This window comes from Streptomyces sp. NPDC048106, assembly GCF_040706415.1.
GTDB lineage: Bacteria > Actinomycetota > Actinomycetes > Streptomycetales > Streptomycetaceae > Streptomyces.
In genome coordinates, this window is the sequence record NZ_JBEZND010000012.1 from 115,343 (window position 1) to 171,728 (window position 56,386).

At 70.6% G+C, this 56,386-nt stretch carries 54 protein-coding genes and 3 pseudogenes (2 of these 57 cut by a window edge); 29 read left to right on the top strand and 28 right to left on the bottom strand.

All coding sequences use genetic code 11. The features are described from left to right. Window positions 1-976: the 5' portion of a hypothetical protein gene (locus tag AB0927_RS15320; protein WP_366668057.1), read on the bottom strand. The gene continues 1,307 nt to the left of window position 1, outside the view; 976 of the gene's 2,283 nt are visible here — the first part of the coding sequence; its start codon is at window positions 974-976; its stop codon lies beyond the left edge, outside the window. 319 nt (window positions 977-1,295) lie between these two features. Between AB0927_RS15320 and AB0927_RS15325 the strand changes: the two genes are divergently transcribed. Beyond that, entirely contained in the window at window positions 1,296-2,039 is a 744-nt protein-coding gene (locus AB0927_RS15325) for a hypothetical protein (protein WP_366668058.1), read from the top strand. Window positions 2,040-2,133: 94 nt separating this feature from the next. On the opposite strand, the gene AB0927_RS15330 is transcribed toward AB0927_RS15325, so the two are convergent. Continuing rightward, window positions 2,134-4,641: an SdrD B-like domain-containing protein gene (locus AB0927_RS15330; RefSeq protein ID WP_366668059.1), complete on the bottom strand. Its 2,508-nt coding sequence runs from the start codon at window positions 4,639-4,641 to the stop codon at window positions 2,134-2,136. A 269-nt stretch (window positions 4,642-4,910) separates the two neighbouring features. On the opposite strand from AB0927_RS15330, the gene AB0927_RS15335 reads away from it, so the two are divergent. Beyond that, window positions 4,911-5,585 (top strand): hypothetical protein, encoded by a 675-nt coding sequence (locus AB0927_RS15335; protein ID WP_366668127.1) that lies wholly within the window; start codon window positions 4,911-4,913, stop codon window positions 5,583-5,585. A gap of 66 nt (window positions 5,586-5,651) precedes the next feature. On the opposite strand, the gene AB0927_RS15340 is transcribed toward AB0927_RS15335, so the two are convergent. Beyond that, window positions 5,652-7,007, bottom strand: coding sequence for a NosD domain-containing protein (locus AB0927_RS15340; RefSeq protein ID WP_366668060.1), 1,356 nt, complete (start codon window positions 7,005-7,007; stop codon window positions 5,652-5,654). Between the two features lie 87 nt (window positions 7,008-7,094). Between AB0927_RS15340 and AB0927_RS15345 the strand changes: the two genes are divergently transcribed. Continuing rightward, window positions 7,095-8,279 (top strand): Dyp-type peroxidase, encoded by a 1,185-nt coding sequence (locus AB0927_RS15345; RefSeq protein WP_366668061.1) that lies wholly within the window; start codon window positions 7,095-7,097, stop codon window positions 8,277-8,279. Window positions 8,280-8,322: 43 nt separating this feature from the next. On the opposite strand, the gene AB0927_RS15350 is transcribed toward AB0927_RS15345, so the two are convergent. Then, window positions 8,323-9,057 carry a DUF4232 domain-containing protein gene (locus AB0927_RS15350; RefSeq protein WP_366668062.1) on the bottom strand — a complete coding sequence of 245 codons (735 nt, stop codon included), beginning with the start codon at window positions 9,055-9,057 and terminating at the stop codon, window positions 8,323-8,325. A 332-nt stretch (window positions 9,058-9,389) separates the two neighbouring features. Between AB0927_RS15350 and AB0927_RS15355 the strand changes: the two genes are divergently transcribed. Continuing rightward, entirely contained in the window at window positions 9,390-11,756 is a 2,367-nt protein-coding gene (locus AB0927_RS15355; protein WP_366668063.1) for a helix-turn-helix domain-containing protein, read from the top strand. Between the two features lie 66 nt (window positions 11,757-11,822). Here the strand turns inward: AB0927_RS15355 and AB0927_RS15360 are convergent, their stop codons facing one another. Then, entirely contained in the window at window positions 11,823-12,575 is a 753-nt protein-coding gene (locus tag AB0927_RS15360) for a helix-turn-helix domain-containing protein (RefSeq protein ID WP_366668064.1), read from the bottom strand. A gap of 119 nt (window positions 12,576-12,694) precedes the next feature. Between AB0927_RS15360 and AB0927_RS15365 the strand changes: the two genes are divergently transcribed. The 3 genes from AB0927_RS15365 (at window position 12,695) to AB0927_RS15375 (ending at window position 14,185) form a co-directional block, all read left to right on the top strand. Next, a complete protein-coding gene (locus AB0927_RS15365; RefSeq protein WP_366668065.1) occupies window positions 12,695-13,243 on the top strand; it encodes a DUF2231 domain-containing protein in 549 nt (182 codons plus the stop codon). Between the two features lie 73 nt (window positions 13,244-13,316). Beyond that, complete coding sequence (locus AB0927_RS15370; RefSeq protein WP_366668066.1) at window positions 13,317-13,772, top strand: hypothetical protein; 456 nt, start codon at window positions 13,317-13,319, stop codon at window positions 13,770-13,772. A gap of 104 nt (window positions 13,773-13,876) precedes the next feature. Then, window positions 13,877-14,185, top strand: a complete 309-nt coding sequence (locus tag AB0927_RS15375) for a zinc-ribbon domain-containing protein (RefSeq protein ID WP_366668067.1) — start codon at window positions 13,877-13,879, stop codon at window positions 14,183-14,185. Between the two features lie 26 nt (window positions 14,186-14,211). On the opposite strand, the gene AB0927_RS15380 is transcribed toward AB0927_RS15375, so the two are convergent. Both AB0927_RS15380 and AB0927_RS15385 read right to left on the bottom strand, forming a co-directional pair. Next, window positions 14,212-15,171: a hypothetical protein gene (locus AB0927_RS15380; protein WP_366668068.1), complete on the bottom strand. Its 960-nt coding sequence runs from the start codon at window positions 15,169-15,171 to the stop codon at window positions 14,212-14,214. Window positions 15,172-15,303: 132 nt separating this feature from the next. After that, the gene (locus AB0927_RS15385; RefSeq protein WP_366668069.1) at window positions 15,304-16,287 is read right to left on the bottom strand and encodes a helix-turn-helix domain-containing protein; all 984 of its coding nucleotides are present in this window, start codon (window positions 16,285-16,287) and stop codon (window positions 15,304-15,306) included. A gap of 396 nt (window positions 16,288-16,683) precedes the next feature. Here AB0927_RS15385 and AB0927_RS15390 point away from each other — a divergent pair, with 396 nt between their 5' ends. The 9 genes from AB0927_RS15390 to AB0927_RS15430 all read left to right on the top strand — a co-directional run bounded on the left by AB0927_RS15390 (window position 16,684) and on the right by AB0927_RS15430 (window position 27,965). Further along, on the top strand, window positions 16,684-17,064 hold the full coding sequence (locus AB0927_RS15390) for a hypothetical protein (RefSeq protein ID WP_366668070.1): 381 nt from the start codon (window positions 16,684-16,686) through the stop codon (window positions 17,062-17,064). Window positions 17,065-17,202: 138 nt separating this feature from the next. Beyond that, window positions 17,203-19,812: a carboxypeptidase regulatory-like domain-containing protein gene (locus tag AB0927_RS15395; RefSeq protein ID WP_366668071.1), complete on the top strand. Its 2,610-nt coding sequence runs from the start codon at window positions 17,203-17,205 to the stop codon at window positions 19,810-19,812. A 185-nt stretch (window positions 19,813-19,997) separates the two neighbouring features. Continuing rightward, window positions 19,998-20,732 carry an IclR family transcriptional regulator gene (locus AB0927_RS15400; RefSeq protein WP_366668072.1) on the top strand — a complete coding sequence of 245 codons (735 nt, stop codon included), beginning with the start codon at window positions 19,998-20,000 and terminating at the stop codon, window positions 20,730-20,732. Between the two features lie 232 nt (window positions 20,733-20,964). After that, window positions 20,965-23,058, top strand: a complete 2,094-nt coding sequence (locus AB0927_RS15405; protein WP_366668073.1) for a hydantoinase/oxoprolinase family protein — start codon at window positions 20,965-20,967, stop codon at window positions 23,056-23,058. A 14-nt stretch (window positions 23,059-23,072) separates the two neighbouring features. After that, window positions 23,073-24,824 (top strand): hydantoinase B/oxoprolinase family protein, encoded by a 1,752-nt coding sequence (locus AB0927_RS15410; RefSeq protein ID WP_366668074.1) that lies wholly within the window; start codon window positions 23,073-23,075, stop codon window positions 24,822-24,824. A 46-nt stretch (window positions 24,825-24,870) separates the two neighbouring features. After that, entirely contained in the window at window positions 24,871-25,737 is an 867-nt protein-coding gene (locus AB0927_RS15415) for a hypothetical protein (RefSeq protein ID WP_366668075.1), read from the top strand. Between the two features lie 12 nt (window positions 25,738-25,749). Further along, a complete protein-coding gene (locus tag AB0927_RS15420) occupies window positions 25,750-26,076 on the top strand; it encodes an extradiol ring-cleavage dioxygenase (RefSeq protein ID WP_366668076.1) in 327 nt (108 codons plus the stop codon). Next, window positions 26,073-27,059, top strand: a complete 987-nt coding sequence (locus AB0927_RS15425; RefSeq protein ID WP_366668077.1) for an acetamidase/formamidase family protein — start codon at window positions 26,073-26,075, stop codon at window positions 27,057-27,059. Before AB0927_RS15420 ends, AB0927_RS15425 begins: the two co-directional genes overlap by 4 nt. A 45-nt stretch (window positions 27,060-27,104) precedes the next feature. Then, complete coding sequence (locus AB0927_RS15430; RefSeq protein WP_366668078.1) at window positions 27,105-27,965, top strand: alpha/beta hydrolase; 861 nt, start codon at window positions 27,105-27,107, stop codon at window positions 27,963-27,965. Between the two features lie 44 nt (window positions 27,966-28,009). Here the strand turns inward: AB0927_RS15430 and AB0927_RS15435 are convergent, their stop codons facing one another. From AB0927_RS15435 to AB0927_RS15495, 13 genes are all read right to left on the bottom strand, one after another. Then, window positions 28,010-28,831, bottom strand: coding sequence for a fumarylacetoacetate hydrolase family protein (locus AB0927_RS15435; RefSeq protein ID WP_366668079.1), 822 nt, complete (start codon window positions 28,829-28,831; stop codon window positions 28,010-28,012). After that, entirely contained in the window at window positions 28,828-29,385 is a 558-nt protein-coding gene (locus AB0927_RS15440; RefSeq protein WP_366668080.1) for a flavin reductase family protein, read from the bottom strand. The genes AB0927_RS15435 and AB0927_RS15440 overlap by 4 nt, the downstream gene beginning before the upstream one ends. 85 nt (window positions 29,386-29,470) lie before the next feature. Beyond that, complete coding sequence (locus tag AB0927_RS15445) at window positions 29,471-30,928, bottom strand: cytosine permease (RefSeq protein WP_366668081.1); 1,458 nt, start codon at window positions 30,926-30,928, stop codon at window positions 29,471-29,473. A gap of 43 nt (window positions 30,929-30,971) precedes the next feature. Further along, a complete protein-coding gene (locus AB0927_RS15450) occupies window positions 30,972-31,373 on the bottom strand; it encodes a RidA family protein (protein ID WP_366668082.1) in 402 nt (133 codons plus the stop codon). 11 nt (window positions 31,374-31,384) lie between these two features. After that, entirely contained in the window at window positions 31,385-32,935 is a 1,551-nt protein-coding gene (locus AB0927_RS15455) for an aldehyde dehydrogenase family protein (RefSeq protein ID WP_366668083.1), read from the bottom strand. Between the two features lie 68 nt (window positions 32,936-33,003). Then, window positions 33,004-33,426: a cupin domain-containing protein gene (locus AB0927_RS15460; RefSeq protein ID WP_366668084.1), complete on the bottom strand. Its 423-nt coding sequence runs from the start codon at window positions 33,424-33,426 to the stop codon at window positions 33,004-33,006. Window positions 33,427-33,431: 5 nt separating this feature from the next. After that, a complete protein-coding gene (locus AB0927_RS15465; protein ID WP_366668085.1) occupies window positions 33,432-34,181 on the bottom strand; it encodes a dimethylmenaquinone methyltransferase in 750 nt (249 codons plus the stop codon). Continuing rightward, entirely contained in the window at window positions 34,178-35,113 is a 936-nt protein-coding gene (locus tag AB0927_RS15470) for a VOC family protein (RefSeq protein ID WP_366668086.1), read from the bottom strand. The genes AB0927_RS15465 and AB0927_RS15470 overlap by 4 nt, the downstream gene beginning before the upstream one ends. Window positions 35,114-35,220: 107 nt before the next feature. Then, on the bottom strand, window positions 35,221-36,795 hold the full coding sequence (locus tag AB0927_RS15475) for a 4-hydroxyphenylacetate 3-hydroxylase N-terminal domain-containing protein (RefSeq protein WP_366668087.1): 1,575 nt from the start codon (window positions 36,793-36,795) through the stop codon (window positions 35,221-35,223). 559 nt (window positions 36,796-37,354) lie between these two features. Beyond that, window positions 37,355-38,260, bottom strand: coding sequence for a LysR family transcriptional regulator (locus AB0927_RS15480; protein WP_366668088.1), 906 nt, complete (start codon window positions 38,258-38,260; stop codon window positions 37,355-37,357). 807 nt (window positions 38,261-39,067) lie between these two features. Then, window positions 39,068-39,436 carry a hypothetical protein gene (locus AB0927_RS15485; RefSeq protein ID WP_366668089.1) on the bottom strand — a complete coding sequence of 123 codons (369 nt, stop codon included), beginning with the start codon at window positions 39,434-39,436 and terminating at the stop codon, window positions 39,068-39,070. Further along, entirely contained in the window at window positions 39,433-40,104 is a 672-nt protein-coding gene (locus AB0927_RS15490; protein WP_366668090.1) for a hypothetical protein, read from the bottom strand. Before AB0927_RS15490 ends, AB0927_RS15485 begins: the two co-directional genes overlap by 4 nt. After that, a complete protein-coding gene (locus AB0927_RS15495; protein WP_366668091.1) occupies window positions 40,095-40,670 on the bottom strand; it encodes a sigma-70 family RNA polymerase sigma factor in 576 nt (191 codons plus the stop codon). The genes AB0927_RS15490 and AB0927_RS15495 overlap by 10 nt, the downstream gene beginning before the upstream one ends. Window positions 40,671-40,824: 154 nt before the next feature. Here AB0927_RS15495 and AB0927_RS15500 point away from each other — a divergent pair, with 154 nt between their 5' ends. The 5 genes from AB0927_RS15500 to AB0927_RS15520 all read left to right on the top strand — a co-directional run bounded on the left by AB0927_RS15500 (window position 40,825) and on the right by AB0927_RS15520 (window position 43,348). Continuing rightward, the gene (locus tag AB0927_RS15500; RefSeq protein ID WP_366668092.1) at window positions 40,825-41,316 is read left to right on the top strand and encodes an Asp23/Gls24 family envelope stress response protein; all 492 of its coding nucleotides are present in this window, start codon (window positions 40,825-40,827) and stop codon (window positions 41,314-41,316) included. 84 nt (window positions 41,317-41,400) lie between these two features. Continuing rightward, complete coding sequence (locus AB0927_RS15505; RefSeq protein WP_030645371.1) at window positions 41,401-41,568, top strand: hypothetical protein; 168 nt, start codon at window positions 41,401-41,403, stop codon at window positions 41,566-41,568. Beyond that, entirely contained in the window at window positions 41,565-41,972 is a 408-nt protein-coding gene (locus tag AB0927_RS15510) for an Asp23/Gls24 family envelope stress response protein (protein WP_366668093.1), read from the top strand. The genes AB0927_RS15505 and AB0927_RS15510 overlap by 4 nt, the downstream gene beginning before the upstream one ends. A 112-nt stretch (window positions 41,973-42,084) precedes the next feature. Further along, on the top strand, window positions 42,085-42,711 hold the full coding sequence (locus AB0927_RS15515) for a DUF6286 domain-containing protein (protein ID WP_366668094.1): 627 nt from the start codon (window positions 42,085-42,087) through the stop codon (window positions 42,709-42,711). A gap of 28 nt (window positions 42,712-42,739) precedes the next feature. Beyond that, the gene (locus tag AB0927_RS15520) at window positions 42,740-43,348 is read left to right on the top strand and encodes an alkaline shock response membrane anchor protein AmaP (RefSeq protein ID WP_366668095.1); all 609 of its coding nucleotides are present in this window, start codon (window positions 42,740-42,742) and stop codon (window positions 43,346-43,348) included. Window positions 43,349-43,482: 134 nt separating this feature from the next. Here AB0927_RS15520 and AB0927_RS15525 read toward each other — a convergent pair. Then, window positions 43,483-44,052: pseudogene (locus AB0927_RS15525) on the bottom strand (transposase); the annotation flags it as partial. Window positions 44,053-44,144: 92 nt separating this feature from the next. On the opposite strand from AB0927_RS15525, the gene AB0927_RS15530 reads away from it, so the two are divergent. Both AB0927_RS15530 and AB0927_RS15535 read left to right on the top strand, forming a co-directional pair. Beyond that, on the top strand, window positions 44,145-44,489 hold the full coding sequence (locus AB0927_RS15530) for a hypothetical protein (RefSeq protein ID WP_366668096.1): 345 nt from the start codon (window positions 44,145-44,147) through the stop codon (window positions 44,487-44,489). A gap of 119 nt (window positions 44,490-44,608) precedes the next feature. Then, window positions 44,609-45,877, top strand: coding sequence for a bifunctional GNAT family N-acetyltransferase/ATP-binding protein (locus AB0927_RS15535; RefSeq protein ID WP_366668097.1), 1,269 nt, complete (start codon window positions 44,609-44,611; stop codon window positions 45,875-45,877). Between the two features lie 38 nt (window positions 45,878-45,915). On the opposite strand, the gene AB0927_RS15540 is transcribed toward AB0927_RS15535, so the two are convergent. From AB0927_RS15540 to AB0927_RS15560, 5 genes are all read right to left on the bottom strand, one after another. Beyond that, window positions 45,916-46,401 (bottom strand): DUF5994 family protein, encoded by a 486-nt coding sequence (locus AB0927_RS15540; RefSeq protein WP_366668098.1) that lies wholly within the window; start codon window positions 46,399-46,401, stop codon window positions 45,916-45,918. A 278-nt stretch (window positions 46,402-46,679) separates the two neighbouring features. Next, a complete protein-coding gene (locus AB0927_RS15545; protein WP_366668128.1) occupies window positions 46,680-46,952 on the bottom strand; it encodes a hypothetical protein in 273 nt (90 codons plus the stop codon). Window positions 46,953-47,203: 251 nt separating this feature from the next. Further along, window positions 47,204-47,752, bottom strand: coding sequence for a DUF5994 family protein (locus AB0927_RS15550; protein WP_366668099.1), 549 nt, complete (start codon window positions 47,750-47,752; stop codon window positions 47,204-47,206). Between the two features lie 194 nt (window positions 47,753-47,946). After that, the gene (locus AB0927_RS15555) at window positions 47,947-48,114 is read right to left on the bottom strand and encodes a hypothetical protein (protein WP_366668100.1); all 168 of its coding nucleotides are present in this window, start codon (window positions 48,112-48,114) and stop codon (window positions 47,947-47,949) included. Between the two features lie 639 nt (window positions 48,115-48,753). Further along, window positions 48,754-49,314, bottom strand: a complete 561-nt coding sequence (locus AB0927_RS15560) for a TetR/AcrR family transcriptional regulator (RefSeq protein ID WP_366668101.1) — start codon at window positions 49,312-49,314, stop codon at window positions 48,754-48,756. A 115-nt stretch (window positions 49,315-49,429) separates the two neighbouring features. On the opposite strand from AB0927_RS15560, the gene AB0927_RS15565 reads away from it, so the two are divergent. From AB0927_RS15565 to AB0927_RS15575, 3 genes and pseudogenes are all read left to right on the top strand, one after another. After that, window positions 49,430-50,122, top strand: coding sequence for an SDR family oxidoreductase (locus tag AB0927_RS15565; RefSeq protein WP_366668102.1), 693 nt, complete (start codon window positions 49,430-49,432; stop codon window positions 50,120-50,122). Window positions 50,123-50,179: 57 nt separating this feature from the next. Beyond that, window positions 50,180-51,235 carry an aldo/keto reductase gene (locus AB0927_RS15570; RefSeq protein ID WP_366668103.1) on the top strand — a complete coding sequence of 352 codons (1,056 nt, stop codon included), beginning with the start codon at window positions 50,180-50,182 and terminating at the stop codon, window positions 51,233-51,235. Between the two features lie 252 nt (window positions 51,236-51,487). Further along, window positions 51,488-51,679 (top strand): annotated as a pseudogene (locus AB0927_RS15575) (transposase); the annotation flags it as partial. Window positions 51,680-51,684: 5 nt separating this feature from the next. Here AB0927_RS15575 and AB0927_RS15580 read toward each other — a convergent pair. Continuing rightward, window positions 51,685-52,212 carry a phosphoribosyltransferase gene (locus AB0927_RS15580; RefSeq protein WP_366668130.1) on the bottom strand — a complete coding sequence of 176 codons (528 nt, stop codon included), beginning with the start codon at window positions 52,210-52,212 and terminating at the stop codon, window positions 51,685-51,687. Window positions 52,213-52,243: 31 nt separating this feature from the next. After that, window positions 52,244-52,557: pseudogene (locus tag AB0927_RS15585) on the bottom strand (viomycin phosphotransferase); the annotation flags it as partial. Window positions 52,558-53,032: 475 nt separating this feature from the next. On the opposite strand from AB0927_RS15585, the gene AB0927_RS15590 reads away from it, so the two are divergent. The 3 genes from AB0927_RS15590 to AB0927_RS15600 form a co-directional block, all read left to right on the top strand. Then, window positions 53,033-54,364, top strand: coding sequence for a glycosyltransferase (locus AB0927_RS15590; protein ID WP_366668129.1), 1,332 nt, complete (start codon window positions 53,033-53,035; stop codon window positions 54,362-54,364). 75 nt (window positions 54,365-54,439) lie between these two features. Beyond that, window positions 54,440-55,666, top strand: a complete 1,227-nt coding sequence (locus AB0927_RS15595) for a sedoheptulose 7-phosphate cyclase (RefSeq protein WP_366668104.1) — start codon at window positions 54,440-54,442, stop codon at window positions 55,664-55,666. Beyond that, window positions 55,656-56,386: the 5' portion of a cupin domain-containing protein gene (locus tag AB0927_RS15600; RefSeq protein WP_366668105.1), read on the top strand. It continues 16 nt past the right edge of the window; the window shows 731 of its 747 coding nt (coding positions 1-731); its start codon is at window positions 55,656-55,658; its stop codon lies off the right edge, out of view. Before AB0927_RS15595 ends, AB0927_RS15600 begins: the two co-directional genes overlap by 11 nt.

Here is a 56,386-nt window from a genome sequence, read left to right on the forward strand (position 1 = left end):
AGCGCCGCCGCACCGGTGTGGCCGCGTGCTCGACCGTCGCGGCAAGGGCCTTGAGGTCGTCACCACCCAGCGGTCCGCTGGCGTGCAGGCCGGCCGCTAACGACACTCGGGTCATGGCGTAGTGACGCCACGTACGAAGTAATTCACTGGAGTCAAGAACGCCCTGCACTGTGTCGAGGAGTCCGAGCAGCCCCGCACGCAAGGCGTCCTCATGTGTGCTGGCCACCAGTTCGGCGAGAGAGACGGGAACGAGGGGGCTGAGCAGTTGCCCCCGCGCCGTCGTCAGTAGGTGGTCCACGTAGGCCGTCAGGTCGTCGCGCCGGGCTGCCGCCGCGGAGGGATAGCAGGCGTCGACCACGACATGCCCGTCCTCGTTGATCCAGCGCCGGCGCGTGCGTAAGCGGTGGAGTTGAGCCGGCGACAAACTCAGGGCCGGGCCGAAGGCATGGAAGTCGGGCACCAGGAGTTCCCTGCGCCTGGGCACGGAACCACCGCCCGGCCTGCCCGGTCCCTCGGCACCCGCGGGCGCCCCCGACACCCATCCCGGCACATCACCGAGGGCGCTCGTTTGCGGGTGTGCGCCCTCCTTGTAGACGATCTCGGCGTAGAGCGGCTCCGAACCGGTGGCGACGCACACCATGGCGCCGACGGGAAGCGCGGGAGCGCGTTCACCGAGGGTGATCACGGGGAAGTCGTCAAGGCTCAGCGGGCTGCCTCCATAGCCGTCGCCGCCGAGGTCGTAACCGAAGTAGACGGCGTTGAAAGCGACTGTGGCATGCAAGGGCGCCGCGCGGGCCTCGGCGACCGCTTCGAGGTAGCGCCGCAGCCGGCCCCGGTCCTGGCCGGGCACGGCGTCGTAGCCCCGGATCATGGTGGTGGTCAGAAGAGCACGGTCGCCGTACGGGTCAGGCGTCTCCGTTCCGTCGTGATCACTCGATGACGCGGCCGGCCGGCCGCCGACTGCTGCTTGTTTCATACTGGTCCCCACCCATGGCACCTCCGCCGCATCTCAGGCTGCCACTGGCCACCCACGCCCGGCGTGCGGTAGTTCCCGCAGACTATGCCTGCACATGGCATTCCGGAGGGTCTTTCATCACTTTGCGATGGTTCGCAGTTGAGGTGACACCGGTAGCGTGCGGCCTCCGGGCCGAGTCGGGCACCTGGTGTACCACTGTGCGGCCGGGAAATTCGGGTGCGGCGAATGAGTAGGCTGCGGTGCCGTTCTGTCAGAGCTGTCATGCCCATTCGAAAGGCCGCAGTTGAGCACGCCACCGTCGTATCCCGACCCTCGGCAGATGCCAGGGCCGTATCAGCAGGCTCCAGGGCCGTACCAGCAGCCGCAGGCGCCGGGGCCGTACGGCCAGGCGCCGGGGCCGTACGCGCCCGCGCCGGGGCCGTACGCGCAGCCGGGCCCGGGCCAATACGCGCCCGCTCCGGGGCCGTACCAGCAGGCACCCGCACCCGCACCCGCGCCCGTCCCCGCACCCGTTCCCGGCCCGTATCAGCAGGCGCAGCCGTACGGCGGTGGGATGCCGGCCGGTGGGGCGATGCAGGCCTGTCAGTTGTGCGGGACGGGGCCCGCGGCGCAGGTCACGGTGCGGGGGCATCAGGGCATGGTGGTGATGATGCGTTCCCTGCGCCGCCGGGGGACGATGTGCCGTCCCTGCGCGCTGGCCACCTTCCGGGAGATGCAGGCCAACACCATGGTGCAGGGCTGGTGGGGGCCGATGTCGGTGGTCATCACGCCCATCACGCTGCTGATCAACCTCGGCGCCCTGTCCACGATCCGCCGCATACCGGAGCCGGTCGTGGCCGGGCACCGGCCTCCGCTGAATCCCGGCAAGTCGGTGTTCAAGCGTCCGGCGGGGATCCTGGGGCTTATCCCGCTCTGCCTGGTGCTCGGTGTGGTGCTGCTCGCCGTCATCGGCATGGCGGCCGGGTCGAGCGACGACACCGGCGCGGCGCCGACCGTGAAGGTCGGGTCGTGCGTGAGCGGTGACACCGCCGCCCCAACCTGCCTTGCTTCGCTGAGGAGTTAGGGCTCGCCGCGGCGATGCCGGGTGAGTGGTCGTGGCGACGGGCCGGTGCTTTCCGCACCGGCCCGTCGCTGTTCAGTGTTCAGTGATGCGGGAGTCAGCGGCGCCTGGCGCGACGCTTACGGCCTACGTAGACGGCTGCCGCACCCGCACAGAGCAGCAGGGCGACGAGGGACAGGATCCTCCCCACGCCGACCAGACCGGTGTGGGCGAGGGAACCTCCCGGGTTCGTGCCGCCCGGAGCCGGGCCGGTGGAGGGCGCGGCGGACGGCGGCGCCGACGCCGGGGGTGCGGACGGGGACGTGGACGTCGGCGGGGGTGAGGTCGGCGGGGTCGCTCGGGGGATGTAGACGCCGGCGTCGATGGTGTGGTCGACCCCTCCCGGCCTCTTCGGCGCGGTGACGGGCGCCTGCCCGCTGCACAGCCGCCCGCTGGTCGGCGGGGTCACGTTGGAGTCGTGGACCCGGTCGTCACCGGCTCGCGGGAGGGTGAACCGCAGGTCGGTGGCGGCGGGTTGGTCCGGCACCTCGCTGGTGTCGGCGGTGCACACGTCGAACTGCACGGTGTACTTCGCGCCGGGCGTCAGCTGGTAGTCGGCGCCGACCCCGCCGAAGTAGTACTCACCGGCGGCATCGGTCTTGGTCGTGGCGACCTGCTTGCCGTCGGCGTCCAGCAGGTTGATCGTGGCGCCCGGCAGCAGCACCTGCCCGGCGTCCTGGATGCCGTTGTGGTCGCCGTCGAACCACACCACGTTGCCGATCTGGATCGGCGCGTTCGCCGCGGCGTACGCGATGTCGCCGAGGCCGCCGGCCTTGCCGAACCCGTTCTGGTTCGGACCGATGAACTGGTAGGCGTTGCCGGACGGGTCATTGCCGGGGCCGGCCCCGGTGGTGATGTCGTAGTAGCCGGTCCCGTCGGTGATGACGTTGGCCGTCGGGTCCATCTGGGTGCTGACGACCCACTGCTGCTGCGGGATGTAGGCGACCGAGCCCAGCGAGGACTCCTGGTGCGGTCCGGGCTGGTTCGGTGCGCCGGTGTTCGGGAAGAAGTCGCCCGGGAAGTACTCGACGACACCGTCGGCCTCGGCGCCGTCGGCGGCGGCGCTGGTCGCGTGGTCGGGACAGTCGCCGGTGCCTTCCCAGTCGTACCCGCCGGTGGGCTTGGCGCAGGCCATGGTGATGTCGCCGCCGGACATGCCGTTCTCCGGGTCGTCGTTCGACGGCCTCGGGTCCAGCCCGCCCCAGCTCACCACGTCCATGAACCGGTCGCGGAAGCCGAGGATCATCGACCCGTCACGGGCGAAGGCCATGCTGGCCAGTTCCGGCTGCGGGTCGATCATCGTGCCGTTGACCTTGAGGCTGTCCCAGGTCGCCAGGCTGGTGTTCCACGGGTTCCAGAAGTGGGCCTGTGGGTAGGCGGCGTCGCCGCTGAGGACGTTTCCTCGTTCGGCGGTCAGCGGGTGGGACAGCACCGGGGTGAACCGCTTGCCGTCGTAGGTGTAGACGACGGCCTTCAGGTCGTCGCGCTTCTGTGTGCTCTCCGCGGCGCACACCCCGCCGACGTACAGGGTGTTGTCGTGGGTGGTCAGACCGAAGGGCCGCCAGTCGGCGGACGACGCGCAGCCCGGGTCGGGGATCGGCACGGTCGCCTCGGGCGCCGAGGCGGTCGCCCCGGTGGCGTCGAAGCTCACCAGCGCCCGTGTGCGCAGGTTGACCGCGTACAGCGTCTTGCCGTCCTCGGACAGGGCCAGCCCGCCGATGCTCTCCTTGCCCGGCGCGTCGGTGAACCCGGCGTCCTTGATCAGGCGAGCGGTGTCGTGCGGCGTGACCGCGGCGCCCGGCACCTTCGCGAACAGCTTCGGAGCGCCCCCGCCGGCGGCCGGCACGGTGTAGATCGCGTCACCACCGTCGGGCCCGTACGCGGTGTACCGCCGGGCGAACTCCGCCTGGAACAGCCGCTGTCGGTCCTTGTCGTAGGCGAGCCCGAACGTCGTGCCCACCTGCTCCTGCGTGTCCAGTACGGCCGGGCAGGCCGTCTTGTCGGGACAGGTGCCGCGGGCGTTCGTCGGGAAGGCCACCAGTGATCGGGTGTCCGTTCCGCTGCCACCGTTCTGGATCGGGACGAAGTACCGGGAGTCCGGCAGCGCGTAGTCGGCCGGGTCCCACACTCCGGTGATCACCGAGGCGTCCTTGCCGCCGGAGACGTCCACGAACGTGGTGAAGCTGTCGAAGTGGTTCGCCGCCGTGGAGGCCGGCGCCGCCCGCAGATAGTCGCTGTAGGGCGCCGGGACGGTGACGTCGACGCGATATCGGCCGCCCGCCAGTTGGACCGACGGCGGTACCACGACCTTTCCGGTGGCGTCGGTGACGCCGTTGACATGGTGTCCGGTGGGGTCGGTGACGGCGACCCTCATCCCCCGCTGCGGCACGTCCATGGTCGTGTTGATCACGCCGGTGCCGAAGAAGTCCCGCAGTGTCTCGACGGTCAATGTGCCGTCGGAGGTCGTAGCGCCGGCCTGCCCGGCGCTTGTCGCGATCGTACCGGTGACGCCGCCCGTCAATAACAGACAGGACAGCCCCACCCGCAGCAGCCTACGTAATGGCATCGCATTCCTTTGCGTTGTCTACGTCATCGCCCGACTCGGCGAACTGACGGCAACCCCCGCCGGGAGGGTACAAGTTGACGGACCGTCATATAGCAAAAACCGGGAAATCGGAGACACGTCGGAAGGAACTGTTAGCATCGCGCCGCGTGCGGACAGTGAGAATCAAGCGAGGTCTCCCGCGGCGCGTGGCAGGTGGGCGCCGCCGGTTGCCGCGGTTACGGTGGATCGCGGGCGCGCTCGTCCTCGCGGGTGTCGCGGCGATCACGTTCCTGTTCATCGGCGTCGGGGACGGCGGCGGTTCGGCCGGCCGGCGCGCGTTGACGCCGGACGAGGCGAACCGGCTGGCGATCACGCGCTTCCTCAACTACCAGGCGGGGGGCCGCGGGGTGACGATCACCGTGCCGAGCACCGCCGGCGGGCTGGTCGTCACCGGGTCCGTCGACTACCGCGCCGAGATCGGGTACGGAGTGGTGCGCGGCGCCGGGCGCGACACGTCCAGCGACGGGCTGATCCAGTGGACGGCCACCACCGTGCTGGTCCACCCCATGACCGACGTCCCGGCGGCGGCGCCGCCCTCCCCGCCCGCGTCCGGCTGGTACCGCCGGCCGCTGCGGACGTCCGGCAGCGCACTGGACAGTTCTCTCGCCATCGCGCTCGGCCTGGGCAGCGACCGGCCGGACAACGCCGAGCTGCTGCCGCAGAACGGAGCGGCCCGGGTCGGGCAGGACAAGGTGCGCGGACATCGGGTGGACGTCATGGCCGGGCCGAAGTCCGCCGTGGGGGCGGGTACTTCGGGATCCGTGCGCTACTGGATCGGCACCGACGGCACCATGTACCGGGTGCGGGCCGGTGTGGCCTCCGAGCCGCAGCCGCTGGTCATCGACTTCGGCACCCGGAAGTACGTCCCCGTCCGGCCGGCGCCTGGAATCACACCGGCGCGGTAGCCGCCCGTGCGGTGGCCATCCTCGGGTGACCGCCCGCGTGGCGACCGCCCGTGCGGTACCCGTCGTTCACGAGGTCCGCACCCGCGTGCCGGTGGCGAGCAGTGAAGGCGGTGGCAGCGGGATGCCCGTGAGGTCCGGCAGCGCCGGAACGGGCGGCACCACGGTGGCGCCGCTGGTGGTGGCGTCCGGGAACTGCGGCTGCGGACCCGGCGCGCCCACCTCGCTGAACGGGATGCCCCTGGGCGCTGTCGGACTCGCCCAAGTGCCTGATGCCGTCGGCGAATTGGCGTCCAGCGGGCAGGTCGCGGTCGCCGCGAGCCGTGCGGGCACGGTCGTACGCAGCGTGTTGCCGTGCAGGCAGTTGCCCTTGCCATGGGTGGCGGTGGGGAACGTCCAGCCGACGTCGACGCCGTTGGCGGCGAAGGTGTTGTCCGTGATCCGGTTGCCGTCGGGCGGTATGTCGGCGGTCGCGGTGATGACGAACCCCGCGTTGGTGTTGCCGGTGATCCGGTTGCGGAGGAACCGGTTGCCGCTGCCGCCGTCGACGCCGACGCCGATCCCCCAACCACCGTCGGCCTGTTCCGGGGTCCGCGTCTGCTGGTTGTCCGCGATCAGGTTGCCCGCGACGACGGCACCGCGCTGCGGGAGCAGTTTCTCCTGGTGGTCGGAGTTGGTGGTCAGGCCGACGCGGTTGCCGACGAGACGGTTGCGGACCACGTACATGTCACCGCTGGCGTTGGTCCCCTCGTAGCCGACCGCGTTGAGTTCGGCGATGTTGTCCCGCACCACGACGCGGCAGGGCTTGCACTGTCCGACGTAGATCCCCGAGTCGGCGCCGCCCGAGGTGTAGGAGTGCTCGATGACACCGTTCTGCGCGGAGAACGCGTAGATGCCGTACAGCCCGTTGCGGGTCGCGGTCACGTACGAGACCAGGAAGGACTTCAGGAAGGTGACGGGCTCGTCCCCGGTGTCGTAGCCGCCGTTGCCCCCGGGCAGTCCGGCGACCGCCGCCGCCGAACCGGTGACCAGCACCCCGTTCTGCGTGTTGTTCTCCACGGTCAGGTTCTCCACGGCCACCCCGGGCGCCGCGACGACGACGCCGTTCGGCTGCCGCAACCGCCCGTCGATGACGACCTTGTCCCGGGACTCGCCACGGAGGGTGACGCGCGGCGTGCGGATCCTCACCGACTCGTGGTACACGCCCGGGGCGACCAGCACCAGGTCGCCGGGCCGGGCCAGGGACACCGCCGCCGAGATCGTCGGAGCGTCGGCGGGCACCCGGATCGTCACCTGCGCGCCGTGCGGCCGCCGGCCCTTGCCCGAGCCGCCGCCACCGCCACCGCCACCGCCACCGCCGCAGCCGGCCACAAGGGTCAGCGTGCCAAGCACCGCCGCCATCACGCGAAGAGCTAATCGAGGCATGATCCCAGTCTGGCACGATGGCGAATTCCGCGCCGGAATAGGGAACTTGAGCGGCATGGGCGTTTCGTGTGTGGCACCCTGCACACCATGCACCGAGCCGATCACCGCCCGTCACGCCGCGCGTTCCTCGATGTCACCGGCGCCATGGTGGCCGCCGGTCTCACCGCCGGGTGCACATCGGACGCCGCGCCCTCGGGCTCCTCCTCTTCCGCGACGGCCGCGCCGCTCCGGGGTCCGGCTGCGACTCCGACTCCGGCCGCGGTTCCGGCACTGGGCCGGCACCAGGCGGGCGTCACGCTCCCCCAGCCGGCCCAGGGCAACCTGCTGGCGCTGGTGGCCGACCTCGGTGCGGCCGTGGCCGTCGGCCCGCTCCTGGCCGAACTCGGCGAAACCATCCGTGGGTTGACCGCGGGGACCGATCCGCGGCTACTGGGCCTGCCGCCCGGCGACCTCACCGTGACCGTCGGCGTGGGCCCACGGCTGGTGCGCGCGGCCGGTGCCTCGCTGCCCGGCGCGACCGACCTCCCGCGGTTCTCCCGTGAGCGGATCGCTCCCCGGGCGCGCGGCGGTGACCTGCTGGTACAGATCTGCGCCGGCGACGCCCTGCTCGTGCCGGTCGTCGCCGCCGCGCTGCTGGACCAGGCCGGTGACCGCATCCGCGAACGCTGGCGGCAGTCGGGACGCCGGGGCGCGAACGTGCCCGTCGGCGAGGGCCTGGCCGCGCCGCGGAACGTGCTCGGTTTCATCGACGGCATCGTGGGCCCGCACACGGCCGCCGAACAGCGGCGCGACCTGTGGTTGTCCGGGCCCCCCGAGGTCGCCGGGGGCACCCTGGCCGTCGTACGGCGCATGGAGCTGGACCTGCCGCGGTTCGCCGCCCTGTCCGTCGCCGAGCAGGAGGCGGTCTTCGGGCGGCGCCGGGCGAGCGGGGTCCCGCTCTCCGGCGGCACCGCCGCTTCGGGCCCGGAACTCGGGGCCAAGACTCCCGACGGACGCTATCTCGTGCCCGTGGACGCCCATGTGCGCAGGGCGCACGCCACCATGGTCGGCGTCGGCCTCATGCTCCGCCGCTCCTACAGCACCGACGAGCCCGCCCCCGGCCTGCTCTTCGTCAGCTTCCAGAACGACCTGCGGACCTTCACCGCCACCCTCACCCACATGGATGCCTCCGACGCGCTGCTGGGCTTCACCACGACGACCGCCAGCGCGACGTTCCTGATCCTGCCCGGCTTCGACCGTCAACACCCGCTCGGGGCAGGGTTGTTCGGGTGATATGTGGAATTCTGACGGGCCCTCTCGGGCCCGCCGGTTCGCCTCAGAAGTCGTCGGCGCCGTTGCGGAGTTCGGGGGTCCAGTAGCCGGTGAGGGCCTTCGCCGGGTCGACGGCGATGCCGTCGGCGCCGGGTGCGGTGACGGCGATGACCGTCGGGTCGCCCGCGAGCATGACGGAGAACGCCGACACGGGCTCGTTGTCCTCTTCGCGCCCGCCGTCCGACAGCTTGACCAGGGCGTAGGCCGGTTCACCCGCCGCGAGCACGACCGGCGCCTCCGGCTTGCTCTTGTCGACGGCCGGCACGTCCTGCTTGTGGCTCTCCAGGAACTGGATGTGCGGGAAGCTCGTCAGCCGGCAGGAGTGGCGGGAGGTGTTCTTCGCCGTGAGGACGATGTGGGTGTACGGCGCGCCGCCCTGCGTGGCCGCGGTGACGTGGACGTCCCGTGCGGCGCAGACCGGGGCGGAGACGTCGACCTGCTGACCGGTCGAGCCGGGCGACCCGGACGTACCCGTGGAGCCGCCGGTGCCGGTGGTGCCTGCCGAACTCGCCGCGCTGGTCGAGCCGTTGGAACCGGCCGAGCCGGCCGTACCCGTCGTACCCGTCGAACCGTTCGTGCCCGACGAGCCGTTGTCCTTGCCGCCCGGCGGCTGCACGGTCACCGAAGCACCCTCCGTGGGCGCCGACTTGGCGTCCCCGTCGCTCTGGCAGGCGGTGAGGGACAGGACGAGGGCCGTGCCCGCGGCGGCGAGCAGGGCGGTGCGGCGAAGCGTGTTCATGGAGAGTTCCCCCGTGGTGGTGAGGGGCCGAGGCTCGGTGGCGTCGGCCCACGTCGTTCTGTCGGTGTTCGTCGGTCACCGGTCACCGGTCGCCCTTCGCCCGGCCGTTAGTCGGACGGCAGGGTGCTGGCGAACCGGGACGGCAGGGTGCACGCGAACTCGCCGGAACCGCTGTACGCGTGCTCCGGCGGCCCGGTGGTCCGTGCCCTGACCTTGAGTTCATCACCCGCGGGCTCCGCGTCCCATGCGGTTCTCCCGGCAGAACTGTCGTCCGCCATACTTCTGCCGGGGGCTCGCATCCGGACGAGCCGGACGATCGGGGAACATCGACGGTGCGCGGTGGCACGCCTCTCACGGGAGACTTCGGGCAGCGGCTGCGCCACCTGCGGGCACGAGCCGGACTGAGCCAGGAGGCCCTCTCGCACGCGGCCGGGGTGAGCGTGAGGGCGCTGGCCGACATGGAGCGCGGGCGCACGCGGGGGCCGCAGCGCCGCACGGTCCAGGTGCTGGCCGAGGCGCTCGGACTGGACGACGAGGAGGCGGCGGGCCTGGAGAAGTCCGCCGCGCTGGGCCGTCCGCGCCCCCGGACGGCCTCCGGCCCGGCCGCCCCCGTCGCCCTGGCCCTGCCCCGCGACATCCAGGACTTCACCGCCCGCGGCCCGGCCCTCGCCCGGCTGCTGGAGCTGGCGCAGGAGGCCGGTGGGGACCGGCCGGCGGTCGCCGTGGTCGCCGGACAGCCCGGGCTCGGCAAGACCGCGTTCGCGGTGCACGCCGCGCACCGCCTCGCCCCGCACTTCCCGGACGGGCAGTTCGCCCTGGACCTGCACGGCATGGACCCCGAGCCGACCACACCCCGGGACGCGCTCGCCCGGCTGCTGGGCGCGGTGGGCGTCGCGGACGCCGCGATACCGGCCGGCACCGACGACCGTGCGGGGCTGTGGCGGTCGGTGGCGAGCGAGCGGCGGATGCTCCTGCTGCTGGACAACGCCGTGGACGAGGCCCAGGTCAGCCCGCTGCTGCCGGGCGCCGGCCCGTCGCTGACCATCGTCACCAGCCGCCACTCGCTGGCAGGTCTTGAATCGGTCCACCGCAGCGATCTGGCGCTGCTGCGGCGCGAGGAGGCGGTCGAACTCCTGACCCGCATCATCGGCCCGGCGCGGGTGCGGGCGGAGGCGCAGGCCGCGCGCGACCTCGCCGACCTGTGCGGGCACCTGCCGCTGGCCGTCCGGATCGCCGGCCAACGGCTCCTCAGCCGGCCGCACGAACGCCTCGGCAAGCTCGTGGCCCGCCTCGCCGCCGAGGGCCGTCGGCTGGACGGTCTTCAGGCCGGAAGCCTGCGGGTGCGTGCCGCGTTCGCCCTCTCGTACCGGCAACTGCCTCTGGATTCCCGGCTGTTCCTCCGCCGCGCCGCACTGGCCGCCGGGGCGGACTTCAGCCCGGAGACCGGCGCGCTCCTGGCGGGCCTGCCTTACGACGACGCGGTCGCCTGCGCCGAGGAACTGACCGACGCAGGGCTGCTCCAGAGCGATGCCGTCACCGAGCGGTACCGCTTCCACGACCTGCTCAGGCTCTACGCGGCCGAACAGGTCGCGGACGAGGACGGCCCCGAGGCCCGCGACGCCGCCCTCGACCGGACCGCGCGATGGATGCTGCGCCGGGCCACCGCCGCCGCGCTCCACTTCGACGTCGAACACGACCGCACCGCCCCCGACCCACAGACCGCCCCCTACCCGCAGGGCGATCCGTCCCCGCACGGCGACGCGGACCCGCACGGCGACCCGGACCCGGACGGAGCGCCCACCGGCCGGGAGGAGGCGCGGGCCTGGCTGGAGGCCGAGCGCGCCCAGTGGCTCGCCGCGCTGCGCCGGGCCCACAGCAACGGTCACCACCGGCAGGTCCTGGACGCGGCGCAGGCCATGCACTGGTTCTCCGACCTCAACCAGCACTGGGAACAGTGGGTGGAGGTGTTCCAGCGCTCCGCCGACTCCGCCCGCGCGCTGGGCAGCAGGCGGGACGAGGCGGTCCACCTCAACTACCTCGCCTGGGCCCACAACCTCTGCGTCCACGATCCCCACGCCGCGCTGACGAGCGCCGACGCCGCGCTGGTGGCGGCCCGCGACTGCGGGGACGGGCTCCAGGAAGGCTGGGCACTCGGCTACGGCGCGGGCGCGCTCCACCGCCAGGGCCGGATCCAGGAGGCGCACGCGCGACTGCGTGCGGCGGCCGGCTGCCTGGCCTCGCAGGATTCCGCGCAGGCCCGGCTGGCCGAGCTGACGATCCTCAACTCCCTGGGCACCCTGCTCCGCCAGGCCGGCCGGGCGGCGGAGGCCCTGGAGACCCACCGCCGCAGCGAACGGATCTGCCGCGCGGGGATCCCGGGCCGTACGGACGAGCTGATCGCGCTGTACCACGCGGTCGCCCGGCAGCAGATCGGCAACGACCTGGCGGCCCTGGAACGCTGGGCCGAGGCCGAACCCCCGCTCCGTCAGGCCCTCGCCGCCTTCGAGAACGCCCAGATGCCGGCCTGGGCCGGCCCGGCCCGGCTCGACCTGGGCCAGGTGCTCAGTGCCATGGGCCACCCGCAGGCCCGGGAAACCCTGCTCGCCGCCCGCGCCGACCTCGTCACCCTGCGAAGCCCCCGCCAGGCCGAGGCCACCGCGGCCCTCACGGCCCTCGACGAGGCCACCGCCGCGAGGTGAACGGCGGCCGGCCCTTGACGCCGGCCCGCCCGTGCGCGTGACCGGTGTCGCGTCAGCGGTCTCGCGTCAGCCGTTTCGCGGCACGTCGTCCTCACGATCGGGGTCGCTCGGGCCCAGCCGTACGCAGCACTCGCCGGGCTCGGGCGCCAGGACGGCCTGGATCCCGTTGACCTCCAGGCCCCCCAGGTAGCCGCTGAGGAAGGCGTGGTTCATCCCGCACACCAGGTCCGGGGCCTTCGCGGCCAGCGGGTGGAAGGGGCAGTTGCGCAGCCGGAGTCGGGTGGGGGTGTCCCGGACGGGTTCGTAGCCGTACTGGTCCAGCAGGTGCTCGCAGGCGGTCAGGCCGCGCTCGGGTCCCAGGCGGCCCGGTCGGGTCTCCTCCCGGGCCGCCTCGCCCAGCTGCCGGCCGCGGTGTTCGGCGGCTCGCATGGCCGCCTGCGCGGCGTTCTCGTCGGCGCCCTCGGTGAGGACGGCGTCCAGAAGCAGGTCGGCCAGGAGTTCGTGGCGGCGGTCGGGGATGTTCACGGTGATCTGGGCGTCGGTGGGCTCGTACACCTTGGGCTTCCGGCCGACCTTGCGAATCCCGCCGGGCGATTCGTAGCGCGCGCGCAGCAGCCCGGCGTCCACGAGCTTGTCGAGGTGGAAGGCGGCGAGTTTGCGGGAGATGCCGACGCTGGCGGCGGCCTCGTCGCGGGTGACGGCGCGGTCGGCACGCCGGATGAAGGTGAACATGCGCCGGCGCGAGTCATCGCTCAGGACGCTGACGGCGTCGATGGCGCTGCCGGCCCCGTCGGCCTGCGTAGTCGTATCAGAAGCCACCCGACCACGGTAACTCCCATTCAGGTAGGCACAAGTGTTCTTCGCTCGTTGTGGGCTGTGCATCTTGACGCCCTCTCGTAATAAGACCAAGCTTTATTAGTGAAACCAGGGAGGTCGCGATGGCCAGTGAGTCACAGCTTCAGGCGAAGCGCCCGGTCAGCGCCGCGCTCGCCGGGCCGTACGGGCACCCGTTCCATCCGATCCTGGTGACCGTGCCGATCGGTGCCTGGGTGGCCAGTCTGGTGTTCGACATCGCCTCGCACGTCGTGCACCGGCCGGGCTTCTTGACCCAGTCCTCGGAGTGGCTGATCGCGGTCGGGGTGATCGGGGCTCTGCTCGCGGCCATGGTCGGATTCCTCGACCTGCTGGGGATCCCGGCCGGCACCCCGGCCTTCCGCACCGCCCTGGTGCACATGACGCTGAACCTCCTGGTCACCGCCGCCTACGTCGCCAACTTCCTGTGGCGGCACGGCGACCACGCCGACGGCGCAGGCACCGGCATCGGGCAGCTCGTCCTGTCCGCGCTCAGCGTCGCGGCCCTCGCGGTCTCGGGGTTCCTGGGCGGCAAGCTCGCCTACCGCTACGGCGTGCGCGTCGCCGACGAGAACACCCAGGCCGAGGGATACACACCCGGCCACGGCCGGAACGGCACCCGCTCAGCCGGGTGACCCGGCCCCCGCACCCGTCATGACGGCCGGTTCCCGCCGGCTGTCTTCACCACCGTCTCCCCCGGAGTTCCCCATGGCCATCGCCGCACTGATCACCTGGGTGATCACCGCTCTCGGCGGTTTCTACATGCTCGGCATCTGGATCCGACGCGGCGGAATCCGCCGGCCGCAGACCGGCGCCAGCCGCCTTCCCGCACCCGTCGTCTTCGGCCACTTCGCGCTGGCCGCGATCGGACTGGTGGTGTGGATCGTCTACGTGGTGGCCGACAAGAGCGCCCTGGCCTGGACCTCGTTCGGCCTGCTGCTGCCGGTTGCGCTGCTGGGCTTCGTGATGCTGGCCCGCTGGATCCCCGTCTACCGCGACCGCGCCACGGCCGGCGCGGCGGCGGTCGCCACGGGTCCCGGAGCCGAAGGCGCGGTACCCGCCGAACGGCACTTCCCGGTGCCGGTCGTGCTGGCACACGGCCTGCTCGCCGTGGTCACCCTCGTCCTGGTCCTGCTCACCGCTCTGGGCGTCGGCACCGGCTGACCTGGCCGAGCGCCGGGAATCCTTTCGAGGGGCCCCCAGCATGCGAGGGAGGCGGGTCGGAAGATAAGCTCACCGGACACTGCCGCCCGGGGAGGGAACGCGAAGTGATCATCTTTGGTACCAGGGGCTACTTGCACCAGCTCGCGATCATCACGCTCCTGTGCGGGCATTGCGGAAACCCGAGTGCGCACGCGCTCCGCAAGCGGGTCGTCAAGTTCACCCTGTTCTTCGTGCCGCTCTTCCCCATCTCGGTCAAGTACATGACGCAGTGCACCTTCTGCGGCGCCCAGCAGAAGGTGACCGCGGAGCAGGCCGGCCAGCTTCAGGCCCAGGCCGCGCAGGGCCCGGCCGACCTCGCCGGACAGAGCGGCCAAGGCAGCTCGCCGCTCGGGCAGCAGCCGTACCAGGGCTGAAGCCAACACGTCGGCGGGAAGACAACTCAGCCCTCGGTCTCCATCATCCGCAGGCGGGCCTCGGCGGCGGCGACGACCCGCCCTGATTCCTCGGTGATCCGTCCCTCGGTGGCGGTGATCGGGCACGTCATGACCGTGACGGCGAGGCCGTAGAGCTCCGCCGTCGCCGCCACCTCCGCGCGCTGACGGGAGTCGTAGCGGGTGAAGTCGTCGCACGTCTCGACCAGCGTGGTGAGGGACGGGAGCCGTCTCACCAGCTCGGACCGGAGGTCCTGAAGGACGCGCCGCATGTCCTCGCCGCGCTCGTACAGCGCGGGCGCCGCGTCCTGCCTCTCGCCCAGCTCCTTCTCGCGCCGCTCCAGGTCCCGTGCCTTCTCCCGCCGGCCGTCGCTGAGCATGTGGAGCTGGCCCTTCACGAGGGCCGTCTGCGTGAGGGCGGCCGACGTCTTGCCCAGCTCGGACAGCGCCTTTCTCCCGGCCGCCTCCCCGCCACCGCCCGTGGCGATGGATCCGCGGCCGAACCGTGCGAATGTGGCGCTGCGGGCCGCCGCCCCGTGCAGCGTCTTGATCGCCCTGCCGTTGGAGGCGGAACCGAAGTTCCGCACCAGCCGGTAGGCGCCTTCCGGGACCACGTGACCGACGACGAGCGGGACGGCCACGAGCAGCGCGCCGCCCGCCAGCACTTTGACGGCGGTCGGCACGACGATCTTGCGTGGCTGCCGAGGGCCGACGACCGCCTCGCCGTCGACGGCTGGTCTCTCGACCGGGTCCACCTCGATCACATCGACGTGCCGGAGACGTTGGAAGGCGTCACGGACGGGGACGAGGGCCTCGTCGTAGAGCGTCTGCCGCGCCTTCCGCAGGGCGGCGTTCTCCTCGGAGGCTCGCCGGTCGAGCTTCTCCTGGCAGTCGAGCAGACGCTTGTCCCTCTGTCGGTTCGTCTTCGCGAGCCTGAGTCTGACGGTCTCGGCAATGTCGATCGCCACGTTGCCCCCCTTGACAGTCGGTTCGCAGATCTTAGTGCCGGATCAGGCCGTTTCGCCGCGTCCTGACGTGGCGTCGCAGGTATGCGGGCCGGCCGCCCTTCCTCACCGCGGCCGGCCTCACCGCGGGCTGCCTCACCGCAGCCAGCCCCGCCGTGCGGCCTGGGCCGCGGCCTGGAAGCGGGTGGCGGCGCCGAGTTCGGTCATCAGGCGATGGATACGACGCTGTGTGGTGCGCTGACTCCAGCCCTGGACACGGGCGATGGCGGCGTCCGTACAGCCCGAGGCGAGGAGTCCGAGGAGGGCCAGGGTGTCGGCGTCGGGGCTGCCCGGTGTCGTGGCCGGGGTCGGCGGCCTCGTGTCCCGCAGCGGCGTCGCGCGCTCCCACTCCGCTTCGAAGAGGGCCTCCAGCGCCGTCAGTATCGGTGACCGGTGGATCAGATACGCGGCCGAGTGGCCGCCGGGCGCGAGGCTGAAGGGGATGACGGCCCACCGGTCGTCGGCGATCACCAGCTTCAGCGGCAACTCCGTGAGCACCCGCGCCTGTTCACCGGCCCGTATGCTCGGCAGGATGTCGTCCGCGAAGCGCCCCGGCCAGGCCACCGCCGCCCGGTCGTAGAGGACCCGGTGGGCGACACCGGTCCGCTGCCGCCTGCGCTGGATCTCCAGGTTGCTGCCGGGACGTTCGATGTACGGCGGCCGGTCGAAGGCACGGATCTGCTGCCGGGCGGCGTCGGTGAGCCGGTGGACGGCCGTGCTGATGTCCTCGTGGCCGGTCAGCAGCTCCACGGCGATGTTCGGATCGCTGATGCGGTGCGCCTCGCGGTGTTTCTCGGCCAGTTGCTGGACCAGCGAGCGGGCGGCGTCCAGGCGCCGTTCGCGCTCCTGGATCAGCTCGCTGACCGCGACATCGGGGGCGGCGGCGGTGAAGCGCGGTGGCCGGCCCGCCGCTCTGGTCGCGAGGCCGTCCCGCACCAGCGCCGCCAGCAGCCGGCCGACCGCGCTCACGTGCATCCCGCAGGCGTCGGCGATCTCCGAAGCCGTGCTGCGGGGCAGCCCGACGAGGGCGGTGTAGACGAGTTGTGTTTCGTCGCTGAGTCCGACGACGTCAAGTTCCATTACCACTCCGGTCGTTCCTGGCCACACCCCGCCACCTGGCAGAACTCGGCCACAGCTCTATCCTTGCGCCCCCTCCGCACCACTTGGCATCTTCCCCTGGAGACAAGGGGCGTCGTCCCGCAGCCCACCCCCTGCCGCTTGTCCGCGCTCCGAAGAACCAGCAGAAGGTGCCCATGCCGCAAGCCCGACCACCGGTCCCCAGACTTCTGCGCGCCTGCGCCGTCCTCGGCCTGACCGTCGCCGGTACCACCGCGGCGCTGCCCGCGTCCGCCGCGCCGCCGCCCACCGCCCGCACTCCCCACGGCACGTACGGCGACCGGCCTCGGCAGCACCTCGGCGTGCAGCCACGGCATCGCCTCGGACGACGCCGGGTCGCTGGTCAACCTCTCGGCCACCGTGATCAGCGTCAACATCACCCCCACGGGCACGCTCACCCCGCTCGACGAGACCACGGGCGAGGCCGGTGACCCCGTCGGTGTGCGGCTGGGCAAGCCCTCCGCGCTCGCGGTGGACGGCGCCCACGACATCGCCGTCGTCTCGTACCCGACGCCGGCGGGCGAGCCGTACTTCGGTGCGGGGATGTGGGTGCCGGACAACAACGCCACCGGCCGGCTCGCGGTCGTGGACCTCAAGACGGGAACCGTGATCCGGGCGCTGTCGGGCTTCGTCGTCGGCGACCACGGCGGGGCGGAGAACGCCCTCCAACTGGACCCGCGCACCAGGACCGGTTGGACGTACGACCCGAACGACCAGCAGATCCAGCAGTTCAGTTACTAGAGGACACGGCGCGGGTGACCGCCGCCTCCCGAAGGCGGCGGTCACCCGCGGCCCGCCGACCGCCGTCGGCCCATGAACCACCCCCCAGTTGAACCCCTTCCTCCGGCCCTCCCCGGGCCCTTCCCCGATTGGTGACTCGTGCCAATATCCCCGCACTCGAGAGGGTCGTTCGCGGCCTTCCGCCCAGTACGTCGCGGCGCCGCGATCCTCGGCGTCACGGCCCTGGCGTTCCTGGGCGTCCAACCCGCCGCCCACGCCGCCCCTTTCGCCTCCGCGCCGGCCACCAGCGCCGCGCCCCAGCCCACTTCGGACGCCGCCCCCGACCTGGCCCCGCTCTGCGGCACCCCCGCCAAGGGGCACGCGGCATGCTTCGCCATGCACGCGAAGAACGAGCCGACCTCGCTCCGGCTGAACGCGGCCGAGACCCCGGCGGGGCTGGGTCCGCAGGACATCCAGAGCGCCTACAACCTGCCCGCGGACGGCGGCGCCGGGCAGACCATCGCGATCGTCGACGCCTACGACAACCCCGACGCCGAGGCGGACCTGGCCGTCTACCGCAGCCAGTACGGACTGCCGCCCTGCACCACCGCCAACGGCTGCTTCGAGAAGGTGGACCAGCGCGGCGGCACCGACTACCCGGATTCCAACGACGGCTGGGCCGGCGAGATCGCCCTCGACCTGGACATGGTGTCCGCGGCGGCCCCCGCGGCCCACATCCTCCTGATCGAGACCGACAACGACGACCTGCGCAACCTCGGGGCCGGCGTGGACCAGGCCGTGGCCATGGGCGCCAAGTACGTCTCCAACTCCTACGGCAGGATCGGCGACTTCTCCAGCGACCTGGCCACCTACGGCGCCCCGTACGACCACCCCGGCGTCGCCATCGTGGCGGCGAGCGGCGACAACAAGTACGGCGTCTCCTTCCCCGCCACCCTTCCGACGGTGACCGCGGTCGGCGGCACCAACCTGACGGCCGACCCGACGAGCGCCCGCGGCTGGTCCGAGACCGTCTGGAGCCGGGACAACTACGGCCCCGGCTCGGGCTGCGCGGCGAACCAGACGAAGCCGGACTTCCAGCACGACACCGGCTGCGCGGGCCGCAGCGTCGCGGATGTCTCCGCGGTCGCCGACAACGTTGCCGTCTACCTGTCCTTCGGCTCCATGGGCGTGGGCTGGCAGCGCTACGGCGGCACCAGCGCGGCGTCGCCCCTGATCGCCTCCGTCTACGCGCTGGCCGGGTCCCCGCGCCCCGGCACCTCGCCCGTCTCGTATCCGTACGCGACGAACGGTGCCGGCCTCAACGACATCACCACCGGCTCGAACGGCACCTGCACCGCCGCCTATCTGTGCACGGCGGGCCCCGGCTACGACGGCCCCACCGGCCTGGGCAGCCCGGCGGGCCTGGCCGCCTTCCGCAGCGGACCGCACGGCACCCTCACCGGCACGGTGAAGGACGCGGCCACCGGCAAGCCCGTGGCCCACGCGACCGTCGGCTCCGGTCTGGACGTCGCCACGACCGACACGAACGGGTCGTACACCCTGGACCTCCCGGCGGGCACGGTCAAGGACCTCACGGTCAAGGCCTTCGGCTACACCACGAGCACGCCGGTCAGCTTCGACGTCGCCGACGGCCAGGCGCTGACCCGCGACTTCGCGCTGTCCCCGATTCCCCGCGAGCGTGTCCACGGCACGGTCACGGACGGCTCGGGACACGGCTGGCCGCTCTACGCGAAGCTCACGGTGAACGGCTCCCCCGAGGCGCCGGTGTGGACGGACCCGGTCAACGGCACGTACGACCTGTCGCTGCCCGAGGGCAGCGACTACACGCTGAACGTCACCGCCTCCCAGCCGGGTTACGAACCCCTGGCCCGTAAGGTGACGGTGCACACCTCGCCCGTCGCCGCGAACGTGGCACTGACCGCCGACCCCGACGCGGCCACCGCCGTCGGCTACCGGCTCGACCTCGCGGACCACACCGAGACGTTCGACTCCACCACGGCCGCGCCTGGGGGCTGGAGCGTGGCCAACGCGGCCGGTACGAACAACGGCTGGGAGTTCGACGACCCGACCCAGCGCGGCAACTCCACCGGCGGCAGCGGCGCCTTCGCCGACGTCGAGAGCAACAACTTCTCGACCGGCCCGCACCAGAACTCCAACCTGTACAGCCCCGCATACGACCTGTCCACCGCGCAGTCGGCGGAGCTCACCTTCAAGACCTCGTACGTCTACAACCCCTACGAGCAGCAGATGAACGTGGACGCCAGCACGGACGACGGCGCCACGTGGGTGAACGTCTGGTCCGGTCCCAAGTACAGCGACGGCCAACAGAAGCTGACCGTGCGCGCCTCGCTCCGGCAGTTCGCGGGTCACTCGTCCGTACGGCTGCGCTTCCACTTCGTGGCCGAATGGGGCTACTTCTGGGAGATCGACGACGTCGACGTCCAAGGCCGCTCGCTCGCGCCGACGCCCGGCGGCCTGACCGTCGGCACGGTCCGCGACGCCGTGACCGGTGCCGGGGTGGTGGGGGCCACGGTCGCCGACGACGCGGACCCGTCAGCCACCACGGTCACCACGGCGACTCCGGAGGACCCGGCCGTCGGGGACGGCTTCTACACCCTGTTCTCGTCAGGCCAGGGCCGGCACACCCTGCGGGTCACGGCCCCCGGCTACCGGGACCTGACCCACTCGACGACGATCTACCACGACCGCGTCACCCGGGAGAACCTCTCCCTCACCCCGGCCGCGTAACGGCTCTCACCAAGCAGGACACCGGTGCCCACCATCTGGGCACCGGTGTCCTGCTCTGCTCGACGGCGGGGACACCAGCGCGCCCCCGGCCTCAGGGGAACCGCAGGTCCCGGCCGGTCCCGGCCGCGAACGACGGGTCATCCGGCCCCCGGTATCCTGTCGATCATGCGGGTAAGGGCTGCGGCATGATCGACGGTCTCGAACGGGCCGTGCGGATACTGGATCTCTTCTCCTCCGACGCCCCCGAGTGGACGGTCAGCGACGTGTGCCGCGCACTCGACCTCCCCAAGACGACGAGCTGGGACTACATGCAGAGCATGGCCGCTCTGGGCCTCCTGCGTCGCACGGGTCGCGGCCGCTACCGGCTCGGCTGGCACTCCTTCCAACTGGGCCTGCGCGCGCGGATGACCTCGGAGATCTCCGGTCCGGCTTGGTCGGAGATGTGCGACCTGGTCGACGCCCACCACGAGACGGTTCAGCTGGCGTCCCGCTATCGCAGCGAGGTCGTCTACCTGGAGAAGATCGCGCCGCGCACCGGAGTCCGGGTCAACGCGACCCGGGTGGGCGAACGACTCCCGGCGCACTGCACGGCGGCCGGCAAGGTGCTGTTGGCCTACCTCTCCCCCCATGAGCTCCGAAGCATCCATGGCGAGCTGAGGTCTCTCACGGCTCGTTCCATCACCACGCTCCCGGCGCTGGAGGCGGAGCTGTCCTCGGTTCGCGAGCGCGGGTACGCCCTGGACGTCGAGGAAGCCGTCGACGGCATGTGCTGTGTCGCCGCACCGATCAGCAATCGGCACGGCGACGTGTCGTGGGCGCTGAGCATGAGCTTCCTCGAATACCGGCTGCCCACCCACGAAGACGCGTACGCCCGCGCCGTGCTGGAGGCGGCTCGGCGGCTCTCCGAGCACGCTCCGTGACCCGACCCATCGGATCGACCGCGTCCGAGGCGGCGCCTCGGCGTCTGTTCGGCTGAGCCGAACGGCGCGTTGTCGACGAATGTGCGGCGGGCTACGGTCACGGAAACACCGCCCCCTTCGGGTAAATCTCAGATTCGGTTCGCACTGGCCGCGCTATTCACGTGAGTTGCAATCGCGCTGATGCGCTCACGTTCTCCAGCGCGCCCCGGTTCAACGCAATGGAGCTTCCTTGATGGCGAACGCACGCAACAAAGCGATTCGACGGATCGGAATTGACATCGGAGGTACTTTCACCGATCTCTTCGTGGTCGAAGGGGACGGTGAGTCTCGTATCTACAAGTCTCCGACCACCCCGGACGATCCGTCCGTCGGCCTGCTGAACGGGCTGACCAAGGCAGCCGACAGCTTCGGTGAGTCGCTGGAGGACTTTCTCGGCGCGGTGTCCACGATCGTGCACGGCACGACGATCGCGACCAACGCCGTCCTGACCCGTCAGGGGGCGAGGACCGGTTTCGTCACGACGCATGGCTTCCGTGACCTGCTGAACATGCGCCGCGGCATCCGGGAGCGCCAGAACGACTCCAAGTACGCGCCACCGGCTCCGCTGGTCCCCCGCGAGCTCATCGCCACGGTCCGCGAACGTATCGACGTATCCGGCAACGAGCTTGTGGCGCTGCACGAGGACGACGTGCGGGCGGCAGCGCGTCAGTTCCGCGAGCAGGGCGTCGAGGCGGTCGCGGTCTCGTATCTGTGGTCCTTTTTGGCTCCCGCCCACGAACAGCGCACCGCGGAAATCCTGCGCGAGGAACTCCCGGGCGTCTTCATCACGATATCCAGCGATGTCGTGCCCCAGATCCGCGCCTACGAGCGGCACAGCACGACAGTATTGAACGCATTCGTCGGACCCAAGCTGCGGAACTACCTGGCGAATATCAAGCAGCAGCTCGCGAACCGCGGCTTCGGCGGAACCCTGCTCATCGTGCAGTCCAACGGCGGTGTGATGTCGCCCGAGATCGCCAGTGATTCGGCGGTCAACGCGCTCATGTCCGGCCCGGCGGCGGCGCCGGGGGCGGCCCTGCAGTACGCCCGCAGGCACGGGTCCGAGGACGTCATCACCGTCGACATGGGAGGCACCAGTTTCGACGTCGCGCTGGTGCGCGAGGGCGAGTCACTGCTCACCAGCGACAGCGAGATCGGCGGATACCGGGTCGCCCTGCCCATGCTGGACATCCACACCGTGGGCGCGGGTGGCGGTTCGCTGGTGTGGGTGGACTCCGGCGGCATCCTCCGGGTCGGTCCGCAGAGCGCCACCGCCAACCCGGGTCCTGCCTGCTACGGCCGCGGTGGCGAGAACCCCACGACGACCGATGCCGACCTGCTCATGGGCTACCTGAACCCGGACATGTTCGGGGACGGCGCCTTCACCCTGGACGTCGAAGCGGCCCGCACCGCCGTCGAGGAGAGGGTCGCGAAGCCGCTGGGGCTCTCCGTCAGGGAAGCGGTCGAGGGCATCTACCGCGTGGTGAACGCGACCATGGCCGAGGCCGTCAGCGCCGTCTCGGTCAAGCGCGGTGTCGACCCCCGAGAGTTCACCATGGTGGTCGCCGGCGGCGCCGGCCCGATCCACGCCGTGCCGATCGCGCAGGAGCTCGGGATCAACCGCATCATCGTCCCTCGCGAGTCATCGGTGTTCTGCGCCGTCGGCACCCTGCTGACCGACCTCAAGCATCTGTACGCGCGCACCTTCGTCTCGGACATGGACTCGCTGGATCTGGACCGGGTCGGCGAGCTGTACCGGGAGATGCGGGACGAAGCCGTCGAGACGCTCCGCTCGGAGAACGTGGAGGACGACGCGATCGACCTGGTCTTCAGCGCCGACGTGCGTTATATCGGCCAGTTCACCGAGATCGAGGTCCCCCTGGCCTTCGACGGCGACCTCACCCCGCAATCCCTCAAGCAGCTGGTCGCCGACTTCGAGAAGAGGCACGAGGCCCTCAACGGCTACGCCATGCCCGGGGAGCCCACCGAACTCATCAACGTGCGCCTCACCTCGTTGGGTCGCACCACCAAGCCCGCCCTCGCCGACCACGCCTCCGCGGGCGCGGACCCCTCGGCCGCGCGCAAGGGCGCCCGCGAGGCGATCTTCTCCGGCTCGCCCGTCCGGACCGACGTCTACGACGGCCTCGCCCTGCGGCGTGACAACCGCATCCTCGGCCCCGCGATCATCGAGCAGCCCACCACCACCGTCGTCCTCGTCGAGGGCTACGCGATGACGGTGGACGCGCAGGGCAACTACGTCATCGAGCCGGCGAACCGACCGGCCTGAAGGGAATCAGTCAGATGACACCGACGCACCCCACGTCCAACCCCATTCTCGTGGCCGTGATCGGCAGCGCCCTGGACGGCATCACCAGCGAGATGGGTCAAACCATGCTGCGCACGTCGCGCTCGCCGATCTTCGTGGAGGCCCGCGACTTCGCGACCTCCATCTTCAGCGCGGACTGCCGGCTGCTCGCCCAGACCCACTACATTCCCGTCATCGGCGGGGCGACGCCGTTCGCCCTGCGCGCCATCGCGGAGTTCTTCGGTGATGACGTGAACGACGGCGACATCTTCATTCACAATGATCCGTTCGACGGCGGCTCGCATCTGCCCGACATCACCATCGCCCGGCCGGTGTTCTGGAACGGTGAGCTCGTCTTCTGGGCCACGACCAAGGGACACAACGCCGACGTCGGTGGCGGCGGAGTCGTCGGGTTCAACCCCGGGGCCCGGGACGTCCTGGAGGAGGGCATCCGGATTCCCCCGGCCCGCGTCGTCGAGAAGGGCGAGCTGCGGCGTGACACCTGGGAGCTCATCCTCTCCAACGTGCGGATGCGCCCCCTGGTGGAGAGCGTGCTGAACTGCCAGATCGGCGCCACCGCCATCGGCGAGCGCCGGCTCCGGGCGCTCCTGGAGAAGTACGGACCGCAGACCATCGGCGACGCCACCGACGAGCTGCTGCGGGCCAGCGCACGCCAGGTCCGGGCCGCGGTGGCCGAGATCCCCGACGGCGAGTACAGCGCGGACGCGCTGCTCGACAACGACGGCATCGACAAGGACCGGTCCTACCGGATCGCCCTCACGATCAAGGTCGACGGCGAACACCTCACCTTCGACTTCAGCGAGAGCGACGAGCAGGCCAAGGGCTTCATCAACAGCACGATCGCCAACACCGTCTCCTCGGCCCATCTGGCCCTGTTCGGCTGCATCGACCCGGACATCCGCTACAACGCCGGTGCGATCGAACCGATCGACGTGGTCGCCCCCGCCGGCTCCATCACCAATCCCCATGACCCGGCGCCCGTCGCCGCGTGTACCGTCCCGACCTGTGAGGCCATCGCCTCGGCGGTCTGGGTGGCTCTCTCCCAGGCCGTTCCGAGCCGTGCCCACGCCGGCTGGGCCCGCTGGTGCACGCCTGCCACGATGGGGGTGAACCCCCGCACCGGGCGTCACTTCGGCGACCTCCACTTCCTGGGCAAGGGCGGCAGCGGTGCCACCGAGGGCTTCGACGGCTGGGACCACCTCTCCCCCTCGAACACCCTGGGCGGACTGCGCGCTCCGGACCCCGAACTGCACGAGCTGGACACGCCGTACCTGCTGGAGGAGCTCGAGTACCTCCCCGACAGCGCGGGCGGCGGCCAGTGGCGGGGCGGTCTCGGAGTCCGGTACCGGTGGCGGATATTGGCCGACGACATCGCCTGCGCCACCTACGGCAGCGGCTTCATGCCCGAGACCGCGCCCGTGGGCCTGCTCGGCGGCAAGCCCGGCATCGTCCAGAGCCTGACCCTGACCCGCGCCGGCGCCGAGCCCGTCGAGGTCGAGTCCAACTCGTTCTACACCCTCAACAAGGGCGATGTCTTCGAGGTCATCGCGAGCGGTGGCGGCGGGTTCGGCGATCCGCGTCTCCGGCCCGCCGAGCTGGTGTTGCGCGACGTCCGCGAAGGCGTGGTCTCGATCGACGCCGCCCGCACCGTCTACGGCGTCGCCATCGACCCGGACACCCTGGAAGTCCGTCAGGACGAGACCCGGAACCTGCGCGCCGCGGGCTGACCACCTCGCCCCCATCCCGCCTTCGAGCAACAAAGGAAACCTCACCATGGCCAACATCAGCCTCGCCGTGGCCGCGAGCCACGCTCCGGGCCTGGTCGGCATGTTCGATCAGGCACCCCGAGAGTCACAACAGGTGGTCACCGCCGCCTACGGTTCGTTGGCACGACAGATCCGTGAGGCCGATCTCGATGTGATCATCATGGTGGCCAACGACCACATGGCGAACAATCGAATCCGGGAATACCCGGACTTCGTCGTCGGCATGGCACCCGAGCACCGCGGACCGGCCGAATTCTTCAAGGACTGGCTGGCGTGCGGCGAATACGCGATTCCGGGCCGCCCGGACATCGCCGAGAAGATCCTCAACGGGCTGAACCAGCGGGGCGTGCGTGTCTCCGCGACCCGCGAGAATCTCAACTTCGACGACAACATCTCGGTTCCGGTGGTCAAGACCGAGATCGAAGCCAGCGGCATTCCGATCATCCCCATCCTCCAGAACGTCACGGTTCCCCCCATCCCCGATCAACACCGCTGCTATGAGATCGGTCGGCACCTGGCCGATCTCATCGAGAACGACCTGCCGTCCGACCTGCGCGTCGGCCTCTTCGCCACCGGCGGCATGAGCCACGAGCCCGGCGGTGTCCGGGACTTCTGGATCGACGAGGACTTCGACAACTGGTTCCTCGGCCTGCTCGGGAACGGCAACCACGCCAAGGTCCTCGCCGAGGTCACCCCGCAGCGGCTGGAGGAGGCCGGCAGCGGCGGTACCGGAGAGCTGCTGAGCTGGATCCTCGTCATGGGAGCGATCGGCGAGCGGCGCTGCGACGTCCTCGGATACACCGCCTGGGACAAGTGGCGCTGCGGCATCGGTGCCGTCAGCTGGGACATGACGTCGGCGCCCGCCGGACGCTGAAAGGAGATCATCATGAGTCTGGAAGGCATCAACCTAGCCCTCGTCTCCCACGATCTGGTGCAGGACCTCAAGTGGAACGCCGACCTGCGCCAGGAGTTCGAAAAGGACGAGTCGGCCGTGCTCGACCGCTATGAGCTGACCCCGGCCGAACGCAACGCCATCGCGGAACGGGACTTCCGCACCCTCTACGACCTGGGGTTCCACCCCTACCTCGGGGCGCAGTTCGCCCGGATCCTCTTCGCCAACAACAAGTCCGGCGCCACCAGCGCCGTCCAGCATCTGCTGGCCTCGATCCGGCGGGAACCGGCGCCGGGCCACGGCGAATCGAGCGAAGCGTGACGCGGGAGTCCGCCTGCCCGGCCCCGGCCGACCCGCCGGGGCCCGGGCGCCGCACCCACGAGCTCCCCGCCGGACCGGACACCGTTCGAGTCGGGGTGATCGATCCGGCCGCGCCGCCGGTGCTCACGATCGACCCCGGCGACGAGGTCACCCTGTCCACCTGGGGGCATTGGGGAAACAAGGTGACACCGGACACCGTCATGGAGGACTTCCCCGCCCTGCGAGCGGCCTTCCCGGACGCGCTCGGGCCCCACTCCCTCACCGGCCCCATCCATGTGCGCGGAGCGCGTCCCGGCGACACCTTGGTGGTGGACGTGCTGGCGCTCACGCCCGCGGCACACGGGTTCAACCTGGTGGTGGCCCGGCCCCGGGGCCGGGGCGTCCTCCGCGACCGGTTTCCCGCGGGAACGATCCGCCACTTCGACCTGGACCGCGACTCCATGACCACCACCCTCGGTGGCCGTGTGCGCGTGCCCCTCAAACCGTTCCTGGGCATCATGGGAGTGGCGCCGGCCGAGGACGGTCCGCGGAGCACGGTGGAACCCGGCCGCTTCGGCGGCAACATGGACCTTTCCGAACTCGTTGTCGGCGCCAGTCTCCGACTGCCCGTCTTCCGTGACGGCGCCGGTTTCTACTGCGGTGACGGCCACGCGGTCCAAGGGGACGGCGAGGTGAACCAGACCGCCATCGAAACCGGCATGGACCACGTCCGGTTGCGGTTCACGGTGGAACGGGGAGTGCCGCTGCGTACTCCCCGGGCCGAGACCGGGACTCATCTCGTCTCCACCGGTTTCGGGAAGAACCTCGAGGACGCCGCCCATGACGCGGTGGACGATCTGGTGAGCTGGCTGGCCGAGGAAGGCCTCGACCCGGAAGAGGCCTACAGCCTCTGCTCCATCGCCGCGGATGTCCGCGTGACCCAGATGGTGAACAACGTCGTGGGCGTCCACGCCGTCATCGAGAAGTTCACCCGCCGGTCGTGACCGGCCTCCCGGCCGTCGCAGGACCACACAGTGAAAGGAATGCCGATGACCACGATCGAGATCCCCGGGTATCGAACCGCCGCCTTCTTCGGCCTCGAAGACAAGTGGTTGCCCACCGGTGACGGCGAGCTCACCCACTACCACGAGCTCGGCGAAGGGACCCCGATCCTCTTCCTGCACGGCTCCGGGACCGGTGTCACCGCCGCCGCCAACTGGTGGCTGAACCTGCCCCGCCTCGCGGAGCGGGGGCGCTGCGTCGCCATCGACTCCATCGGCTACGGCCAGACCGTCGTGGCGCCAGGCACCGAATACGGGATCCGGGAGTGGGGCCGGCACGCGCTGCGCGTCCTCGACGCACTGGGCATCGAGAAGACCTGGATCATCGGCAACTCGATCGGCGGCTGGGTCGCCCTTCAGCTCGCCATCGACGCCCCCGAGCGTCTCCTGGGCATCGTCTCGATGGGCACCGGAGGCGCGAAGAAGACCGCGGCCCTGGCGGGCCATGCCAAGCCCGAACTGTCACCGGCCGGCATCCGCCGCACCCTGGAGCAGTTCGTCGTGGACACGGACCTGGTCACCGATGAACTGGTCGGCCTGCGCTATCAGGCGGCCCTGAACGACAGCGCGTCGAGCCGGCTGGAAGAGGTCGTGGCAGCCCGCGACCGCGACCGGGACGCGCTGCCGCTCGACCTCGACGCGCTCTCGGAACTGGAGATACCGCTGCTGTTGATCCACGGGATGCAGGACGTGGTCATCCCGGTCTCGCGGACGTGGGAACTTCTGAACACCATCCCGAACGCCGACGCACACCTCTTCAGCCAGTGCGGGCACTGGTCCCAGGTCGAACGCGCCGAGGAGTTCAACGAGGTGGTCAGCCAATACCTCCGCGGGCACGCGGACCGCTGATCGGAGGTAACGCCCCGGCGGGGCAGGCCGGGGCCAGCGCCCGCTCAGACGATCGGCGTCGACACGGTGCCGATGCCGTCGACCGTCACCTCGACCCGGTCGCCCGCCTTCAGGTACCAGCGCGGTGTGCGGGCCCTGCCCACTCCTCCGGGCGTGCCCGTGAGGATCAGGTCGCCGGGGCGCAGCGGCACCATGGCCGAGATGTAGGCGATCAGGCGGGCGGGCCCGAACAGCAGGTCGCCGACGGCGTGTTCCTGGACCGTGACACCGTTCACGGTGGTGCGCAGCACCGCGGTCGCGGGGTCGAAGCTGTCGGGGGTGACCAGCACCGGGCCCACCGGGGTGGAGCGCGCCCAGATCTTGCCCTGGAGCCATTCGGTGGTGCGGTACTGCCATCCGCGCATCGAGATGTCGTTGGCGACGGTGAAGCCCGCGATGTACTCGCCCGCCTCCTCCTCGCTCACCCGGTACGCGGTGCGCCCGACGACGATGGCGAGTTCACCCTCCCAGTCCATCTCCGGGTCCTCCGGGACGGCGGTCACCGCGTCGGCGGGACCGGTGAGGGTGTCGGCGAACTTCGCGAACAGCGTGGGATGGGCCGGGAGTTCCCGGCCCATCTCGGTGATGTGGCCGGTGTAGTTCAGGCCGGTGCACAGCACCTTCGAGGGTCTGGGGACGAGCGTCTCCAACTCGACGTCGTTCAGGCGGTGTTGCGGTCCGGCCGCGTCGTCCGCGAGCCGCCGCCAGTCGTCGTGCGCCAGCAGGGCGCCGACGTCCGCGTGTCCGGGGATCTCGGTGAGCAGGTCACCGTCGAGGCGGGCGGCGTTCGTGCCGCCGCAGGAGGTGCGTACGGTCGCGAGTCTCATCGGCGGCCCTCTCCGGCCGCGTCGTCCGCCTGCTCCTCGGCCAGCGATCCCCACTTGCCGCGGTGGAAGAGCAGAGGCCGGGTGTCGTCCCGCCGGCCGTAGGAGACGACCTGTCCGACCACGAGGACGTGGTCCCCGCCGTCGTAACTCGCCCAGGGCCGGCACTGGAAGTACGCCGGGGAGCCGCTGATCCGCGGCGCGTTGTCGTCGTCGATCCACTGGACGACGTGGGCGTCCTGCGGCTTGCCGGCGAACCGGAGGGCGGTGGCGAGCTGGTCGTCACCGAGGACGTTGACCGCGAACGGACGGTCGAGCAGGTAGGACAGCGCGCGTGAGGTGCGCTGCATGGAGACGAGCACGAGGGGCGGGTCCATGGACACCGAGGTGAAGGAGTTCACGGTGACGCCGTAGTCGGTGCCTTCGGAGCGGTACGTGACCACGACGACGCCGGTGGCGAACGCGCCGAGCGCGTCGCGCAGTCGGCGGGGGTCGGCCGGCGGGCCGGCTTCCGGCCGCTGAGCGCGGATCTTGGGTTCCCACAGGGTGTCGGTCATCCGGAGCCTCCGGGTCGGTAGGGGTGAACGGTGGGCGGGGCGTGGGCGGGTCCGCGCCGATGACGCGCGGACCGCCCGCCCCGGGTCAGTGGGCCTCGTCGAGTACTTCCTGGCCCTCGACGAACGTGGTGCCGGTGCCCTCGGGCAGCCAGGTGCGCAGCACCGGGTAGAGGGCGACGGAGAGCACCAGCGACACCAGGAAGCCGAGGGCGAAGACGTCGGTGGCCATGAGCGCCATGCCGACGGCGCCGGACACGAGCAGCGTGAGGACTCCGGCCCAGTTCCACTTCTCCACGCGGTGGGTGGCGCTGTCGAACCGTGCCCGGCGGACCAGGTAGAAGTCGGCGATCATCACGCCGCACATGCCCAGGGTCATCGCGCCGAGGTACGCCAGGTACTCGCTGAACTTCGACAGGATGCCGGCGCCGATCATCAGCAGGGCGATGACGTTGCCGACGATCACCATGGCGGCCCGGCCCGGCTTGCGGCCGGTGAGGGAGTCGACCAGGTTCACCAGGGAGAGCGAGCCGGAGTAGGCGTTGATCGCCTGCGCCTTGGCCTGGGCGGCGTAGATGGTGATGAAGCCCATCCAGGCGGCGAAGATGACGAAGAACGCGCCGGTGTTCTGCATGACGAAGGTGGAGCCGGTGGCGGCGGCCGCCTCCTGGGTCAGCCCCTTGTCGTGCGCCATCAGGTAGTCGATGACCTGCGGCATGCCGCCGATCATGACCAGCGAGCCGAGCACGGTCATGACGATGTTCTGGGTGACCGGCCCCGACACGGCCAGGACCGTGACGTCGCGCCGGGTGCGGCAGTAGCGGGCGAAGTCCGTGGTGACCAGGGCGATGGTGCCGGCGGTGGCGCCCATCACCGATATCGCGGACTCGAAGCGCGGCCACAGCCCGCCGGGGACGACGCCCTGGTAGCCGAAGACGTCCATCGGGTCGGCGCCCTGGACCGCGTAGATGTCGACGATCATGTAGATCGTGACGAGGAGCGTGACGACGGTGAGCACGCCGGTGGCGCGCAGGGCGAGCTTGAGGCCGAAGACGGCGAGCGCGATCCACAGGAGCGTCATGGCGCCGTAGAGCACGATGCGCCAGGTCCATGAGTCGGGCAGCCCGAACATCAGCAGCGTGCCCTGGTAGAGCAGGGCGGCCTCCATGGCCAGGAAGCCGAGGATCATGAACGCGAAGACGATCGAGCCGATCAACGAGCCCTTGAAGCCGAAGCCGAAGAACCGGGAGGTGATGGTGGACGACATCCCGGTCTCGAAGGCCATCCGCCCCAGCGCCTTGCCGAGGGCGACGCCCAGGGCGGCGACGAGGACTCCGACGACGAGGCCCACCGTGAATCCGGCGAGCACTACGGTGAAACCGGAGATCGCGAAGACGACCAGTGCGGTGGCGACGCTGACCGGACTGAGCGCCAACTGGAAGCCGCTGCGGCGTTCCTCGGCCGGGACGCTGACCGAGGCGTGGTCCTCGGCGGCCGCGGCCAGCGAACTGTGGGCTCGTCTGGATGGTGTGGTGCTGGTGGTCACGGTGGGTTCCTGTCCTGAGAGTCCTGCGTAGCTGGTGTGGCGATCAGTCCTTGCTGCAGCCCGCGACGGCGATGGCCTCGATCTCGAGGAGGATCTCCGGCTTGGCGAGGGCGGCGACCTCGACCAGGGAGCAGGCGGGGAAGTCGCCGGAGAAGAACTCCTGACGGGCCTTCCACACCTCGGAGTTGTCGCGCATGTCGGTGACGAAGATCGTCATCTTGACGATGTCGTCCATGGCCGCGCCGGCCGCCTCGACGAGGTCCTTGATCTTCTGGAAGACGACCTTCGCCTGGTCATAGGCGTTGTCGCCGAGGAGGGACTCGCCGTCCTGGCCGCGCGCGGTCATCCCGGAGATCAGGATCAGGTCGTCGACGCGGAGGCAGTTCGACCACATCTTGTCCGCCGGCTCACGCACGGCCGGGGAGCAGAAACGCTTCTTCTTCATGTTCGACGTCCTCAGAGGCTGATGCGGTTGTCCCAGGCGGAGGTCCCGCCCCAGTTCACGCACACGCTCTGGCGGCGCGCGAAGCCCTTCCAGGCGTCCGATCCGGCCGTACGGCCGCCACCGGTCTCCTTCTCGCCGCCGAACGCGGATCCGACGTCGGCTCCGGTCGTGCCCATGTTGATCCGGACGATCCCGCAGTCGCTGCCGCGCGCCGACAGGAACGTCTCGATGTTGCCGAGGCTGTTGCTGTGCATGCCGGAGGCGAGGCCCTGGGCGACGTCGTTGTGGATCGCGATGGCCTCATCGAGGCTCTCGTAGGTCAGCACGGAGACGATCGGCACGAAGGTCTCCTCCTGGGCGATCTCGGAGTCCGGGCGCACGCCGGTGACGATGGCCGGCTCGACGTAGAGGCCGGGGCGGTCGATGACGTTGCCGCCGTAGACCACGGTGGCGCCGTCACGCTCGGCGCTCGCGAGGGCCTTCCGGTAATCCTCCAGCGCCTGCTTGTCGATCAGCGGGCCGACGACGGTCTCGGGGTCGCGCGGGTCGCCGATCGTGATCTGGTCGAAGGACTTCTTCATCAGCTCGACCAGCTCGTCCACGATGCTCACGTGGGCGATGACGCGGCGGGTGCTGGTGCAGCGCTGGCCGGTGGTGCCGACGACGCCGAAGGTGAGCGCTTTCGCGGCGAGTTCGAGGTCGGCGGTCTCGTCGACGATGCAGCCGTTGTTGCCGGAGCACTCGAGCTGGTAGCGGCGGCCGAGGGTGGAGCCGACGATGCCGGCGACCTTCTTGCCGACCTGAGTGGAGCCGGTGAACGACACCATGGCGATACGGGTGTCGGCGATCAGCTTCTCGGCGACCGCGTTGTCGTCGGGGATGAAGAGGGAGAAGACCCCCTCGCAGCCCAGCTCCGCCGCCGCCCGGTTCACCAGCTTCTGCACGGCGATCGCGGTCAGCGGCACCTTCGGGCTCGGCTTCCAGATCACCGTGTTGCCCGCGATCGCGGACAGGAACCCGTTCTGCGCCCACACGGCGGCCGGGAAGTTGTACGCGCTGATCAGCCCGACGACGCCCAGCGGCAGCCACTGGTCGTACATACGGTGCTCGACGCGCTGGGACTGCTGGGTGAACCCGTACATCATCCGGGCCTGGCCTGCGGCGAGCGTCGACATGTCGACGGCCTCGCGGAGTTCGCCCTTGGCCTCCATCGTCGACTTGCCGGTGTCGAGACAGACGACCGCGGCCAGGGCGTCGAGGTTCTCCTCGATGAGCTGCCCGATGCGCCGGACGAACTCGCCGCGCCTGGGCGCGGGGACCATGCGCCAGGTCTTCTGCCGTTCGACGGCGGCGGCCACGAGGGCCTCGTAGTCCCGGCCGTTCGACGCGGCGACCCGGCCGACGGTCTCGCCGTCGGCGGGGCACACGGCGTCGATGACCGGCCGGTCCTCCACGGGGCCCCAGCCGGTGGAGTCGGCGTAGGTGCCGGAGTGCAACTGGTCCAGCCCGAACGTGGCAAGGACCGTGTCGGTGTCGAACAGAGTCTTGGTGGCCTCAGCCATCGTCACTCCCAATCTCGATGGGCAGGCGGTGAACACGCCTGGGATAAACGGGACAGCGTCGGTGCGCATCAGTCCTTGGCGAGGAAGTCGCCGATGGTTTCGTCGGTGTGGTACTCGGGCTTCTCGTAGTAGTGCGGGCCGTCGTAGATCTCGATCAGCCGGCTGCGCTCATGGGCCAGGGTCGGGCCGTGCGGGCGGTCCTTCGGGTTCATGTAGAAGGAGCCGGGGCGCAGCCGGAGGCCCGAGTCGGTGTACTCGTAGTCACCTTCGAGGCAGTACATGAACTGGTTCGACGCGTGGATGTGCTTGGTCGGGATGGTGCCGCCCTTCTCGTACTCGAGGAGGGCGATGCTGGCGCCGGTCTCCGGGTTCTTGTGGAGGAAGTACTGGCGGAAGCCGTAGTCCGGGTAGTCGATCCACTGGTCCTCGTCGAGGCCGTCGGCGTGGATCAGGATTTCGAGGGACTTCATGGTGGCGGGGGTGATGTCCATCGTTCTCACTCCGGTCCTGGGCGGCCCGCGGCCACCCACTCGTCGTATTCCTGCCGGCTGTCGGCGGTTGCGGGGAAGAGGCCGAGGATCGAGCGGCCCCTGCTTATGTGGAGGGCGGCGAACTCCTCGTACTCGGCGGCGTCGAGTGCCTCGTGCGCGGCCTCGGCGGCCAGGGCACGGGGGATGACGACGACTCCGTCGCCGTCGCCGAGGAGCACGTCGCCCGGGTAGACGGCGACGCCGCCGCAGCCGACGGGTTCGTCCAGGGAGACGGGGTGCAGGGCGATCGGGGTGGCCTTGGGCGCGTTGCCCCGCTGGTAGCAGGGCAGTCCGGTGTCGCGGACGGCCGCGGAGTCCCGGTAGCCGCCGTCGGTGACGACGCCGGCCGCGCCGCGGTACTTGAGGCGCGCCGCCATCATGTCGCCCATGGAGGAGGCGGCGGTGGACCCGAACGCGTCGATGACGAGCACCGATCCGGGCGGGCACTCCTCGATGGCCCGGCGGTGCAGGTTGTCCTCGCGCCCGTAGCAGGCCATGGTGTCGAGGTCCTCGCGCGCCGGGATGAAGCGCAGGGTGTACGCCGGGCCGGCCATGGGCGGCTGGTCCGGGGACAGCGGCCCGACGCCGGTCATCATCACGTTCCGCAGGCCCCGCTTGAGGAGGACGTTGGCCACGTTGGCCGACCCGACGCGCAGCAGCTTCGCGCGGACCGTCTCGTCCAGCGGACCGGGCGCGGCGCCCGTCGCGCCGGTCACTGGAAGAACTCCAGCGGCGGACGGTTGCCCCACTGCGTGGTGTCACTCGCGGTGCCGTTGAACTTCCCGGGCCGGTAGCTCGCGTCGACGGTGTCACCGTCGGTGTAGTGCTCGACGCGGAAGCCGAACGGGTCCTTCCAGTAGTCGAAGACCTGGCTGCCGAGCAGGTGCCGGCCGACTCCGACGTCCGGGGTGTAGCCCTCCTGGAGGAGGTGGTCGTGCGACGTCATCACCGCGTCCATGTCGGTGACCTCGTAGGCGCTGTGGTGCACGCCCACCCAGTCGGACTGGAGGAGCAGCATGAAGTGGTGGTCCACCAGTTGCTCGCCGAGGTCGAGACGGACGAAGGTGCCCACGATCGGGCCGTCCTCGCCCGGCGGGAGGAAGTAGTCGGACGGCAGGAAGTTGAACCGGTCGCTCAGCCAGGCCATCGACTCGTCGTGGTTCCTCACATGGAGGACGAAATGGCCGAGGCGCGCGATGGTGGCCGGGGCGGTGGACACCCGCACGGAGGAGTTCACCCGGTTCTTGTCGCGGATGTTGTTCGCGACGAACGGGTCCCGGTCCTGGATCGGCTCCGCCTTGGCCCGGCCCCAGATCGCGCGGATCTCGATGCCGTCGGGCATGGTCATCGCGACCTCGTGACCGCCGCCGGGCTCGCTGGACTCGCACACCGGCGAGGATCCCGGCAGCGCGGCGAGTTCGTCGAGGTCGGCGCGGGTGGCGACCTCGATGGACGCCCCGACGAAGCGCTGCTTCTCCGCCTTGCGGGTGACGTGGATGTGGTGCTGGGTGCCGGTGCCCCGCATGTAGAGGGTGCGGTCATCGCTCCCCTCGACCTTCGTCATGCCGAAGGCGGTCAGGAACTCCTCCATCACCTCCAGGTCGGGGGCTTCGTAGGTCACTTGGGCGGCGTCGATCGCCGTAGCCATGGTGTCTCCTTGGCTGAAGTGAGGCGGCTGGGGTGCGGCGGCCCGGACGCGACGGCCGAGGCGCGGGGGCTCGGGTGCGTCGGCTCAGGCGCGGGGGTGGGCCCGGGTCAGGGCTTGAGGACGCTGACGTCGGCGTTGCCGACGAGGTCCGGCACGGTCCAGCCGTCCAGGTCGTACTCGTCCATCGCGCTCTGCGCGAACTCCTTGCAGTAGTCGAGGAGTCCACTGCCGCGGGCGCCGAACAGGTTGGTCTGCCGCGTCACGTCGTTGCTGCCGATGTAGTTGATCTCGTACAGCTCGTGTCGGGCGCCGAACTCGGTGCCTATGGAGTCCCAGAGCATCTTCATGACCTTGACGCGTTCCTCGGCGTCGATGCCGCCGGTGCCGCGCAGGTAGGTGTCCAGGTAGCCGCGGAGCTCGGGGGTCTTGAAGTCGTTGGCGTGGGAGTTGAGGTAGATCAGGCCACTGGCCACGACCTGCTCGATGATGTTCTTGACCTTCGGCATGGCCAGCTGGTTCATCACCCGGTAGGCGCCCGCGAAGTGGGCGTCCGGCCGGATCATGCCGTTCTTCCACGCCACCGCGCTCTTCGCCATCGCGTCGGACAGCGCCCAGAAGGTGTTGCGCCAGGCGATGACCTCGCCGAGCTGGGACATCACGCCGTGGAACTGGCCGGCGCCGGTGACGTCGAGGGCGCGGGACAGCATGCCGACGAGGAAGTCCATCTTCACCGCGAACCTGGTGCACCCGTGCAGCGACGCACGCTCCAGGTAGCCGGAGTGGATGTTGTACTTGTTGGCCTGTTCGAGGTCGTTGTAGACGAACGTGTTCTCCCAGGGGACGAACACGTCGTCGAGGACCAGGATCGCGTCGTTCTCGTCGAGGCGGCTGGACAGCGGGTAGTCGAACGGGCTGCCCATGGCGGCCGCGCGGTACTCGTTCGACGTACGGCAGATCAGCTTCACGCCCGGCGCGTTGGTGGGCGTGATGAAGACCGGCGAGAAGGCCGGGTCCTGGACGGCGACCTGGCCGACGTGGCCGACGAAGGTGTAGTGCGTCAGGGCCGACCCGGTGGCGACGACCTTGGCGCCACTGACGTAGAAGCCCTCGTCGGTCTCGCGGGTGACGCGGACGAACACGTCCTTGCCGGCGTCGGGGCCCATGCCGCGGTCGACCGGCGGGTTCATGATGGCGTGGTTGATGTAGTACGTCTTCTCCTGCGCCTTGCGGTACCAGGCGCGGGCGTTGTCCTCGTAGCCGCGGTAGAACTCGGCGTTGGCGCCGAGGGTGCCGAGGAAGCAGCCCTTGTAGTCGGGCGAGCGGCCCATCCAGCCCCAGGCGATCTTCTGCCACTCGGCGATGGCGTCACGGGAGGCCACCTGCTCCTCCACGCTGGTCGCCGCGCGGTAGAAGCGGTGGGTGAAGCCGCCCCACTCGGTGGGGGTGGTGAGGATGTCCTTGCGCGCCGGGTCGTGCAGGGCGTCGTACATGCGGGCGATCATGCGGGCCGAGTTACGGAAGGCCGGGTGATCGGCGATGTTCTTCACCCGCTCGCCGTAGATCCAGACCTCACGGCCGTCATCGAGACTCTCGAGGTATTCCTTTCCGGTGAAAGGGAGGTACTCCCGGCCGACGGAGTTGTTCGTCGGATCAGCCGACTGGTTCTCGCTTCCCACCTTCATAACGGAGAGCCCTTCTTCTCGTGCATGCGGGTCGACCATCAATTCGCGCAATCACACATCGCAAGCGGCGAAAGGGGATTGATTTCCCTCGCGGTTCTGATCCCGCTCGTGGCGCCGAATTGCCGGGAAGACTGACACGGGGGCCGACGCAGGGCAATAGCTCCACGGCGGCCTCATGAACCCCGGAAGAGGGCGAGGGGTGGAGGGGGCGGGGGCGCCGTGACGGTCGCCACATCGCCTCTGACCAGGCATTCTTGCGCCCCGTTGACTCATGACGACGGGAGCGGGAGCCACGTCAAACGTGACCCGGATCACATGAAATCCAGGGGATATACCGGACAGCCGACTTGACTTTTCCGAGCCTCTCCATATCGAACCCAATGGAGGGGGGTATAGTTTCGTGTATGGCCCGGCATGGTCAGCTTCGGGGCGCGATACGGGGCGGGTCGTGGGGTGAATTCAAAACCATTGCCCGGAACGGCCAGGCGAGCGGTTCTCAGAATCCGCATCCGGCGTGCGCCGGCGAGGTTTTCGGACTGCCGGGATCGCCGCCGGAGATTCAGGCCCCGCCGGCGCGACGCCTGGCCGCGATCAGCCCGGTGGCCTGCAGCCAGCGCTCCATCAGCGGGGTGATCTCGCTGCCGCGTCTCCAGAGCAGGGTGGCCTGCATGGGGGCGAGCCACCGCGGCGGGTCGATGAGGGCCACGGCGTCGCTCCGGCCGGCGATGCGCTCGGTCACCGGGGCGACGCCCAGGCCCGCGGCGACGAACGCGATCGCCGTCTGGGGCGTGGAGACCTCGAGCACCTCGAAGGAGTCGTCGTCGGCCAGTTCGTTCTCCACGACGTCCGGCATGCCCGTGAACGCCGGGATCCGGTACGGCAGGATCCAGCGCCCCCAGCCCTTCCCCTCGGGGTGCTGTTCCCGTGCCCGGTCCCGGGGCACGGCGAGCTTGAGGCCGATCTTCGTGATGGGGTAGTAGTCGCAGATGTCGGTGACGAATCCGGCGTACTGCCGGGGCCCGAAGGGCACGCAGCCCATGTCGAGCTTGCCGTTCCGGATGCCCTCGACGATGACGTCGGGAGTGACGTCGGTGAGGCTGACCCGTGCGCCCGGGGCCTGCTCGAGGAACTCCGCGAGGACGTCGGCGATGAGCTCGTTGATGACCATGGGCTCCACGCCGATGCGCAGATCCCCGACCGCGCCCTCGCCCATCAGCCGCAGCGTCTCCACAGCACGATCCCGGTCGGCGACCAGACGTCCGCCCTTGCTCAGGAGGTAGAGCCCCGCCTGGGTGGGGTGGACGCCCTTCGCGGTCCGCTCGAGCAGCCGCACCCCGAGCTCCCGCTCCAGCTTGGCGATGGCGTGACTCACCGGCGGCTGGGTCATGTCGAGGTTCTTGGCCGCCTGAGAGACCGAACCGGCCTCGACGACGGCCCTGAAGTACTCAAGCTGACGAAAGTCCACGCCGCCCGCCCCTTTCCTGACTTCCCGGGCCTACCGCTGCGCCCGGCTCGGGCTCCCGCAGGTCAGGAGCCCTTCGCGGCCGGCTCCAGAATCGCCACGCACTCCACATGATGCGTCATCGGAAAGATGTTGACTTGAGCAGGGCACACAAAAGACCAGGTCAGGCCCAGTTTTTCGGTCCGCCGTCCCGCTTGCGGGCGCCCAGAGCGTCAATCGAGCGTCACGGCCGGCGGTCGATTCTCCGGCCGCCACAACGCGGTCATGCCTTCCGACTCTCTCGCATGTGGGCGGTTCCGGCCATGGCGGCAGCCCCCGCGCTCGGCGAGTCGGGCACCGAGGAACAGGCCGCGTCCTCCCTCGTCGGTGGCGTCCAGCCCCCATGCGGTGAGCTGGCGGGGCGCCCATGCCCGGGCGTCCGAGACAGCAGCCGGATCGGCTGGCATCTGCCAGTGAGCGGTGTCCTCGCCCGGTACGGCGCGGGTACGTGCACCAGCAGGGGCGCGTCGTCACGCGGTGCTGTGTCCACCAGATCGGCGCGCAGCACCCTGCCGGTCTCGTCCAGAGCGCGGTCCGGGCGGCAGGAGGTGGGGAGCGCCCGTACGAGATGCCGCAATCCGCGGCGGGTTCCTCACCTCCGAAGCCGACCGGCAGGTGGTCGGGTTTGTCGGTTTGCCGCACGAGCTGGTGGTTGCGGATCAGCGACGGTGGTGCGCGGGTGAGCCCCCGCTGGTGTACGGAATGCTCTCGGCGATCGCCAGGTACTCCTCGTCGGGCGACGGTTCGCGGGGCCTGTGCCCGCGCCGCCGCTCATGCCGCGTCGGGCCAGACGGCAATACCGGTCACCGTGACCGCGACGGTGACCGGCTCCGCGGCACCGTGGGTGGCGAGGTGGGTGACGAGGGCGGCTGTCACCCGGTCGTGGACGATTCGGGCGATGTCCAGCGCCCGCCGACCCTCCGTCAGGACGCAGCGCACCTCGATGTGCCATCCGGAACCGTCCGGCGCCCGGTCGGCGCGTATGCCGGCCTCGGGTGGCGTGGTGTCCGCCCGGGTGGGCGCGGCGGCCGCCGCGAGGCGCCGGGCGAGGCGGGGTTGCAGGGCGGCCACGCCAGGAACCGCGCGGGCTGCCTCGGCCGCGACGCCGAGGAGCGCGGTGGTGCCGGTGGCGGTCATCATGCGCCACCGCCCGTCGGGAGGCGGGGACCGAGGGTCGGTCCCGGTTCCAGTACGTCGGCCACGGTGATGTCGACGGCTGTCACCGTGAGCCCCAGGTCCTGTCCGGCCGAGTGGAGGACCGATCGGCGTACCTGGTGGACCCGGTCGGGCAGCGGGCGGTCGAGGGCGGCGGCCAGGGTCATGGTCACCCGTACGTCGGTGCCGTTGCCCTCGGGTACGAGCCGACAGGTCGCGGCCCTGGCACCGGGGACCGTGTCCGCGGCCCGCCTCAGCACCTTCGCCGCGGCGCTCTCGGCGATCCGCAGGTCCCGGTCGGGGTCGGCCAGGGGCAGCAGCCGCCCGAACCGGACCTCCGCCCTGACGACGTCCATGACCCGGTCGGCGAGTGCGTGCAGGCCCGGAGGGTCCTCGTCGCGCAGCGTCCGGGCGGCCGCGTTCACCGTGGCCAGTCCCTCGACCGCCTCTCGGCAGTATGGACAGGACACCGGGTGCGGGTCCGCGGCCGGTGGTGCGTCCCGCGCCTGTTCCCAGACCCGGCTGAGCAGGCGGCCGCAGGGCAGTACCTCATCGCCTGCGATCGGGGGCACGTCGGCGGCGGCCGAGCCGTTGCGGGGCCCGTCGGCTCCGGGCGGTTCGGGAGGCCGCGTGTGCGGGTCGTCTAGCGCCATGGGCCCATCGCCTCCTGCAGGGATCGGCGTGCCCTGAACAGTCTGCCGCGTACCGTCTGCTCGCCGGTACGCGTCACGTGCGCTATCTCCTTGTAGGGCAGGCCCTGCACCTCCCGCATGATCCAGCAGATCCGCTGTCCGGCGTCCAGCTCGGCGAGAGCGCGGGACAGGGCGGCCGTGGCCGCGTCCTGCTCGGCGGTCCGGGCGGGCTGGCTCCACGCATCGCCCGCCGCGGGTTCGGCCACGGTGTCCAGGGGAACGGGCGGCGGCCGGCGGTGGCACATGGTCTGACAGCGGTTGACGGTGATCCGGTACATCCAGGTGCGGAACTCCGCCCTGTGGCGGTATTCCGGCAGGTGGCGCCAGGCGCTGACGAAGGCGTCCTGAACGGCCTCTTCTGCGTCCTGGGGGTTGCCCAGCATGCAGCGGGCCAGGGTCAGGAGGGACCGGCTGTGCCGCTGGACGAGAACGGCGAAGGAGTCCTCGTCCCCCTCGGCCGCCCGTACGGCCAGCAGGCGGTCGGGCAGGTCGCATCCCAGTCGTGGGGAAGCAGTGTGTTCGATCATGACGCTCCCACGCAGGCTCGGAACGAGCGTGTACCCCTGAAATTGGGGTGTGACGCAAGTCACACATCAGGCATGTGAGGAACACGTCGCCCGATATGTCCAACCTGTGACGGGCACCATTCCGGTGTCCGGCCGACCGATCGAGGCGACCGCCATGACGGACAACATCACCAGCGTCGGCGGGGGCAGCCGGCCCGAAACGGGCGTGAGCGCGCTCAAAGGCCGCACCGGGGCCGGGGCTCCGGCCGAGACACGCGGCAGGACCACCATCGCGGACGGTGTGGTGGCCAAGATCGCGGGCATGGCCGCCCGCGAGGTACCGGGCATCCACAGCCTGGGCGCCGGGATGGCCCGCGCCTTCGGCGCCATGCGGGAGCGCGTCCCCGGCGCAGGCGGAGGCGGAGCGGTCACCCGCGGCGTCAAGGTCGAGGTCGGGGAACGGCAGGCCGCAGTGGACCTGGACGTCGTCGTCGAGTACGGCGTCTCCATCGTCGACGTCGCGGGCGGCGTACGCACCAATGTCATCAGCGCCGTGGAGCGGATGACGGGCCTGGAGGTCGTGGAGGTGAACATCGCCGTCGACGACGTCCACCTGCCCGACGACGAGGAGGAACAGACCGAACTGGACGAGGGCCGCGTGAGATGACCGCTGCCGGGAGCACCGCCGTGTCCTCGGGCCCGAGCGGGTGATCACGGCGAGAGGGACGCTCGCGAGACGGGTGAGTGCGAGATGAACACAGCAACGACGGGACTCGCGGCCGGCATGGCCCTCGGCTTCGCCGGCTACTTCGGCGGCTTCTGGGCCTTTCTGCTGGTGCTGGTCCTGGGTGCGGCGGGGCTGATCGTCGGCCTCGTCGTACAGGGCGACCTGGACCTCCGGACACGGAGGCAGCGGTGAAGACCCGGCCCGGTTCCCCCGGCGAGGGGTCGGGCCCGCCCGCGCCGGCCGCCGGGCTGCCGCCCCCGGCCGAGCGGGGCGCAACCGTCATCCCGGACAGGGTGGTCGCCCGTATCGCCGCGCAGGCCGCGCGCGCGGCGCAGTCACGGCGCGCCGCCGTACCGCCCGATCGGGGCGGACCTGCGGCACCCCGCGCCTCCGCCGCCGTCCGTACCGGTTCGGTGCGCCTGCATCTGACCATGGACCTGCCCTACCCCACCGACATCCCCCGTGTCTGCGAGCGGATCCAGCGGGACGTCGCCGAACGGGTCGCCCAGCTGACCGGGCTGCGAGTGGGAGAGGTCCTCCTCACCGTCCGGCGGCGGGTGACCGCCACCGACTCGAGCCGGGGGCGGGTCCGGTGAGCGGCCGGGCGGCCCGGGTCACCGGGCACGCCGTGCAGGAAGGGCGATCGTGATGACATCCGGTCCACGTCCCCCGGGCCGCGGCTCCGCGCCGTCCACGCACCGTGCCGCGGTGCCGCTGACGAAGGAGCCCGACCCTCCCGAACGCGGCGTGCCCACCTCGGACCTCACAGCCGGTGAGCGCGAAGGAGAGCACCGAACCCGTCGCAAGTGGTCCGCGCGCCGCATCACGGCGGCGCTGGTCGCCGCGGTGATCCTCGTGGCCGCGGTCGCGGCGCTCGTCGACGTCGTCGCCGTACGGGTGGGACGTCCGGCGGCGGCCTGGCGGCGGCACCTGGCCGACGGACTGGCGACCCGCCCGGTGGACGACGTGTGGATGCTGACGGGGGCCGCCGTGGCCGCCGCCGTCGGCGTCTGGCTGATCGTCCTGGCCCTCACCCCCGGTCAGCGACGCTGGCTGCCCCTGCGCTCACCCGCCGGCTGCCCGCGATTTCGGGCCTTCGTGGACCGCAACAGCGCCGCCCTCCTGCTGCGCGACGCCGCCATGCGGGTCCCCGGAGTCGGCGCGGCGCACGTCCTGGTGGGCCGCCACCGCATCAAAGCCCGCGCGGACGTCCGCTTCCGAGACCCCCGACAGGTGAAGGACGACCTCACCGCCGTCCTCGACGAGGAGCGCAACCGGCTCGCCCTCGCCCGTCCTCCCCGCATCGCCGTACGGGCGCGGCGACGCACCCGCTGACACAAGACCCGCAGCACCGGAGCCCGCCATGACGCCGCGATCCGCCCTCAACCGCACTCTGCTGGCCCTCGCCGGACTGGTCCTCCTCGGCGGCGGACTGCTCATCCTCTTCGCCGGGCTCGACCTCTACCGGCGGCACGATCTGGCCCCACCCGCCGGCTGGCCCCTGACCACCCCGGCCGACGTCCTGCTCGGCTCCGCCGACCGGGCACGCTGGAGCAGCCAGGGCTGGTGGTGGTGGCCCGCGGTCATCGCCGCTCTCGTCCTCACCGCCCTGCTCGCCCTGTGGTGGCTGCTCGCCCAGCTGAGCCGACGTCGCCCCGGCTCACTGCCCGTCGGCGGCACGCCCCCGCAGGAGGGCGTCGAACTGCGCGACCGCGCACTCAGCGAAGCGATCGCGAACGAAGCCGGTGCCCTGCCGGGGGTAGGCCATGCGGCCGTACTCATCACCGGCCGACCGGGCCGCCACCGCACCCGCATCAAGATCACCCTCACCCCCGAGGGCACGCCCGGCGCCACTCTCGGTGCCCTGTGCGAAGGCCCGATCGGCACCGCGCGTCGGTCCACCGGCCTCACCGACATGCCCGCCGAGGTCCGCCTCCAGGTCAGCCGCCACGGACCACACCGCGTGGAGTAGGGAGGAGAGAGAGCGGCCGTTCCCGTCGACGCCCTTGCGGCCCACAGCAGTTCGCGGGCGCGCCGGCACCACTCCCCGAAGGAGAGATTCCCAATGGTGTTGTCAAGACCCGGGGATTACGCCTCGTGATCGAGTCATGCCGCTGCGGGGGTGAAGCCGGGCACGGTTGCTTCGAAGGTCCGGTGGTCGCGTATCAGTGCCCAGAGCACGTTCAGACGGCGCCGGGCGAGCGCGAGTACGGCTTGCTTGTGAGTCTTCCCCTCGGCGCGTTTGCGGTGGCAGAAGACCCTGGACCCGGGGCAGTGAATGGCGGCGACCTGGGCGGAGAGGTGGAACACGCGCAGGAGTCGTCGACTGTAGCGGCGTGGTCTGCGCAGGTTCCCGCTGACCTTGCCCGAGTCGCGTGGGACCGGGGCGAGTCCGGCAACGCCGGCGAGACGGTCCGGGCTGCCGAAGGCGGTCATGTCACCGCCGGTCGCGGCGATGAACCCGGCGCCGAGCATGTCACCCATGCCGGGCATGCTGGTGATCACGTCGGCGTCGGGATGCTCGCGAAACCGACCCTCGATGAGGGCGTTGAGCTCGGAGATCTCCTCGTCGAGGGCCATCACCTCCCTGGCCAGGGTGTGGACCGTCTTCGCGGCGGTCTTCTCCCCTGGGACAACGGTGAACTGGGCCTCGGCCGCGGTGACTGCGGTGTCGGCCGCGTTCTTTGCGGTACTGATGGTGCGGACACCATGGTTCTTCAGCCAGGTCGCCAGCCGGGCACGGCCTGCCCGACACCATGAAGCGCGCCATGGCCCGCCAGGCCGAGGCCGAGCGGGAGAAGCGAGCGAAGATCATCAACGCGGAGGGCGAGTCCCTGGCCGCAGCCGCGCTCGGCGACGCCTCGGACACCATGATGGCCCACCCCCTGGCGCTTCAACTGCGCAATCTCCAAAGCCTGGTGGAGATCGGTGTCGACCAGAACACCACCGTCGTCTTCCCGGCCCCCCTCATGAGCACGATCGGCGAGCTCGGCTCCTTCCTCGCCCGGGAAACCGCTGCCGCCGCACCCGCCGCGGCAGCGCCACCGGCCGGCACCGGCCGCACGGACAAGTCCCTCAGCCCGGCAGGCAGCGCGCCCGGCACCGCGGCGTGAAGCCGAGTACGGCCCGAGCGATCCGTGGCACCAGGGAGGATTCGTGACCGTCGCTTGTCGCGCGCGTCCTCCGGGCAGCGGCTGATGATGGGAGTACGGCCGAACACGCGGAGCTGATCATGACGGGTTGGCGGGTCAGGGACTACACCCAGGACGATCTCGAAGCGGTGATCCGTGTCGACATGCAGAGCGCCACGACCGGGGAGCCGCCGCTCTTCCCGCTCTCGGACGCCGTGACGGCCCTCCAGACCCGCCACCCGGCGGTGGTGGCCACGGCCGATGACATGCTGATCGGCGCCGCGGTGAGCAGGGTGGAGGGCGAACGGGCATGGATCCTGCGCATCTGCATGGCGCCCGCCTGGCGGCAGCGAGGGCTGGGCAGTGCCCTGGTCACCGCCCTTGAGCAACGGCTCTTCGCCGACGGCGTCCGGGCGGTGCACGCGGTCCTGCCCGAGGGCGAGACCGGTGCCACCGCCCTGCGCAACTGCAACTTCGGCGCCCGCCCCGGGCTGGTCTTCTTCGAGAAACGCGGGCCGGTGACCCCGCAGTCGGCCGGCACGCTGTCCTCGCTCGGCGCGGAGCTGCCGCCAGGGGGGTTGTGGCAGAAGGTCGCGGGCATGCAACGGGAGAAGCAGCTCATCGAGCGGCGCCTGGTCCTGCCGCTGGCCCATCCCGAACTGGCCGCCCAGCACGGAGTGGAACTGCCACGGGCGGTGATGCTGTTCGGGCCGCCCGGGACCGGCAAGAGCACGTTCGCGCACGCGATCGCCAGCCGCCTGGGATGGCCCTTCCTCGAACTGTTCCCCGCCCGTCTGGCCGCCGAGTACGGCCTGGCGACCGGGCTGAACCGGCGCTTCGACGAGATCGCCCGGCTCGACCACGTCCTCGTCTTCATCGACGAGGTCGAGGAGATCGCCGGCGAACGCGGCGGCGCGGACGCCACCGCGGTCGGCGTCGTCAACGAACTGCTCAAGGCGATCGTCCGGTTCCGTAGCCAGGACGGGCGGCTGCTCGTCTGCGCCACGAACAACGTCACCACGCTCGACTCCGCGTTCCTGCGACACGGCCGCTTCGACTACGTGCTGCCGATCGGCCCTCCCGACCACACCGCCAGGACCGCGCTGTGGGAGAGCTACCTGGCCCGAGCGGGCGCACGGGCCGACAGCACGGTACTCGCGTCCGCCAGCGAGGGGTTCACCCCCGCCGACATCGCCCATGCGGCGCGAACCGTCTCCCAGGCTCAGTTCGAGCGCACCTTCGACACCGGAACCCGGACCACCCCCACCACCGACGACTACCTGGACACGATCCGCAACACCAAGCCCACGGTCAGCGCTGCCATGGCCCAGGAATTCGCCCAGCAGACGGAGGAGTTCGCCCGCATCTAGCGTCCAGGCAGGTGGAGAGTCGATCTGCGACGGACGTGTCAGGCCGGCGTAGGTGGCGTGTCGCTGCCCGTCTCGATGAGGATCTGCCTGGCCGCGGTGACGTTGTCGGCCCGTACGGCCCGGGCCATCGCAGCGCGTGCCGCATCGGGCGACGTGTCCGGAGGGACCAGCAGCAGAGAGAAATGGTCCCGGTCGCCCCGGGTGATGAGGACGGTGTCGTCACCGACCGGGAAGGAGTCGATGTGCACGACCCGGCCGACGGCCATCACCCGGGTCGGCAGTCCGTCCCAGGCACTGCCGTCCAGACCGACCCGGGTGATGGGCCCGAGATGCTCGGTCAACGCGGAGATCAGCGAGGGAAGCTCCGCACCGATGTCCCGGGACCGCGGCCACCATGCGCCGTCCAGGATTCCCTCGCGTGCGTGTGTGGTCTCCAGCCGCAGCAGGGCCGTCCCGGGGCGCACCGACCGGTGGACGGCGTCCGGCAGGAGCCTGGGGAGGTCGGGGGTGTCTGAGTCGGCCATGGTGTCCGCCCGTCCGCAGAGAGCAGTACGACCGCAGGACGCGCTGCCACGATACGACCCTGCTACCTCACGGTACTCCGCACGACGCAGGCGCTTCGCCGCAGGGCGCGGTTGCGGAAACACGCAACGGCTCCGGCGTATACCCGCCGGAGCCGCCCTTCCGGGTCATTGCACGTGAGCGTGCGCCGACCCGCCTTCCAGGCTACGTCAAAGGGACCAATCCGCCGTAAGCAATCCTTGCGAGGGTTCACTTCGGTCCGAGAAGCCGACGCGGCGGCTCAGCCACGCCCTTCCTCTTCCATCTCCATCTGCCGGATCCCCTGGTGCGTCAGCGTGATCATCGCGGGCGTGTTACCCCTCCCCCAGTCCACGACAACCCAGCCTTCGCCCGCCAGGTACATACAGGCAGCGGCCATGTCCTGCTCAGGGATACCGAGGTCGGTGCGGAGCTTCGCCCCATCGACGCCCAGAAGTCGATTGCCCTCGGCGGCTTGGTAGAGAGCCCGCATGATCCTCTCGCGGTACGTCTTCCGGTCTCGCAATATCGCCATGACGCGCCTTCCTCTACTGCCCATGGTCGAGCCGAAGTCGATGTCATCCGCAGTCGCCGTCGCGGTGGGGCGCGTCGGAACGATCGCGTCCACCGCCGGGCGACCGTACCTCCGGGGCCGGCGCCCGATCCCCGGCAGAACATCGCTGTAGTGGAAGGCGATGATCCGTTCGTCGTGCTGAGCGTTGAGCTGGTGGATCAGAACGACTCCGACGGCGGTCAGAAGGAGCAGCGCGGCCGCGGCGATGACCGTCATGGTTCTCTCACCTCCGTCGAGCGGTGGGCGAAGGGCCTGGCGATCCGATATGCCGAGGTAGGCACGACGGCCCGACCGGCTCCGCCGTCGGTCTCCCACGCTTCTTCCCTGATCCGGGCGTCGATCCTTTCTGCTGCTTGCCCCCGGGCCGGGGCGTCGATGCCGTCGCCCGCCATCAGCTGCGCGGCTGCCTCTGCACCGGTTTCCGGCGGAATGACCAGCACGTCTCGGTGGCCGTCGGGCAGGGAGAGAGTCAGCCTGTGCGGATCCTGGGCCTCGGTGGACCAGCCCACCTGCACGGTGCGCCCGGCGACGGACACCCAGTGCGGGATGACGGGCCAGTGGGCCGGGTGCACGGTGACACCTGTGATGCGGCCCCAACGTTCGCCCAGTGCGGCCGTCAGGGCGGGCAGCTCACGGGTGAGGGCACGGGAGCGAGGCCACCACGTGCCGTCCAGCCCGCCGGGCGCGGGCGTCAGGGACAGCCGAGCCGGCTGCGGCGGCGCGCGCCTGCTCGATGTCGTACGGTCAATGGTCACGGGCATGGCGCGGACCTGCCCCCGGGCTCGTGGGTGCGGCCCGGCATTGTCGATCCCCGGAAACGGCACCCGCAGCGGAGCCGGTGCGCGAAGTACTCCCGGTGCCTTCACACTACTCCGCTCACCGGCCCGAAAGCCGGGGGTGACCAGGTGTTTTCCTGCCTTAGGAGCCTGGCCGCCGGCGCCCGGCACCGGGCCGGTCAGAGCCAGTCCTTTCGCTTGGACGTCACGTACAGCAGTGCGGACGGGTCCAGGATGACGGCGACGGAGGTGATGGATACGGACTGGCGGCCGAAACCTGTACAAGCAAGGTTTCGGCCCTGGTAGCCGGTCATGCGACTGGCCTGGACCCAGAGGTTCGCCTCCATGACCGGGGCCACCAGGTCCCGCAGTGCGGGCGACGACGTCCCTGATGTCGAGACCGTCGTCCTTGCGGACGGTGAAAGATCAGAAAAGGGCGGATGCCGCGCTCCTCGAGCTGTTGGGAGAGCAAGGGGCCGACTCCGCTCCGAGCGGTACGAGACAGCGGCGTTCCTCCAACGACGACGGCGACGCCGGCACAAGCCGCTGATGCAGCACCCGCCAGCGGAGCAAGCTTCCGCTGCGAGCGGGAATCACGGTCTGCGGTCACGTCGGCCGGAGCGGTCGAGTCGAGCAGTTGCATGAGGCGGCAAGCGCAGGAGGTCCTGCCGGGGTTCCGCGAACATGCGCACAAGTGTGCTGGCGAGAGCCCGAGGGGCGCATCCGGCCACGCCCTGAGCAACCCGAGAGAACTGCAGGTCAGAGCCCCTTTGTAGCGGGCTCCAAAATGGCCACGCACTCCATGTGCGAGGTCACCGGAAAGATGTCGGCCTGAGCAGATGCGGTGAAATACCAGGTCAGAGCGCTATGTCGGCTCTCTGCCTCCCTCTCCACGTGCGCAGAGCGTCAAGCGAGCGTCATGACGACCGGCTCGTCACTTCCCCGGGGACCGGACGGCTGCCACGACGCGGCCACCGCGCCCGTGATCAGCCTGCTTCAGTCAAGGCTGCGTGCGCGGCGGCGAGGATCTCCCCGGAGAGCGGGGAGCCCTTGGTGGCCCGGGACAGGACCAGCGCACCGAACAGGGTGCAAAGGCGGACGATGCCGTCCTGGTCGTCACTGGCCAGGAAACCGGCGAAGTCGGCCACCCCCTCGGCGTAGACGCGACGGGCCTCGCGCCCCCCGCCCTCGCGCGCGATGTCGGTGGCGAGCGCGGCGACCGGGCAGCCGTCCGCCGGGTCGTCGCGGTGCTCGACGGAGAGGTATGCGTCGATCAGCGCCTGCTGGGCGGCGGCGCGCTGCCCGTCGTGCCGCTCGAGCCCGGCGCTGTAGCGCTGGGCGAGCTCGGCGAAGGCGTGGGCGGTGGCCTCGTCGACGAGCGCCTCCTTGGAGGCGAACTGCTTGTAGAAGGCGCCGTGGGTCAGACCGGCCGCCTTCATCAGGTCGGCGACGCTGACCTGCATGCCCTGCTCCCGGAACAGCCGGGACGCGGTGTCCACCACCCGCCTGCGATTTTCCTCCGCCTGCGCCAGCGATACGCGGCCCATGGCCACCTCCCGTTTAGATGTCGACTGGCATCTATCATAGACCTGTGTTTAGATTACCTTCATAATCTAAACAGTTGCGGGTGGCCGCCGCCGCCCGCCACGGCCAGGAGTGAACATGGAACTGAGGAACGCGGTCGCAGTCGTCACCGGCGCCAACCGGGGCTTCGGGCGGCACTTGGCCGCCCAGCTCGTCGAGCGCGGCGCGAAGGTGTACGGCGGGGCCCGACGCCCCGAGACAGTCGACGTGCCGGGCGTCATCCCGCTGCGGCTGGACGTCACGGACGAGGCGTCGATACGAGAGGCCGCGCGCGTGGCGTCCGACGCGACACTGCTGATCAACAACGCGGGCATCTCCACCGGCGCGACGCTGATGGGAGGCGACGTGGCTGAGGTGCGCCGGGAGATGGAGACCAACTTCTTCGGCCCGCTCGCCGCGACCCGCGCCTTCGCCCCCGTCATCGAGGGCAACGGCGGCGGCGCCGTGCTCAACGTCCTGTCCGCCCTGTCCTGGTTCCACCCGGCAGGACTCGGCTCCTACGCCGCGTCCAAGGCCGCCGCTTGGGCGCTGAGCGACGCGACCCGTGAGGAGCTGGCACCGCGCGGGATCACCGTCTCGGCGCTGCACGTCGGCTACATGGACACCGACATGGCCGCCGGCGTGCCCGCCGATCAGAAGGTCGCCGCCGACGACGTCGCGGCCCAGGCCCTGTACGGCATCGAGACCGGCCTGCCCGAGATCCTCGCCGACGAGACCAGCCGGTACGTCAAGCAGAGCCTGTCCGCGGCACCCCAGCCGAACGCGGACTGACGCTCACCCCTCCACCCCGGCGCGACCACCCTCACACCCCTCATGCAAGGACATCTCATGCGCTACACGACCTTCGGCCACCGGACCGGACTGCGCGTCTCCGAGTACGCGCTCGGCACCGCGAATTTCGGCACCGGCTGGGGCGCAGGCGCCGAGCCCGACGAGGCCCGGCGGATCTTCGACCGGTTCGCCGAGGCCGGCGGCACCTTTCTCGACAGCGCGGACGGCTACCAGTTCGGCGAGTCGGAGGAACTGACCGGAAAGCTGATCTCCGCCGACCGCGACCACTTCGTCCTGGCCACGAAGTTCACCCTCGGCGCGGCCCCGCAGCCGGACGTCTCCAAGACCGGCAACAGTCGCAAGACCATGGTCGCCTCGGTCGAGGCCAGCCTGAAGCGCCTGGGGACCGACTACATCGACCTGTTGTGGGTGCACTTCCCCGACGAGCTCACTCCGATGGAGGAACTCCTGCGCGGGCTCGACGACCTGGTGAGCGCCGGCAAGATCCACCACGCCGCGCTGTCCAACTTCCCCGCCTGGCGCGTCTCGCGCGCGGTAACCCTCGCGGACCTGAAGAACTGGGCCCCGATCGTGGGCATCCAGCACGAGTACAGCCTCGTCGAGCGCACCGCCGACCGTGAGCTCCTGCCCATGGCCGAGAGCCTCGGGCTCGGCGCAGCCCTGTGGTCCCCGCTCGGCGGCGGACTGCTCACCGGCAAGTACCGCAGCTCCGCCGAGGGGCGCCTGAGCGACCTGGGCATGGTCATCCACACCGAGAGCACCGGCCAGAAGACCGCCGTCGTCGACGCCGTCCTGGCGATCGCCGAGGAGACCGGCGTGACGCCCGCCCAGGTGGCGGTGGCCTGGGTGCGCGAGCGCGCCGCCCGCTCCGTTGCCACGCTCGTCCCGATCATCGGCCCGCGCAGTCTCTCCCAGCTCGACAGCTACCTCGGCGCCCTCGACGTCCAGCTGACCGATGAGCAGTACACCCGCCTGGCCGAGGTCAGCGCGGTGCCGCTCGGCGTGCCCCACGAAGGGATCGCCGCCACCTTGGACCGCCTCCAGGGAGGCGCCGCCGACCGCGTCACCGCCCCGGTCGTGCCGGTGGCCTGATGGGTGAACGCGGCTGAGGACGAGGTGCGCCCGCGCCGCAGCTAGGAGCGCAACACAGCTGTCTCGTACTGGGAGAAGCCCGGGGCAAGCGGAGACCCCGACCTTTCACGGACGGGAAACGGAACGGAGACAACTATGAAAGCTTTCATGGTCGCGAAGTACGGCGACCAGGCCGGGATGCGCGCCGCCGAAGCACCCGACCCCCAGGTGGGCGCCGACGACGTCCTGGTCAAGATCCACGCGGCGGGCGTCACCCTGGTCACCTGCCACTCCGAGAAAGACCAGGCAGCACCCACCTACAAGGGCGGCTTCGGCTACCACCCGCTGTTGTGCTTCCTGGCCAACACCGGAGAGGCACTGTCCGGCCGGCTACGGCCCGGCAACGCCGGCGCCAACACCGCGAGCGACCACATCGCGGTACTCGACGCACTCGCGCAGATTCCCGACACCTACCGGCACGGCACCGACATCGGGTCTGATGCAGGTTGGGGCGCAGGCTCGGCAGGTCGGCGGCGTCGGCGATGCCGTGCCGACCGGAGCGGTGGTAGAGGGCTCAGGCCGATTCGACGCTGTGGGGTGAGGGCGCGCCCGCCGAGCCGTTCGATCAGGGAACGCGCGGCGCGCAGTGTGCTGCTATGGCCGACGTTGTCGTCGATGACCAGCACGGTTGCATCGCGGGCGTCGGCGCTCAGGCGGTCGCGGTAGACGCGGGGCGCGGTGGCGCGGTGGCGAACGGTGCCGCCGGCGCCGAGGTAGGCGACGTGCCGCTGGTCGTCGAACACGAGGCGGGCCAGGTGCACGTCGATCGGCCGGACGAGCAGGGCGGGAAGGACGCCGCGGGCGGTCAGCGCGAGGGGCAGCGACCCATACAGCGGGGTGAGAACGGCGGTGATGTCGGGCCGGGGTAAGAGCACGTGCTCGGCGAGGAAGCGCAGCTCGTTGCCGGTTGTCGAGCGCGCCGAGTTCGCACCCGGCACGTGCCCGGCCGTCGGCGGGCATCAGAGGTTACAGCTCGTTACGCGCCCCGCCGCGAACCGCTGCCATTCGCCCGTGGCGGCAACCGGCAGCGCGGTCCGCGCCTGTTCCCCGGTGCCGCGGCGGGCAGGTCGGAGAGCAGGGTGACGTAATGCCGCGCCACCGCCTTTCGCCGTCCCGGGGTCGCCGAGCGCGTCGTTCTCCAACGGTGCTCCGGGGATTCGGCTCAGCACCAGATACGGCGGTTCGTCCGCGCCCCGGGCGCCCCCTGCGGAGAGTGGTCGCGTGGCGCAGAAGGCGAGGCCGAGCCCGGCGAGGGTGCGCGGCACTGCCGCCCTCTCGGGCAGCAGTCGGCCCGATCGGGGGCACCTATCGATGATTCGCATGACGGGAACCTTCTCCCGCTTCCGTACCCTCGGCCCACTCCAGCCGTCGCATAAGTAACCGCGAAGTTAATAGTGCATTTCGAGGAATGGGTGCAACATTTTTGCAACAAAAAGACACTCCTGTTAAATCCAGGTGGCTGTGGCTGATTCTATCCTCAAACTCCCGAACGGTTCATGCAGGGCTGACGAACTTTGCAGGTCAAGCCTTGATCGAGACCCGTCAATAGCCCTTTCCTGCTGTCCTGAATTCGTTGGTTGACCGATTAAGTGAGCACTCTCTAGGATCTCTACGAGCTGCCCATTAAAGAACCACATGGTCATTGCAGGTTCTTGACGCCATTCATCGCGCACTGTCCGATTCACGAGGAAGGTGGCGGACGTGGGTTTGTTGGTCAGCGAGGTGTTCCCGGAATTCGATGGCGGTGCGCCCCACGGCGTGTCCCTGCCCGTACGAATAGCGCACGCCCTGGCACGGCGCACTATCTGGCACCTCAACAGCACCGCCCGAGGTGGCGGTGTCGCTGATTTATTGGAGAAGTCCATAAGGCTGCACAATGAGTCCGGATTGAGAGCCCGATGGCTGGTGCTCACCGGTGAGCCCGGATTCTTCGCGGTCACCAAACGGCTCCACCACCGTCTGCACGGCAGTCCGGATCCGGCGGGACCGCTCGGCCCCGCCGAGCGGGACGTCTACGAGTCCACGACGCGGCATCAGGCGCTGGAGGTGCTGGAGCGGGTCGCGCCGGGCGATCTCTGCGTCCTGCACGACCCGCAGACCCTCGGCCTGGCCCCGCACCTCGTCGCCGCCGGCCTGGACGTCGCCTGGCGCTGCCACATCGGCACCGCCGTGCGGTCCGCGGTGGTCCGGGACACCTGGGCCTTCCTCGACCCCTACCTGCAGGCTCCCGCGCGGTGCGTGTTCTCGGCCGAGCGGTACGCCCCGCCCGGCCTGGCCGGGCAGCGGGACAAGGTCGTCGTCCTGCGGCCGTCCGTCGACCCCGCCGCCCGCAAGAACCGCCCAATGACGCGGACGGCGGCACACGACCGGCTGCACGCGATCGGACTCCAGCCCGGACCCGGACGGCCCACCGCCGCGTGCACCGCCCGGATCGTGCAGGACCGGCTCCTTCCGGCGGACGCCCCCATGGTCCTCCAGGTCTCCCGCTGGGACCCGCTCAAGGACATGGCCGGGGTGCTGCGCGGCTTCGCGGACCATGTCGCGTCGGCCCGGGACGACGTACATCTGGTGCTCGCCGGGCCGGAGCCGGACGACATCCCCGACGATCCGGAAGGCGTACGCATCCTGCGCGACCTGTGCGGCGCCTGGGAGGCGCTCGACGGGCCGGTCCGCGAGCGCGTGCACCTGGTCACCCTCTCGCTGTCGGACCCCGACGCCAACGCCGACTCCGTCAACGCACTGCAGCGGCGTGCCGACATCGTCGTACAGAAGAGCCTGCAGGAGGGATTCGGGCTCACCGTCACCGAGGCCATGTGGAAGGGCAAGGCCATCGTCGCTAGCGCCGTCGGGGGAATCACCGACCAGATCCGCGACGGGCACGAAGGCGTCCTGGTACGGAATCCGTATGACCTTGCCGCATTCGGTCACGCTGTTCTCCGGCTGCTGTGGGACAGTGACCTGCGCGAGCGATACGGAACCGCCGCCCATTACCGCTGCACAGATGAATTCCTCATCTACCGGGAATTCATGGACTACTGCTCGCTGTACACAGATCTGCTCCGGCGGACGCCGACCGCCACGCATCCGTGAGCGGTGCGGAACTCCCAGGGATCCGGACCACCGCATCATTTCCTTTCCATCTGTAACCGATGAGGGAGCGACGACGTGGAAAGTCTTGTGCAGTCCACCATCCGTACCCGCCCGGAAACCGACGACGCCTCGGTCTCGGCCTTGACCAAGAACGCCGGAGACCGGCCCGAGTGGCTGGTCCAGGCCATGAAACCGGTCCGCTACGAAGTCCGCATGGTCGACGGCCTCCTCGACCCGGCCCACCCCGATCTGGCCCTGGCCGGCGTCACCGAACGCACCGGCAACCGGCGGTTCATCGTTCTCGACGACCATGTGGAGCGCTGCTACGGGGACCGGCTGCGCACCTATCTGGACGCGCACGGCCTGGAGCCCACCATCTGCGTCCTCGCCGCCGAAGAGCGCACCAAGACGATGGACAGCGTCTCCCATGTGGTCCGTGCGCTCGACAGGTTCGGGATCTCCCGGCGGCACGACCCGATCATCGCCGTCGGCGGTGGTGTCCTGCTGGACATAGTGGGCTTCGCCGCGAGTCTGTACCGGCGCAGCACCCCGTACGTGCGCGTCCCCACGACGCTTATCGGCATCGTCGACGCCGGCGTCGGGGTCAAGACGGGCGTCAACTTCGGCAGTCACAAGAACCGGCTCGGCACCTACTTCGCCCCCGCGCTGGCCCTGTTGGACCGCGACTTCCTGGCCACGCTCGACGAACGGCACATCAGCAACGGGCTGGCCGAGATCCTCAAGATCGCGCTGATTAAGGACATGCGTCTGTTCTCCCTGCTGGAACGGCACGGCACCACCCTGGTGTCGAGCCGCATGCAGGCGCGGGGCGCCGAGGGCGACGTGGTGCAGGAAGTGCTGGAGCGGGCCATCCACGGCATGCTCGAAGAGCTTCAGCCCAACCTCTGGGAGAGCGATCTGCAGCGCCTCGTCGACTACGGGCACACCTTCAGCCCCACCATCGAGATGCGGGCGCTGCCGGACCTGCTGCACGGCGAGGCCGTCGCCATCGACATGGCCCTCACCACCGCCATCGCCCGCCGGCGCGGACTGGTCGCAGAGGAGGAGCAGCGGCGCGTCGGCGGTGTCATGCGCCGGTTACGCCTTCCGCAGTACCACCCGGTGTGCGAGGTGCACAGCCTGGCCGAGGCGCTGGAGGACACCGTCCGGCACCGCGACGGTCTCCAGCGACTGCCGCTCCCGGTGGGCATCGGATCCGCCCGGTTCGTCAACGACGTGGCGGTGGACGAGATCGAGCAGGCCCTCGCCACGCTGGCCGCCGGGGGCCTCGATGCGGCCTGACCTCCAGGTCTCCGACCTCGGCTCCCCGTCGGACGTCCACGGCGTGCACGGCGCGGCCGGAGTGACCCAGTGGCGGTCGCTCGCGGCCGGGCGGGGGCTGCGCGGTCCCTACGAGGCCGTGGAGTGGGCGTGCGTCCCGCCCGGCGGGCTCAGCGGCGAGCATCTGCACAGCCGCACCGAGGAGGCGTACGTCCTGCTCTCCGGCCGGGGCGAGGCACTGCTCAACGGCGAGCCGCACCCGGTGCGGGCCGGAGAGGTGATCCTCACCGGTCTCGGCGCGACCCACGGTCTGCGCAACACGGGCGCCGAGCCGCTGAGCTGGCTGACGCTCGAAGTCCCCGCACCGCGCACGCTGGCCCTCGCCCACACACCCGGGAAGGACGCGCCCATGACGGACCCGCACACCGGTGAAGCGGTCATCGTCGACCTCCAAGAACTGCGGGACGTGGACCCCCGGCCCACCCTCCAGGGCCCGCTGCGCCGGATCCGGCTGCTGGAACTGGCCCCTGGCGCGAGCGAACCCCTGCCCGGACAAGGGAGCGAGCACACGGTGTTCGTGCTGTCGGGCGCCGCGACGGCCACCAGCGGGTCCGGTGACGTCACCGTGCGGGAGGGCATGTCCGTGACCGCCTCCGGCGGCGAGGACCTGACGATCACGGCGTCCACCGCGGGTCTGCGGGCCGTGTGCGCGAGCTTCGTCGTCCCGTCGCCGCACGGGAA

Coding starts and splice junctions, on each gene's coding strand:
- AB0927_RS15325 (WP_366668058.1), top strand. CDS start 1,296: ATGCCAGGGCCGTATCAGCAGGCTCCAGGGCCGTACCAGCAGCCGCAG.
- AB0927_RS15330 (WP_366668059.1), bottom strand. CDS start 4,641: ATGCCATTACGTAGGCTGCTGCGGGTGGGGCTGTCCTGTCTGTTATTG.
- AB0927_RS15340 (WP_366668060.1), bottom strand. CDS start 7,007: ATGCCTCGATTAGCTCTTCGCGTGATGGCGGCGGTGCTTGGCACGCTG.
- AB0927_RS15345 (WP_366668061.1), top strand. CDS start 7,095: ATGCACCGAGCCGATCACCGCCCGTCACGCCGCGCGTTCCTCGATGTC.
- AB0927_RS15350 (WP_366668062.1), bottom strand. CDS start 9,057: ATGAACACGCTTCGCCGCACCGCCCTGCTCGCCGCCGCGGGCACGGCC.
- AB0927_RS15365 (WP_366668065.1), top strand. CDS start 12,695: ATGGCCAGTGAGTCACAGCTTCAGGCGAAGCGCCCGGTCAGCGCCGCG.
- AB0927_RS15370 (WP_366668066.1), top strand. CDS start 13,317: ATGGCCATCGCCGCACTGATCACCTGGGTGATCACCGCTCTCGGCGGT.
- AB0927_RS15385 (WP_366668069.1), bottom strand. CDS start 16,287: ATGGAACTTGACGTCGTCGGACTCAGCGACGAAACACAACTCGTCTAC.
- AB0927_RS15400 (WP_366668072.1), top strand. CDS start 19,998: ATGATCGACGGTCTCGAACGGGCCGTGCGGATACTGGATCTCTTCTCC.
- AB0927_RS15405 (WP_366668073.1), top strand. CDS start 20,965: ATGGCGAACGCACGCAACAAAGCGATTCGACGGATCGGAATTGACATC.
- AB0927_RS15410 (WP_366668074.1), top strand. CDS start 23,073: ATGACACCGACGCACCCCACGTCCAACCCCATTCTCGTGGCCGTGATC.
- AB0927_RS15415 (WP_366668075.1), top strand. CDS start 24,871: ATGGCCAACATCAGCCTCGCCGTGGCCGCGAGCCACGCTCCGGGCCTG.
- AB0927_RS15420 (WP_366668076.1), top strand. CDS start 25,750: ATGAGTCTGGAAGGCATCAACCTAGCCCTCGTCTCCCACGATCTGGTG.
- AB0927_RS15430 (WP_366668078.1), top strand. CDS start 27,105: ATGACCACGATCGAGATCCCCGGGTATCGAACCGCCGCCTTCTTCGGC.
- AB0927_RS15435 (WP_366668079.1), bottom strand. CDS start 28,831: ATGAGACTCGCGACCGTACGCACCTCCTGCGGCGGCACGAACGCCGCC.
- AB0927_RS15440 (WP_366668080.1), bottom strand. CDS start 29,385: ATGACCGACACCCTGTGGGAACCCAAGATCCGCGCTCAGCGGCCGGAA.
- AB0927_RS15450 (WP_366668082.1), bottom strand. CDS start 31,373: ATGAAGAAGAAGCGTTTCTGCTCCCCGGCCGTGCGTGAGCCGGCGGAC.
- AB0927_RS15455 (WP_366668083.1), bottom strand. CDS start 32,935: ATGGCTGAGGCCACCAAGACTCTGTTCGACACCGACACGGTCCTTGCC.
- AB0927_RS15460 (WP_366668084.1), bottom strand. CDS start 33,426: ATGGACATCACCCCCGCCACCATGAAGTCCCTCGAAATCCTGATCCAC.
- AB0927_RS15470 (WP_366668086.1), bottom strand. CDS start 35,113: ATGGCTACGGCGATCGACGCCGCCCAAGTGACCTACGAAGCCCCCGAC.
- AB0927_RS15475 (WP_366668087.1), bottom strand. CDS start 36,795: ATGAAGGTGGGAAGCGAGAACCAGTCGGCTGATCCGACGAACAACTCC.
- AB0927_RS15485 (WP_366668089.1), bottom strand. CDS start 39,436: ATGATGACCGCCACCGGCACCACCGCGCTCCTCGGCGTCGCGGCCGAG.
- AB0927_RS15490 (WP_366668090.1), bottom strand. CDS start 40,104: ATGGCGCTAGACGACCCGCACACGCGGCCTCCCGAACCGCCCGGAGCC.
- AB0927_RS15495 (WP_366668091.1), bottom strand. CDS start 40,670: ATGATCGAACACACTGCTTCCCCACGACTGGGATGCGACCTGCCCGAC.
- AB0927_RS15500 (WP_366668092.1), top strand. CDS start 40,825: ATGACGGACAACATCACCAGCGTCGGCGGGGGCAGCCGGCCCGAAACG.
- AB0927_RS15505 (WP_030645371.1), top strand. CDS start 41,401: ATGAACACAGCAACGACGGGACTCGCGGCCGGCATGGCCCTCGGCTTC.
- AB0927_RS15520 (WP_366668095.1), top strand. CDS start 42,740: ATGACGCCGCGATCCGCCCTCAACCGCACTCTGCTGGCCCTCGCCGGA.
- AB0927_RS15530 (WP_366668096.1), top strand. CDS start 44,145: ATGGCCCGCCAGGCCGAGGCCGAGCGGGAGAAGCGAGCGAAGATCATC.
- AB0927_RS15535 (WP_366668097.1), top strand. CDS start 44,609: ATGACGGGTTGGCGGGTCAGGGACTACACCCAGGACGATCTCGAAGCG.
- AB0927_RS15540 (WP_366668098.1), bottom strand. CDS start 46,401: ATGGCCGACTCAGACACCCCCGACCTCCCCAGGCTCCTGCCGGACGCC.
- AB0927_RS15545 (WP_366668128.1), bottom strand. CDS start 46,952: ATGGCGATATTGCGAGACCGGAAGACGTACCGCGAGAGGATCATGCGG.
- AB0927_RS15550 (WP_366668099.1), bottom strand. CDS start 47,752: ATGCCCGTGACCATTGACCGTACGACATCGAGCAGGCGCGCGCCGCCG.
- AB0927_RS15555 (WP_366668100.1), bottom strand. CDS start 48,114: ATGGAGGCGAACCTCTGGGTCCAGGCCAGTCGCATGACCGGCTACCAG.
- AB0927_RS15560 (WP_366668101.1), bottom strand. CDS start 49,314: ATGGGCCGCGTATCGCTGGCGCAGGCGGAGGAAAATCGCAGGCGGGTG.
- AB0927_RS15565 (WP_366668102.1), top strand. CDS start 49,430: ATGGAACTGAGGAACGCGGTCGCAGTCGTCACCGGCGCCAACCGGGGC.
- AB0927_RS15570 (WP_366668103.1), top strand. CDS start 50,180: ATGCGCTACACGACCTTCGGCCACCGGACCGGACTGCGCGTCTCCGAG.